Source organism: Streptomyces sp. FXJ1.172 (genome assembly GCF_001636945.3).
Lineage (GTDB): Bacteria > Actinomycetota > Actinomycetes > Streptomycetales > Streptomycetaceae > Streptomyces.
The window spans coordinates 2,690,120-2,746,825 of sequence record NZ_CP119133.2; the positions used below are offsets into that span (position 1 = coordinate 2,690,120).

Consider the following 56,706-nt stretch of genomic DNA (forward strand, 5'->3'; position numbering starts at 1 on the left):
GCGACCTGGTCCCGGCCGACGTACGCCTGCTGCGCGCGAGGGGCCTGACCGTGCACCAGTCGGCGCTGACCGGGGAGTCGGCCCCGGTCCCGAAGCACGCAGCCGACGTCGCCGGGCCGGCCGGCACCGCCGTGTTCGAGCAGCCGCAGCTGTGCTTCCAGGGCAGCAGCGTCGCCACCGGCAGCGGCACCGCCGTGGTGGTGGCCACCGGCGGGCGCACCCGGTTCGCGGCCGCCCACGACCGCTCACTCGGGCAGCGCGAACCGAGCGCCTTCGACCGGTCCGTGCATGGCATCTCGTGGATCCTGATCCGGTTCATGCTGCTCACCCCGCCGCTGGTGCTGATGACCAACGCGGCACTGCGCGACCGCGGTCTGGAGACTCTGCCGTTCGCGGTGGCGGTGGCGGTGGGGCTGACGCCGGAGATGCTGCCGGTCGTCGTCACCACCTGCCTGGCGCGCGGGGCGACGCTGCTGACCCGCACGCACGGGGTGATCGTCAAACGGCTCCCGGCCCTGCACGACCTGGGCGCGGTCGATGTGCTGTGCCTGGACAAGACAGGCACCCTCACCCAGGACCGGCCGGTGGTCGAGCGGGGCCTGGACGCGGCCGGTGCCGACGATCCCGAGGTGGTGCGCTGGGCCGCCGTCAACGCCTGGTGGACCCTTCAGCTCGCCGAGCTGCCCGAGCCCGATGCCCTGGACGAGGCGGTCCTGGACGCGGCGGACGAGGACGACCTCATGGCGTACGACGGGGTCGCGGCGCTCCCTTTCGATCCCGTGCGCCGGCTGGCCACGGCCGTGGTGCGCACCCCCGGCCGACTGGGCTCGCACACGCTCGTCGTCAAGGGCGCCGTGGAGACCGTCCTGGAGCGTTGCGCCCTGGAGCCGGAGGAGGCGCGAAGCCTGGCGGACCTTGCGGACCGGGCCGCGCGCGACGGGCTGCGAGTGCTGGCGGTCGCCACCGCCGACCGCCCGGCCCGGCTGCGCGACTACACCCCGGCCGACGAACGCGGCCTGGACTTCCGCGGCTTCGTCACCCTGCGCGACGCCCTCGCGCCCACGGCGGCGCCCGCCCTCGCCGCGTTCGCCGCGCACGGCGTCACCGTCAAGATCCTTACCGGCGACCACCCCGGCACCGCGGCCCGGGCCTGCCGCGACCTGGGCATCGAGCTGAGCGCGGACGCCGTTCTCACCGCCGAGCACACCGACACCCTGACCGACACCGAACTCGCCGAACTCGCCACCCGTACGACGGTGTTCGCCCGCTGCACTCCTGAGCACAAGGCGCGGATCAGCGCCGCGCTGCGCACCGGCGGGCACACGGTCGGCTTCCTCGGGGACGGGGTCAACGACGTGTCCGCGCTGTGGGCGGCCGACGTCGGCATCGCCCCGCGCGACGCCACCGACGTGGCCCGCGAGAGCGCCGACGTGGTGCTCGGCGAGAAGGACCTCACCGCTATCGGCCACGCCATCTCCGCGGGCCGGCACAGCGGCGGCAACATCGCCACGTATCTGCGCATCACCCTGTCGTCCAACGTCGGCAACGTCATCGCGATGCTCGCAGCCGGCCTGCTGCTGCCCTTCCTGCCGATGCTCCCGGCGCAGGTGCTGGTGCAGAACCTGTGCTTCGACACCGTGCAACTCGCCTTCGCCTACGACCGCCCCCACCCGGCCCTGCTGCGCCGCCCTGCCGCGCTCGACCCGCGCGCCCTGCTGCGCTTCATCACCGGGTTCGGCGTCCTCAACGCGGCAGCCGACCTCGCCACCTTCGCCGCCCTGGCCCTCTCCCTGCGCGGCGCGAGCCCGGCCGAGGACGAGACGGTCTTCCACTCCGGCTGGTTCACCGAGAACCTGATCACCCAGGCTCTGGTGATGCTGCTGCTGCGCACCGGACGCCGGCTGTTCCAGGACCGCCCGCCGGGCCCGGTCGGCTGGACCGCGGCCGCCCTCGCGGTCATCGGCCTGGTGCTGCCGCCCTCCCCCATCGGCCCGCCACTCGGCCTCACCACGCCCCCGCTGGAGTATTACCTGCTTCTCACCATCGTCCTCGCGCTCTACGCCGCCGGGCTTGTCCTGGCCCGCAAGCACCACGAACGCAACCTGCTCGATGGAGATAATCGGGGCGTAGCCGGGTAATTCCTGGCACTGGTCCGAGTGTCGGCGTCCGCAAGCGGAAGCAGTGTGAGCCGGGCGCTTCGGGTGGCCTGTCCGGTTTCTTGCCCGCCTGTAGTACCTTGCGCGGCCGGGCCGCGCCGTGCGCGTGGTCCGCGGTTCCGCCCCCTCGCGCACTTGGAGACGAAGGCCGCCCGATGTCCGTTCTGACCTATCCCGAAGCCGTGGGCGTGGGCCTGCTGCAAGGCGTCACCGAACTGTTTCCCGTCTCCAGCCTGGGGCACAGCATCCTGATCCCCGCGTTGCTCGGCGGCCACTGGAAGCACGACCTGGACGTCTCCGCCGACGGCTCCCTCTACCTCAACGAGCTGGTCGGCCTCCACCTGGCCACCGCGCTCGCGCTCGTCGTCTACTTCTGGCGGGACTGGGTCCGCGTGATCCGGGGTCTCGCGACGTCGGTCACCCAGCGCCGGATCGAGACCGTGGACCAGCGGCTCGCCTGGCTGATCGTCAGCGCGTGCATTCCGGTCGCGGTCGCCGGCGTCGCGCTCGACAAGGTGTTCCGCACGACGCTCGGGAAGCCCGTCCCGACCGCGATCTTCCTGGCGCTCAACGGCATCGTGCTCTTCGTCACCGAGCAGCTGCGGCGCGGCGGCACCGGCCGCAGGCGGGCCGGGGCCGTGACCGTCCCCGGGGAGGAGCATCTGTCGGCGGATGAGCAGTCGGACCTGCGGATAACCCGGATGACGATCCGGCAGGCCGTGACGATCGGGGCGGCCCAGATCCTCGCCCTGTTCCCTGGCATCAGCCGCTCCGGCTCCACGATCAGCGCAGGGATCTTCAAGGGCCTGGGCCACGAGGACTCCGCCCGCTTCGCGTTCCTGCTCGCCACGCCGGTGATCGGCGGAGCCGCACTGCTCAAGCTGCCGCCACTGCTCGGTTCCCAGGGCAACGGCCTGCGCGGTCCGCTGTTGGCCGGCAGCGTCGCCGCCTTCGTGGCGGCCTACCTCGCCACCCGCTACCTCGTCCGCTACTTCGAGAACCGCACCCTCATCCCGTTCGCCATCTACTGCTCGGTGGCCGGGCTGGGCAGCCTCGCGTACTTCACGATGGCGTAAGGGGCGTCTGCCTCAAGCCCGGCCGGGGGGGTCGGCTGGTCCACGCCGGGGTGAGGGACGTCCCGGTGTGGGGGCGGCTGCCAGGCGGGGCGACGGGCACGCGTTCCTCCTCGGGCGGAGGGGCCTGTGCGACCGCCCTCCAGCGGAGGGCGGTCGGCACGTTCGCCGTCGGGCGACGGACCGGCCCTCAGCCGTATCCCTGACCGCTCGTTGTGGCTCAGGTGGTGTCGGGATCGTAGGCGTGCGCGGGGGCCTGCTCCCGCGAGGCTGTCCGGCTCGCCCCGCTCCCGGTTGTCTCGCCGTTCACCGCGTCGGCCAGTTCCGCCAACTCCGCCCTCGGGTCCAGGGCGGAGCGGATCTCCTCGATCCCAAGGCCGTCGCCGTCGCCGTCGAGAAGGTGCTTGCGAACGAACGTCTTCGGGTGCAGGTCCTCCGGGTGCAGGTCCTTGAACTCCGGACCTAGTTCCGAGCGGACGTCCTCCTTGGCAGCCTCGGAGAACGCGCGGACCTTCCGCAGGAACCCGGTCACCTTCTGTATGACCTCGGGCAGCTTGTCGGGGCCGAAGAGCAGGATGATCATGATCCCCAGGACGAGCAGGTCCAAGGGGCTCACATCGAACAAAATCGGTGCCTCCGCTCTGTGACCGAAGGGGATGCCGGGCTCACGGCCGTACCAATTGGGTCTCGGCGGCGCTGACGTCCGCTGCCGCGACCGGCGGGGGCCGGCGGGCGGTGTCGCTGACCTTGATCAGGACGGCGACCAGCAACCAGTTGGCGACCATCGACGAGCCGCCCTGGGCAAGGAACGGAAGCGCCTTGCCGGTGAGCGGGATCAGCCCGGTGACACCGCCGCATACGACGAAGACCTGCAGCACCAAGGCCGTGGCCAGACCGCCGGCGAGCAGCTTGCCGAACGGGTCGGTGACCGTCAGGGCCGTCCGCAGGCCGCGCTCGGCGAGCAGCGCGTAGAGCAGGATGACCAGCGTCACCCCGACCAGGCCCAGTTCCTCGCCAACGGTGGTGAGGATGAAGTCGCTGCGCCCGGCGAAGCCGATGAGCTCCGGATGGCCCTCGCCGAGGCCGCTGCCCAGGATGCCGCCGGAGCCGAAGCTGAACAGGGCCTGGGCGGCCTGGTCCGAGATCAGTCCCGGCGGGCGCTTGTCGGGCGGGAGGAAGATGTCCATCGGGTGCAGCCAGGCGACCACGCGGCCGTGGACGTGCGGTTCGAAGGAGCCGACAACGAAGGCGCCGACGGCGAACATCGCGACGCCGAACACCACCCAGCTGGTCCGCTCGGTGGCGACGTACAGCATGATCACGAAGAGGCCGAAGAAGATCAGCGAGGTGCCGAGGTCCCGCTCGAAGACCAGGACGAGCAGGCTGAGGATCCACACGGCCGCGACCGGGCCGAGCTGCCGCCCGCGCGGCAGGTACATGCCCATGAGGCGTCGGCCGGCGAGCGCGAGGGCGTCCCGGCGCATGGTCAGGTACCCGGCGAAGAACACCACGATGACGATCTTCACGAACTCGCCGGGCTGGAAGGACAGTGGCCCGATGAAGATCCACCGTTTGGCACCGTAGACGTCGCCGGGATAGAAGGCCGGCGCCATCAGCAGGACCATGCCCAGGGCGATCGTGACGTACGGATAACGCTGCAGCCTGCGGTGGTCCCGCAGCAGCGCCACCGCCGCGGCGAACACCACCACCGCGATGCCGCACCACATCAGCTGCCCGGACGCCGCAGCCGTCGCGTGACGGTAGTGGGCCGCGTAGGCGAGGTCGAGCCGGTGAATGAGGACGAGACCCAGACCGCTGAGCAGCGTGGCCAGGGGGAGGATCAGCGGATCGGCGTTGGGCGCGAACCGGCGTACGGCGACATGGCACACCACGGGCAGTACGGCCGCCGCCAGGCACGTCAGCGCCATACTCGGCGGCAGCTTGCCGCTGACGGCGAGGGCCGTCTCGGCATAGCCGTAGCAGCAGATGAGGACCGCGCCGAGCAGGAGGACCAGCTCCAGGTTTCGGTCGCTCAGGCGTCCTGACCGGCCCGGCCGCACGGCCAGTTTCGCCGGTCCACGCCGACCAGTCATGCCTTCCCCCTCGATCGGGTCCACCCCCCTCGAATCCCGCACCGGGACTCAGCCAACCGGGTTATATGGTTGCGCAACAACGCAACTGAACTGTAGTCGAGGCCAGGTAAGAGGAGGGTCGGCGTGGCGGCACGCAGGAGGGGGCGCCGCAAGGCGTGGCCTGTGGTGGTGGTCGGGGTGAGCGTGGTCCTGGCGCTCGTGAGCTATCTCGCCGTCCGGTCCATCCGCTCGACGACTCCCGATGAGTGCACGGCGCACGGCCCGGACGGCACGACGGTCACGCTCGACCTGGACCAGGCGTCCCACGCCGCGACCATCGCGGCCGTGGCCCACGCACGCGGCCTACCGAAACGGGCCGTCACCATCGCCCTGGCGACCGCAATCCAGGAGTCCAAACTCCGCAACCTCACCTACGGGGACCGCGACTCCCTCGGCCTCTTCCAGCAGCGCCCGTCCCAGGGCTGGGGCAGCCCCACACAGATCCGCGACCCCGCCTACGCGTCAGGCAGGTTCTTCGACGCCCTGGTCAAGGTGCCGGACTACCTCAGCCTCCCCGTCACCGAAGCCGCGCAGCAGGTCCAGCACAGCGGCTACCCCGAGGCGTACGCCCAGCACGAGGACACGGCGGCGACACTCGCCGACGTGCTGACGGGGCGGGAAGGGCCGGCACTGAACTGCACGGTGAGCGGGGCCGGTCCAACCCCCTCCGCCGCAGGAAGCGGTACGGCGGACGCCGTGAGCGCGACCGGTGACGGTGGCGGCGTCGCGGCAGCAGTCCGGCGGGAGTTCGGTGACGCACCCGCCGCCCTGCCTGCGACCAGCGGCGACAGCGTCAGCTACCCGATCGCGACCGGTCAGGCTTCCACGGGCTGGTCCCTCGCCCTGTGGCTGGTCTGCCATGCCACCGAACTGCACGCCACATCGGTGACGTTCGACGGCCGGCGCTGGTCCAGCACCGCCTCGGACCGGGGCTGGACGCACACCGCATCCGGTCCCGGGCGCACCGGGACGGTGGCGGTGGCGCTGGGCTAAGCCTGCAGGGGCCGCTGGAGCTTTATCGACTGAAGCAGCCCTATGGCCACCCACACGGCGAACATGGACGAGCCGCCGTAGGAGACGAACGGCAGCGGGATGCCCGCCACCGGCATGATGCCGAGGGCCATGCCGATGTTCTCGAAGGACTGGAAGGAGAACCAGGCGACGATCCCGGCGGCGACGATCGTGCTGTACAGCTCGGTCGCCTCGCGCGCGATCCGGCAGGCCCGCCACAGGATGACCCCGATCAGCGCGATGATCAGGGCGCTGCCGACGAAGCCCAGCTCCTCCCCCGCGACCGTGAACACGAAGTCCGTCTGCTGCTCCGGCACGAACTGTCCGGTGGTCTGCGCCCCGTGGAAGAGCCCCTGCCCGGTCAGCCCACCGGAGCCGATGGCGATCCTGGCCTGGTTGGTGTTGTAGCCGACGCCGGAGGGGTCCAGATTCGGGTCGGCGAAGGCCGCGAACCGGTTGATCTGGTACGTGTCCAGCAGATGGAGCTGCCACACCGCGACGGCGCCCGCGACCCCGACGGTGAGCAGCCCGAAGATCCACCGGTTGGACGCGCCCGAGGCGAGCAGGACGCCGAGGATGGTGACGGCCATGACCATCGTCGAGCCGAGGTCGGGCATCATCATCACGACCATGATCGGTACGGCGGCCAGCCCCAGCGCCTGGATCACGGTACGGCTGTCGGGATACGTCCGGTCGCCCGCGTCGACCCGCGCGGACAGCAGCATCGCCATGCCCAGGACGATCGAGACCTTTACGAACTCCGAGGGCTGCAGCGAGAATCCGCCGCCCAGCACGATCCAGTTGCGGTTGCCGTTGATGGTGGCACCGAGCGGGGTAAGCACCAGCAGCACGCCGAGGACGGAGACCCCGTAGAGGATCGGCACGGCGTTGCGCAGGGCGCGGTGGCCCAGCCAGAGGGTGCCGATCATCAGGGCGAACCCGATGCCGAGGTTCATCAGGTGCCGGACGAGGAAGTAGTACGGGTCGCCCTGATTGATCGCGGTGCGGTTGCGCGTCGCGGAGTAGACGAGCAGCGAGCCGATGAACGACAGCGCGAGCGCCGACAGCAGTATCGGCCAGTCCAGCCGGCGCACCGGCGAGTCCCGCGCGAGGAGCCGCCTCCACCGGGACCGCTCGGGCCCGTACGCCGAGACGGAGAAGCTCTTCACGCTGGTCACCTCGGCTGCCTCCGGCTGTCCCGCTGTCCGTGCCGGAAATCCTAACTGCGCACTTGCGTAAGGCAGCAAATGAACTAGCCGGAAGCGCCGGTCCCCTGGGGCCGGGATGATGCGGAGCAGATCGGTGTTGTGGTCGACGACGACGCCGCGGTGTCCCGGCCTCGTGCGCGCTGGTTTCGTTCTGGCGGGGCTGTGCGGCGGTGTACCGTACCTGCGCCTGCGCCTGCGCCTGCGCCTGCGCCTGCGCCTGCGCCTGCGGGACGGTACTTGAGGCAACAGACCTGCTGCGGTCCCTGGCGCTGATCATCTCGCGCGCGGCCGGGGGTCCTGCAGTAACCCCGAGCAGAATGGGCCACAGCGCCCTCGAGCGGCCGTGATCCATCAGCACGTGGCCAACGTCCGTGACCGCGAGATCGCCGGTCGGCTCGGCTTGGCGATCCGCAAGCTTCGGGGGCGCGGCAGCTTCCGCCGCAGGATGCCCGACTCGGGAGACCACCCCTCCGTAATCCTGACGGGTTCGCTAGGGCCTGTCGTTCTCGCATGTACTCGGGCGGAAGTGCCGCGCAGTCTCAGTCTTGCGATCAATGCGTCCGTCCCGCACTCTGGGTAACGCTGGACCGCATGGACTGCGGCCCCCGCCAGCTCGGAGCACGACTGTGGTCGCCCCGTGCACTCATTGCCGACGAGGTCGCTCGGTTCCGGGCGCAGCAGTCGCGCCCCTCCATCGCCTGACACCCCAAAGACCACCCAGGTCAGATACTTGCCTGTTTGCGCGACTGTGCAACTATCGGGGCTGCTTCTTCGTCTCACTGGTAGCAGTCGGGGCGACACTCCGGAATCAGCCGTCTTGCCCCGCGTCGAGATGAGCGAGAGCGAGCGTATGCGCCATCAGCAGGAACGCGTCACCGGCGCCATCGGAGCGCAGGGGCAGCACAGCTCTGTGACGCAGGGCCGGGTGGTCCAGCAGGGGCTGTCCAGAGAGCGGACGCCGTCCGCTGGCGCGCCCCGTGCACAACGCTCACAGCGCGGCGGGGTCGGCACACTGCCTGTGCGTCGGCCCGGGGTCGGGGCCATCGCAGCGATGCTGCTGGGACCGTTGCTCCTGGGGAACGGAGTGGACCACTTGGTCGGCCGGGAGCCCGGCTGGGGGCTGGCGATCGGAGCGACGGCGGGAGCCCTGCTCGCGGCCCTGGCAGCGGTTCGTCGCCGCGTCCTGGGTCTGGTGGCGCCGCTACCGGCCCTTGCTGTGGCCGTTGTCACGGCGGGGACGGTGCTGACGGCGCATGGCCCGCTGACCACGCGGCTGGTGCGGTGGGCCGTGGCGGTGTTCCCGGCGATGGCCGCGGCGGAGTGCGCGGTGGTCATCGTGGCCCTGGCGGCGGCCGTGCTCCGGTACGGGGTGAACAGGAGGGATCGTGCCTGAGAGCATGCGACACCGTCCGTACTCGGCCGCCGTCACACGCGGACGCAGGGCGCCCTGGCTTGTCATGTTGCGTGTGGCGACATGGACGGTATCGGCGGCTCTGCTGCTCGGCTGCGGTGCGACCTGGTACGCCTACCGGTCCCTGACGCATGGCCTGACCACCTCCGACGCGCTCGACGCGGTCCGCGGCAAGGCGCCCCGACACCTGGACAACTCGGTCAACCTGCTGCTCATAGGTCTCGACTCACGCAAGGACATGAACGGCAACAACCTGCCACGGCAGTTCGTGCAGACCGAGCTCCACGCCGGGTCGAGCGACATCGGCTACTACAACACCAACACCCTGATCCTCATACACATCCCCGCGAACGGCGGCAAGGTGCAGGCGTTCTCCATCCCGCGCGACGACTACGTGCAGACCCTGAACGGCGACGGCTCGGTCCAAGGCCACTTCAAGATCAAGGAGGCGTACGCCAACGCGTACACCACTGCCCAGGACAAGTACGCCGCCCAGGGCGTCAAGGGTGCGGATCTGGAAGCGAAGAGCCGTGAGGCCGGCCGGGAGGCGACGCTGGCGACGGTGCAGCAGTTCACTGGCGTGCCCATCGACCACTTCGCCGAGGTCAACCTCCTCGGCTTCTACGACATCGCCAAGGTCCTTCAACCCATCACGGTCTGCCTCAAGCGCCCGGTCAAGGACCGGTATTCGGGTGCCGACTTCCCCGCCGGCGTGCAGAAGCTGAACGCCCGTCAGGCATTGGCCTTCGTGCGCCAGCGGCACGGGCTGGACGCCGGTGACCTGGACCGTACACGCCGGCAGCAGGCGTTCATCTCCACGGTCACGCACCAGCTCAAGACCGAGGGCGTCTGGGGCAGCCCGTCCAAGCTCCAGGGGCTGTTCGACGTCGTGAAGAAGGACGTCGTCCTGGACAGCAGCTGGAACGTCCTCGACTTCGCGCAGCAGGCCCCAGACCTCACCGGTGGGAACGTCGTGTTCCACACCCTGCCCATCGAGGGCTTCGGGATCCGCAACCGCGAGGACGTCAACCTCGTGGATCCGCAGAAGATCAAGTCGATCGTGCAGCAAGCATTCGGTGCGGCCGCTTCTGCGTCACCCACGGCCGACACCACCGCGGTTTTCAATGCCACCGTGGATGTCGTCAACGGCAATGGCGCTCGCGGCCTTGCTTCCGAGACACTGTCGTCCCTGGTCAAACTTGGCTACGCAGCCGGTACGACGGGCAACACCGCTACGCAGTCCACGACCACCGTCCGCTACGGCGACGGGGCACAGCAGGCGGCCCAGCAGATCGCCGGCCGGCTCCACGCCGGCATCCCCACGCCCGGTCCGGCCGTGCACGCAGGTCATGTCGTCGTTACCCTCGGCGAGGACTACACGTCCCTCGGTCAGGCAGTTCCTGCCCCGACACCGTCCCCGACTGCTTCTGCTTCGGGCACGGCAACAGCGGACGACTCGGGCCCGGCCGTGAAGGCGGGCGGTGTGCCCTGCGTCAACTGACCCGTGCCCGGTGGCGTAGCCGTGCGGGCCGGAGAGGGGCGGTCGATGGAGCCGCCCGCAGGGCGCCCACCAGGCCCGCACGGCCTTCTGTACGCGGTCATGGAACGCCGTTATGGGCACGGGAGAGTTCACGGCAGCGACGAGTGCAGCAGGGGGAGGCGCTCCCACCCCCGTAGCCGCACGATGACATCGGCGAGCCGCCCCACCACCTCACCGTCGCCCCGACCGCCGGCCGACGGAGAAACTGTGCGAGACGTACGACGCTATCCCCTCCTCACCACGCCAGACTGTTTGCTGGGCCTCCCCGGGTGGTGTTCCGATGGCCTGCGTGACGGTAGTTCTACTTGCGGTAAGCGCGCAGCAGGACCGCCGCGGTTGCCGCGACGCCTAACAGCGCGACGACGAGGACGATCCGGAGCCCACCGCCGGCCAGGAGCGGCGCGGCCATGTCATGGGGCTGGGTCATCGTGTGTACCTATGGCCTTTCAAGTTGCGGTGCTCTGATGCCTGTGGCTCAGGTGTCCGAGTCGGGCTGGTTGGTGGCGGCGGCGTACGCCTGGGCGGGGGTCATGGGGACGCCGTTCAGCTGGACGGTCTTGTACGGGCTGACCTGGGCGCAGCTCTTGGGCTGGTCGGCGGTCTCCGCATGGGCGTTGGAGACCGCAGCATGGGTGTCGGCGGGCGCGGGAGAGGAGGTACTGCCGCTGGGGTAGGTGGTGCCGCTGGGCCAGTCGCTGCCGATCACCAAGGTCAGGCCGTCGGTACTGCCCTGCTTCAGGTGTGAAGACGGAAGGCCGAGCGCCTTGGCCACAGTCTGGGCCTGGGGTTTCTGGCCAGCGCCGTAGGTGAGGGCCGTGGTTGTCGTGGTGCTGGGGGCGTTCGCCGTGGTCGTGCCCGAGCCGAAGCCCTTGCTGGTCAGGGCGGTGGCGAGTTCGGAGGCGCGTGGCTGGCTGGTGCCGGTGCCGTTCTCGATCTTCACGGCGATCCGGGAGGGGTCGACCGTCTGGGGGGAGGCGGTGGCGGTGGCCGTCGTGGACTTCTTGCCCGAGTCGTCGGTCAGGGACTGGTCGTTGGCGATGGTCGCGAACAGTGACTTCGCCCCGGCGCCTGGCACCACTCGGTCTTTGTTGGCGGGGTCGGGGGCGGTCTGCATGGTGGTGAAGGTGATGCGGTGCGAGGGGACCTTGTTCACGTCGGAGGCTAGGCCCGCCAGTTTGCTGATGCTGCCCAGGCCGTCGTCGACGGTGAGGGCCTTGGTGGCCGCGTTGGCCAGGTCGTAGACCGCCGTGGGATCGGTCAGTGTGCCGGCACTCTTGAACTTGCGGATCATCGAGCCGAGGAAGAGGTGCTGGGAGACGGTACGACCGAGGTCGCTGCCGTCGCCGAAACCGTGCCGGGAGCGGACGAACTCCAGTGCCCCCACGCCCTTGAGGGTGTGGGTGCCTTTGGACAGCTTCAGGTGTGAGTAGGTGTCATACACGTTGTCGCTGACGCAGACCGACACCCCGCCCACCGCGTCGGACATACTCACCACACCGGCGAAGTCGAGCTTGACGAAGTGGTCGATGGGGATGCCGGTCAGCTGGTGGATGGTGGCCACCTGGCAGGCCGGGCCGTAGGAGAGGGCGCTGTTGATCTGGCCGTAGTAGCCGGACGTGGAGGTGCCACTCGCGCTGTCCTTGCAGGCCGGGACGTTGGTCATCGTGTCGCGGGGGATGCTCATCACGGTGGCGTTGGAGCGGTCCGCGGCGATGTGCACGACCATCTCCACGTCCGCGTTCCCGTTGCCGGACTGCACACCGGTCTGCGAACAGCCACCGCCCAGCTTGCAGTCCTCCGCGCTGGTACGGCCGTCCGAGCCGATCACCAGGATGTTGATCGGGGTACGGCCGAAGGCGTCCGCCTTCTCGCTGCCACCCTTGCCGTCGAGCGAGACACTCGTGATGTTGCCGTTCAAGTGCTGGTAGAACCACCACCCGGCACCACCCGCCGCCAGCACCACGAGAGCCAGGCATATCCCGGCCGCCCGCAGTACCCGCCTGCCCCGGCTCGCCGGCCGGACACGGCGCCGTGCGCCTCCCCGGCCGACGGATCGGGAGGCCGCCGCCCGCGCGGCGGCCCGGCCGGTCGGACGACCGCCGGAGGGCCCGTCCGTACGCTGGCGGGGCACCTGGGTGCCACGGCGGCGAGTGGCACGGCCGGTGGAGCCCTCCCGCAGGTCAGGCATCTACCACTCCCACAAACGGTCAGGCCCAGGACGCCGTCGGCGGCGTCCGAATCCGTCAAGCGACGTGAGGCACCGGTGATTAATTAGTTGCGCAATCTAGCAAACGAACCTCGGTCCTCCGCAATGCCCGGCTGGATGCACACGACGAGAGATGCCATGGAATCCGACTCCGCCGAAGTCCGTGACCACGGCTCGGGCTACAGCATGGGGTAGGCAGCGAACGCGCAGGTGGGGACCGAGCCGGTGGCGCTGACAGAGGTGGTGGTCACACCGGGGCCGGTCGGGTGGACGGTCGAGTTGTGCAGGCCGATCTCGGCGTACTGTGCGGTCGTGGTGTTGGCGTCGAGGGAGACGTTCAGGAGCGTCAGGCCGATGGGGTGGGCGGCGTCGAAGCCGCTGATCACGGACTTGGCGCCGGAGACCGACGCGGTCGCCCTGACGCCGTTGACCACGATGTCGGTGAAGGTAGGGGTGTGCCCGCTGCCCGAGGCGTAGTGGGTGTCGAAGACCACGGACTGCCTCACGTTGGTGATGCACGTGCCGGTGGGTGACCTGGGTGACCGGGCCGCCGTTGACGCCGCTGCTCTTGATGCGCAGGCCGACGCTGCTGCCGCTCACGGTGCCGTTGGCGTCCGCCCCTGTGACCGTGTTGCCGGTGACCAGGACGTTGCTGACGCCAGCGGCGGTCTCGGAGCCGATGGAGATGCCGTGGGTGCCGTAGAAGTGGCTGTTCTTGATGGTGATGTTCTTCGACGGGGCGCCGCCGCCCTTGATGGCGATGCCGTCGTCGCCGTCCATGATGTACGAGTCGGCGATGGTCACGTCGGTGGCGCCACTGGGGTCGATGCCGTCGATGTTGCGAGCGGTGGCCGGAGTCCTGGTGCGGACGCCCCAGGCGGTGAAGCCGGTGCCGCTCTGGTACGAGACGTGGCCCGAAGTCGCCTCCGGCGAGCAGTGCGTTGCCGTGGATACCCATACTTTGCCGAGCGATGACCCGGGAACCATGCGCTTGGTTATGAAGTCCGGTTGCCTGGCCCGCCGTAGTCGGGTGCGTCCCCTTCGTGGATGTCGAGCATGCCGCTCAGGCCAAGCCGTTGAAGTGTGCCGCGCGCCTGGGCACCGACGTGGGTGACGATGACCCTTGTGCCGTACTGCCGTGCCTCAAGCAGTGCGGGGAGGAGGGCGCGGCCACCGTCACTCGTCATGAAGGTAACGCGTTGGAGATCCACCTCCAGAACGCGCGGATCTGTCCGGAGGGCGTTGCGCAGGCCCTTGTCCACCCGTTCGGCGGTTGCCGCGATGATCTCCCCCGACAACCGGACCACGACATGCTCCTGGGCTGCCTGCCGCGTGCGCACGGTACGCCGCCCGAACCGGCGCAGCCTGCCACGAGTGGTCTCCCAGAGACTGCGGTGTCCGCGTGGCGGGGTGGGTGCGGGATCCGGCATCAAGTGCCCCCAATCGGTTAGTGGCCGTTCCGTCCGTGGCGCTCGATGATCCACGCTGCGCCCAGTTCGGCCAGTGCTCTCCGCCGTTCCCGGCGCGTGCGCCTCCGGGGCACGGGCGAAATCCCCTGTCTCTGACCCGGAACGGCCGCGAGCGCCGCAAGTCGTTCGGCGGCGCGCGCCAGTTCGGCCCGCAGTCGCTGGCGCCGTCCGGAGGACCTGGTTCTCAGCAGGGCTGTGTAGAGCCCTTCGATCTCGGCCACTGCGGCTCCCATCCGGAGATTCGCGTCGTGTCGTTGAGCGTCGCCGTGCGGCATGGACACTTTCCCTCCCCGGGACCTTTCCAGGACATTGCGGCCCCAGGCTGATGTTCGTCTGTTGTGCTACGGCTGGCCTTCTCACCGGTTGGAACCACTAGAGGCCGTCCTGGACGAGCAGGGCGATCCGGTCTGGGTCGTAGAGCACCCAGCGCGGCGTCGGGACGCCGGACAGGCGCAGGCGGCACAGGGTGGTACCGCAGAGGTCTGTCCACCAGGCGGTGATGGTGCCCGGCCGTGGCCATCCGGCGGGGTCGGACACCATCACGGGCAGGTAGGTGTGCCGGATCTGGTCGTCCGGGCCGGGTAAGGGGCATGCTGTCGCCAGTTCTTCCAGCAGATGCTTCGCCGTGGACTCGCCTCGCATGTTCCGGCCCTCCCCATCGGCTCGTTCTGCAACGGTTTCATTATTGCGCAACTGATGCACCCTTTCTTGGGGTGCATCTGTGTGAGCGGACGCTGGCTGTGGGGGGGCCGGCCGTAGGAGAGGTCGGAGCACGGGTCGTCGTCGGCGGAGCGGGTGCCGTCGGCCTTGGAGCCGAGCCCGGGACCGGGTGTGGGTGGCTGTGTGGGCGGTGTGGTGTTCGTCCAGCCGAGGATTACGGTGACGCCCGGGTCGGCGGTGGGCTGGGATTGTGTGCCGGGGAAGAGCCGCGCGACTGTCTCGGCCTCGGCCTGGTGGCCTGGGCCGTACCGGACGAGTGTGACGGGCCGGTCCTCGCCGACCTTGCCGATGCCCGTGACCGTGAAACCCAGTCCGCTCAGCATCCGGGCCGCCTGCGCGGCGAGGCCGGCGATCGGCGTGCCGTTGTCGACCCGCACGGCGGTTCCCTGTCCGAAGACCGGCGGGCCGACGCTCGGTGTAGGGGCGACAGTGGTTTTCGCTGCTGGCGTCCGTGCCGTGGGCCGGTGTTCCGGTCGTCGATCGGGCTGTCCGCCCGCAGCGCCGTCGAGAGCCGGTCGGCGTCGGGGCGGACGATGGCAACGCGTGAACCCTGGTAGCGCAGGGCAAGGTGACAAACCGGACGTTGTGCAAGTCGATGTCCTTCAGTGTCATGGCGAAGGAGATGAGCCTGTCCGCGGTGCCCAGTCCCGGGTCGACGGTGAGTGCCTGGGTGGCTGCCTCGGCGACGGGGAGGAGGTTCGCCGGGGTGATGCCTTCGCTCTTGATCTTCTTGATAAGGCTCGCGACAAGAGCCTGCTGCCGTTTGATGTGCCCGATGTCGGAGCCGTCGCCCATGCCGTGCCGGATGCGGACGTAGTCGAGAGCCGCCTGCCCGGACAGGGTCTGGACGCCTTTGTGGAAGAGGAGAGAGCCACGGGTCTCGCGGTTCGGGTTGAGGTCGTTCTGGTAGGCGTCCTGAGGGACGCACACACTCACGCCGCCGATCGCCTCGGTCAGCTTCGCGAACGCCTTGAAGTCGACGACGACCGTGTGGGCCACCCGCAGCCCGGTCGGGTTCTCGACGGTGTTCTGGGTGCAGGCCGGGCTTCCCTTGCGGGTCTGGCCGACCGAGTAGGCCGCGTTGAACACGGCGTCGGGTTGCGGTGCGCTCCAGGATCCGTCGGGCAGGCGGCACGGCGGGATGGTGACCAGTGTGTCCCGGGGGATCGACACGACGAGGGCGTGCCGATGGTCGCCGTAGACGTGCAGCAGGAACGCGGTGTCGGAGCGGCCCACGTCGTCCTTGCTGCCCCCGCCCACCGCATTGTTGCCGTCGACGCGTGCGTCGGACCCGATGACCAGGACGTTCTTCCCGTTCCTCGCTCCGCCTGGCCGGTTGCTGGACTTGCCTCCCGCATCGAACGTGCCGATGCCCCCGGTCAGCCCCAGACAGATCCGGCCTACGCCGGCAGCGGCCAGCACCAGCAGCGACAGACCCATGGTCAGGGCCCGGATCCGGCCGCCGCGCCCGGACCGGGGCCCGCGTGCGCCGCCGCGACCTGGGCGCCTGGACGGCGTGCGCCAGGCGGAGCCGGGAGCCGTGAGACGGCGGCCCCCCACCCCGTCGGCACCCGATGGCTGGACGGCATGGATGTCGCCCCTCATCCGCTCCGTGATTGCACAGTTGCGCATGTAGCAAGCGTTTCTCGCAGGGACGCGCTGAACACTCCGGCGGTGCACCCGACGCATCGGCCGGTGCCGCCTGGCCTCAGGTCACCAGTCGCCGCCGCCGAAGTCGCCACCGCCGTCGGAGCCGAAGTCACCGAAGCCGCCCCCGAAGTCCGAGGTGTTGAAGTCCGCACCGGAGAACTCGCCGCCCTCCGCCAGACCGACGTCACCCGGGAAACCGTCACCGCCGTCGGCGAAGGCCGAGGGTGCGCTGAGCAGGCTGCCGAGCAGGGTGCCGGCGAGCAGGCCGCCGACCACACCCCCGGCGCCGCCGAAGTAGCCGCCCGCCCAGGGGGCGTAGGCCGGGCCCGCGTTCCAGTACGGCTGGGCGCCCTGGTCGGTGGGCACCATCCGGGTCAGCGGCTGCCCGCCCTGGCTCACCCGCAGCGCGTCCTCGGCGCAGGCGGGCACCATGCGCAGCACTCCGCCCGGCGGGCACCAGTTCACATCGCTTACGGACGGACCGTGGCGGGGGTCGAAGAAGCACGGGACGCGCCGCTGCGGCAGTGGCGCACCGCAGCGCCGGGCAGCGAGGACGGCCAGCGCGAATCGGCCTTCGGCGAGAGTCTCGGTGACCGGCTGCACGTCCTGCGGGCGCGTCGCCGCGGCCATCTGCTGCTTGGCTCGGTCGTAGGCGTCCAGGGCGCGGGCGTAGTCGTCGCGCATCGCGTCCGTGGCGCCCGGCTCGGACGGCTGGAAATCGAGGCGGTCGAGTTCCTCACCGAAGGCGGTGATGTCCTCGTCCACCACCACGCGCAGCGCCTCCAGCTCGACCCGCTCACGATCCTCCCGCTTCCGCCGAGAGCGCCGGTACAGCGCATAGCCGCCCCCGGCCGCACCGGCCACGACCAGCCCGCCGACCAGCATGCCAGTGGCTGAACTCCCGCTCCCGGAAGCCTCCCAGGAACCGGGGGCGTGCCCCTTGGCCTGCTGGAGCGCCTGGTCCACGAACGCGTTCACCTCAGCGGAAGCGTCGGAGGCGTACGAGCGCCGCACCGCGCCCTTGAGATTATCGACCGCGTCCTTCGGCATCACCTGGCGATCGGCGCCCGCGTTGAATCCGGCGCCGAGCCGGACCGCGTACACGCCCGTGATGCCGGTCAGGGAGCGCAGATCTCGCAGCACCGTGGCCTGTGGGTACTCGGGCGCCTCGGGCAGTACGGCTACGAAGACCGGCTTGTCCGCCTTCTTGATCTTCTCGGCGAGCTGGTCGGCCACCGCCTTCGGCAACTCACCACTGGCCCGGGGATCGACATACACCGGCCCCTTACGGAACGCGTCCGCCACGGCGGCAGGCCCCGTATCCGCGGCCGACGCACCGGCCGTCGGCAGTGTCAGCGTCACAGCGGCCGTCACGGCCAGCGCGGCCAACGGCCGGATCAGGCACCGGGTTCGTACGAGAGAGGAGAGCAAGGGGGAACCTCCTGGTCCTCCGAGGCGGCAAGTGTAAATACTTTACCTACTGCGCAACTGGGCAATCGCATGCGGCTGGTACTCCAGCCGTAGATCGCGACCTCGCCGATGGGACCGGCCGCCTATGGGGCCGTTCGAAACCGGATCGCCCTTCCCGTACCGGCCGCGCGGGAGTACTGCTGATTGGCGGGCGAGCCGGAGTCGGCAAGGCGACGATGGGGTGGGAGTGTCGCGGCGCCCTGCCGGCTTCGATGGTCTCTCGCGCAGTCATCAGCGTGCTGCCCGAGGCCAAGCCGCAATTCATGACTGCAACGGCCCGGCCTGTCCCCATCGACATCGAAAAGCGTGCGGTCGCGCGAGAGCCCCCGCCCGGCGCCGACGGCTGGCGGATGGCGCTTGGCTGCCTCGCATTGCCAACGCGCGCCCCCATCGGTCTGGCTCATACAGAGAGGACGACTGGAGGCGACCTGCAGTTATACGGTTGCGCAATGAAGCAATAAAGGCAGATGGTGCGCCGCTCCTGGCCTATGCCGCTGTCCGGCGTGAAGAAGGGGTGAGCGGGATGTTCCGCAACGGGCTGGAACCCTGGCACCTGCTGCTCGTGGCGATTGCCATCATCCTGCTGTTCGGCCCGAAGAAGCTCCCCGAGACCGCCCGCGCGCTGGGCAAGTCCCTGCGCATTCTCAAGAGCGAGGCCAAGGCCATGAAGGAGGAAGGCGCAGCGCCACCCTCCTCGGCCCCGACCGAGGATGCGGCCGCCGAGCCGAAGCTCCGGGTCATCCAGACCGCGCCCGGACAGACCGAGACGGCCCGGCCGGTGACGGAGAACCGCGCGGCTCGCTGACGCCGAACGCGTCACGGGCAGGCGATGTCGAAGCCGTACCGCAACAGCTCGCCGGTCACGCCAATCTCTCCGATAGAGACGGACAGACCCTCCGGCCGTACGCCAGGCGGCGCCGTATCGACCGGGCCGGGTTACGTCACCTGGATCACTCGACCGAGGTCGGTTGGAGACCCGTATCCGCAAGCCGTTTACCGGCCCTCCGTCGAGCACCGCGGTCTCCCGGATCGCGGCAGTCCTCTCCACGGGCCGTCGTCGTTGAGCGGGGGTGTCTTGGTCCGCCATAGGAATACGGACAGGCCGGAGAGGGCAGTGACGACGGCGAGGTCCACGCCGTGGTCCGCGCGCGCTGCGCCGACTCCCCGCCATGCGGCCACCAGGGCGAGGGCGGCGGCGATGGTGGGGGCGGCTGAACGCGGTGGTGCTGGTCGCGAAGACGCAGGCGAGAGCCACCGCGCTTGCAGGTGACGCACCTTAAGCCAATTGTGCGCGGGGCAACCGGATTAACGACTACAGCGATGTAGTCGTTAATCCGGGTGTTGTCTGTGTGATTGCTCAGGGTCACGGGTGCGCCATGCATTCCGAGGAGGGTCGGGACACGAGCCCCCCACCCTCCCGGCTTAAGGAATGTCATGGCAAAGATGTCCACCAAGTTCATTCGGATCTGCGCGGGAACCGTGGCGGCTGTGGCCGTCACCGGACTCGGCCTCTCGGCGTCGGCGACTGCCGCGACGACGCCGGCGACCGTGCCCGCGGGCTTCTCCGCGACCGTGTTCGCCCACGCCGGGGGAAAGCTGAGCGGAGCGGACGACATCGCCCGGCTCGGCGACAAGCTCTTCGTCGGTTACCAGAACGGCGTCGGCTCTCAGGGCGAGCCCGCTGCCAACGGCACCAAGAACAGCACAGTGGTGGAGTTCGACAAGCACGGCAAGGAGATGGCGCACTGGGACGTGGCCGGCAAGGTCGACGGCCTCGGCGCCGACAAGCGCACCGGGCAGGTCATCGCCACGGTCAACGAGGACGGCAACAGCAGCGCCTACACCATCGACCCGGACAGCAAGCACCACGCCGTCAAGCACTACCACTTCAGCTCGCTGCCGCACGGCGGCGGCACCGACAACGTCAGTGTCCGGCACGGCGTCGTCTACATCGTCGCCTCCAACCCGACCGCGGACGCCCATGGCAGCACCGCCAACCGCCCCGCGCTCTACAAGGTCACCTTCCACGGCACCACCGCCAAGACCACCCCGGTCTTCGACGACAACATCACCGCCACCAACCTGGTGACCGGCAAGACCGGGGCGCTCAACCTGACCGACCCGGACTCCAGCACCTTCGTCCCGCGCAGCGTGCCCGGCCTCGGCGGCAGCCTGCTGCTCGACGGCCAGGGCGACCAGCAGGCGGTCTTCGTCAAGCACTGGGGCACGAAGAAGCAGCACACCGTCGTGCTGCCGCTGAGCCAGCAGGTCGACGACACCGCCTTCGCGACCTCCGCCGAGGGCACCCTCTACGCGGTGGACAGCGCCAAGGGAACGGTCGTTGCCATCACCGGCCACTTCACCAAGGACGAGGCGTTCGTCTCCGCGAAGGGCGGCCTGGGCACCCTCAGTCTGAAGACCGGCACCATCACCGCCTTCGGCAACGCCGTCTCCAGCCCGAAGGGCCTGCTCTTCGCCGCCGCCGACCGCGACGACCGGAAGTAGAACCGTCCCGTTCGTCCGAACGAACGGACCATCGCGCCGGGTCGGCACGGACACGTGCCGACCCTACGTTTTCCGATCGGCGGATGGCGTGGAAGAGCCGCACATGACGAACCCGCAGCACCACCATCCAGCAACTGATCAAGGGCGCCGAACTCACCGAGGGCATGCAGATCGACCCATGGAACACCACGCCATGTCTGATGCTGTCCACCGAATTCATAGGGCAGGGCGGGGTCGTGGTCAATGTGCTGCAACCCCCCGGTGAGGCCCTGCTCCCCCTCCGTATACCTGGCGCGCCGGGAAACGCCGACGAGGAGAAGGTCCACGGCGTAGTGGAGGGCGTGCACCAGCACCTTGCGCTTGCGCCGCAGCGACTCCAGCACATCCCGCGTCAGGACCGGATCGTGCAGGTCGACCAGTGGCCGGGACGCCCACATCAAGCAGGTGGTCGGCTGGGAAGCGATCGCCTGGCACACCGCCGAGTGGTGGCGCTTCCAATGGGAGATCACCGAACTGGTGAAGGTCACGTCTGCACGGCTGAAGCAAGACGCCTGGCGGGACTTGCCGCTGTGGGCAGGGCAGGGGCCAAGTACCAGCCGGACAGCCGAAACACGAACGAGCCCGTCATCGAAAGCTACTCGATCGGTTCTGTAGCTCCCTGGTGCGGGCTGGTACCCGTTCGGCCAGACAGGCTGATGCAGCCTGCCGTCCGGCTCACATCACCCGGTTCCGGCACAACGCGTTGGGCACCAGGAACCAGGCGGTCCCCGGGTCGACCACGATCGTTGTCCTGGGCATGCAGCTCAATGGCACGGACGACAGCACAGTGCAGCAACTGTCGGACGGTGTGGTGTCAGTGTCGACCGCACGGACACCAGCCCACGCTCCACTCCCACACTCTGCATAGAGCCGAAAGAGTGTGCCAGGCACTGAGAGTGCTCTGGGACTTTCCTGGGACTTCCGGCCGCATCAACGGGCATGGCCGTGAAACAGCAGAGAGGTCATTCGCGCAGGTCAGCAGCCCGGACCAGTCAAGCGCTGCAGGTCACGGGGCCCACTGGTCTCTTCCGGGACATCTGAGAGGCGGGGCGGAGCGCTGTGCGTGCGTCTCCGCGCAACCCCGGCCCTACGATCGCTCCATGAGCGGGCCGCACTGATGCACCACGGCGACAACCTCCTGGACACCGGCCCGCTGCCGCGGCGCGAGGCCGCGTGGGCGGCCTGGGAGGAGCAGGTGCGGGCCGCGTTGCGGACGGGGGCGGGTGACGACCCGTTGCTGCGTACGCTCGTGCACACCGTCCGCGCCCATCCGCGGCTGCGCGAGAACGTGGCGGCCTACCTGTCGACCGCCACGGCGGAACTGCACTTCACCGGGTTCGCCGCCGAGGCCGACTTCCAGGCGTACGTGGACGCCTACTCGTACCCCGCCTTCATGCTGGCCGCCGGGGTGCTGGCGCCGGAGGCGACCAGGTGCGGTACCAGGCCGCCTGCCGGACGTTCATCGAGGGCAGCCAGCGGCTCGGCTTCGTCAACGACCTCGCCGAGGACCTGCGGGAAGGACGCGTGGGCATCCCGGACGCCACGCTGAAGCGCTTCTCCCTCTCCGCGGCGGGCCTCACCGCCGGGACCGGCGGGCCGGCCCTGGCGGAGCTGATGGCGGACCAGATCTCGGCCGCCCGCGCCTCGTTGCTAGTGCCCCAACAGGCAACGTTCGCCCCGTCGCGACGCCCGGCACGCCCTCTCGCCGCACCGCCCGGAAGCCCAAGTACGTCCAGTACGAGGGCATCCGGCCGGCACACCGAGAGCACGCACCGGACGCCGCTCCTTGACGGGCAAACGTTGCCTGCCGGGGCACTAGCCGCGCGGGAGCTGCCGGCACTGACCCCGGCCCCCGGCCGGCGGCTCACGGGAGCGCTGGTCGAGATCGAACTGCTCACCGCGGAGGCCGTGCTGGCGCGGGGCACCGGGGTGCTGCGCGGTTCCGCGAGCCCGCCGGTGCCCGGAGCCCTACGCGCTCTCGCGCGCCGGTACTGACGCTTCGCCCGCGGGTGCCGGGGCGCGGTCGGCCCACGGGATCCAGGTCGCGGCCAGCGTGACGATCAGGGCCGAGGCGGCCACCGTGGCCATGCCCAGGGTCAGGCTCGCCGCGCTCGCGACGAAGCCGATCAGGGCGGGGCCGGCCAGCAGGCCCGTGGTGCCCATCGCGGCGACCAGGGCCAGCGCGTCGGAGCCGTGGCCCGCGGCGGCGACGTAGACGCACGGGGTGACGGCGGCCGCGCCGAGGCCCACGCAGGCGAAGCCGAGGAGGGTCGCGGGCACGCCGCCGGCGAGCAGGGCGAGGGCCAGGCCGGCGGCGGCCACCGCGCTGCCGGCGCGGACCACCCGGCCGTCGCCCCAGCGGGTGCGCCAGCCGTCGGCGCACGCACGGGCCAGCAGCATCATCACCGAGACGACCGCGATGCCCAGGGGAGCGACGGACGCGGACGCCTTGACGACGTCCTTCAGATAGAGCGCCGACCAGTCGTTCATGGCGCCTTCGGTGATCGTGCCGAAGGCCATGGCGCAGCCCATGAGGAGGGTGGTGGCGGAGGGCGGGGTCCAACCGCGGTTCCCCCTCGGCTCGTCGGGGGCCGGCGTGTCCGAGTGGGTGAGCAGGGCGGGGCGGGCGGCGGCGAGCAGGAGCAGCAGCAGGACCCCGGCCACGGTGAAGTGCGCCGGGACGGACGCGGTCAGGGCGCTCACGCCGGAGGCCAGCAGGGCGGCGGTGAGCAGTCCGGCGCTGAACGTGGCGTGCAGCTGGGACATGGCCGTGCGGCCGTGGGCCTTCTCCAGGGCGGCCCCCTGGGCGTTCATGGCGACGTTGAGGCAGCCGACCGCCACGCCGTCGGCACAGGCGGCCACGAGCGCGAGCGGGTACGTCGGTACGACGGACAGGGCGGCCAGTACGGCGATCAGGGAGCCGGCCGAGGCGAGGGACAGCCGCTTCGAGCCCAGGCGGCGCATCAAGGCGGCGACCAGCGGGAAGGAGGCCGCCGCTCCGGCGCCACAGGCCATCAGCAGCAGGCCCACCTCCCCGGCACCCAGATCCAGCCGGGTCTTCAGCGCGGGGAGGCGGGAGACCCAGGTGCCGTACTGGAAGCCGAGGAAGCAGAAGAGCGCGGCGATCGACCATTTGGCGCGCCGGAAGGTGACAGGGGTCATCAGCTCGCCTTCCGCGCCGCGGCCAGCCACGCCGACATGTACACCGCGCCGCTGCCGTAGCCGGCCGGCAGGTGCGCCTCGGGGTGGGGGCGGAAGCCGCCCGCCCGCCAGAAGGGCTCCTTGCCGGCGACCGCGACCAGCGACATGGTCGTGAAGCCGCGGGTGCGGGCCACGTCCGTGAGGTGGCGGACCAGGCGGGTGCCGAGTCCCTTGCGCCGCAAGGGAGTTGTGACGACGAGGTCGTGCAGGTGCAGGTTGGTGAGGGCGGCGGAGCGGTGGGCGGGCCGCTCGGGCCGGGTCAGGTCGGGGCAGCGGAACATCGGGTAGGGCAGGGCGATGACGTAGCCGGCGATCCGGCCGTCGCGGTCCAGGACGAAGCAGGTGCCCGCCGAGGCCCGGGACCGCAGGCCGGCCTCGCCCTCCGCCAGCGAGGTGCCCGCGTACGCCCCGGCCTCCAGGGCCGCGACCTCGGGCCAGTCGGCCTCGGTGACGGCGCGTACGAGATCGGTCATGTCAGTGGTGTCCTTCCTGGCCGCGTACGTACACGCACGGCAGCGGGCGGATGCCGTTGAATCCCTGGGTCATGTAGCTGGTGGCGTAGGCGCCCGCGGAGAGGATCCACACCGGGTCGCCGGAGGTGAGGTCCGCCGGGACGCGGACCGGGTGGCGGCCCTCGCCGTAGGCGTCGTCGCTGTCGCAGGTGGGGCCGGCGACGATCGCCGAGACGTGTTCCGGTGCGTCGAGGTGGCCGGGGAAGACCATCCGGTGCGTCAACTGGTCCATCTCGTAGAGGCCGTTGAACTTGCCGCAGCTCAGATAGAGCCAGTGCGCATCCGCTGCGTCCGGCTGCCGGCGCCGGGTCAGCCGGGCGACATGGGCGCGGACGGCGCCGTGGTCGGCGACGAGGTGGCGGCCCGGCTCCATGACGAAGTCGAGCGGGGCGGGCGTGCGGCCGCGCAGGTGGTCCATGCCCTCGCGGAGCACGGTGAGGATCTTGTCCAGGGGCGGGTCGAGGGGGTTGCCGTGACGGTCCTGGTAGCCGAGTGCGGGCAGGCCGCCGCCGAGGTTGACGTGGTCGAGTACGATCCCCCGCCCGGCCAGGGCCGTCAGGGTCTCGGCGAGGGTGTCCACGGCCTGCTGCCAGGCCTCGCAGGTCATCTGCTGGGAGCCGACGTGCACGGACAGCCCGGCCGGGGTGAGTCCGGCCGCGCGGGCCGCGGCCAGCACCCGGACGGCGTCCTCGGGGGCACAGCCGAACTTGCGGTCCAGTCCCCACAGGGCGCCCTCCCCGCTGGTGGCGAGACGGCAGAACACCCGGGCGCCCGGGGCGTGTTCCGCGAGGGCGGTGACGTCCTCGACGCTGTCGGTGGCGAAGGTACGGACACCCAGCCGGTGGGCCTCGGCGATGTCGTGGTCGGACTTGACGGTGTTGCCGTAGTGGATGCGGCCGGCGGGGGTGCCGGTGCGCAGGGCCTGCGCGATTTCGGCGGGGCCGGCCGCGTCGAACCCGGCGCCGCGCTCCGCGAGGCACCGCAGGACCTCGTCCTCGGGGCAGGCCTTCAGGGCGAAGCGGACCTGGATGCCGGGCAGTTCGTCCAGCAGGGTGTCGTATTGGCGCTCGATGCCGGTGAGGTCGTAGATGATGCGGTCGCTGTGCGCGGTGCTCAGTGCGGCGGCAAGGGCGGTGCTGATCCTCACGGTCGTCCGTCCCCGTGACCGGGTGCGGCGGCGGCACGGACCAGCGCCGGCCAGGCTTCGGCCAGGTGGGCGTAGTCCTCGATGTCCGACGCGGCCTGGTCCAGCAACTGTGCGCGCTCCCCGGCCAGCCGGCCGGCGAACACGGCGTAGCGGCCCCCGAGCTTGCGGTAGGCGGTGTCGACCCGGTCCAGCCGCCAGACGTTCTCGGCGCGGTCCAGGCCGGTGCTCGCGCGCAGGAACTCGACGATCCGGCCGGCCCGTACCTGCCGGTGATCGTCCAGGAGCCGGTCGCCCTCGGCCGCCATGCGGTCGTAGACGTCGTGGAAGTAGAGCATCGACAGCAGGAACTTCACGAACCGGCGCTGGTAGGCCGAAAAGCCGGTGTCGGTACGGCGTTCGGGGGTGTGGAAGTTCTCGATGTGCCGGTTGTGGAGGATGCCGGGCAGGCCGGCGTCGTGCACCAGGTGGAGGAGGAAGTAGTCGCTGCCGATGGTGTCGGTGGCCGGTGGCAGCGGGACGCGCTCGTACACCGCACGGTCGAAGGCGATGTTGCACATGTCGACGCGCATGGGGTCGACCACGGTGAGGGTGGAGTGGTCGCCGGTGAAGGGTGCGCTGCCCGCGCCGGTGAAGGACTCCTCGACCAGGTCCCGTTTGCGCTCCTCGGGCCAGTGGCCGGGTGCCCACAGGCTGACGACGTCGTGGTGGACACCGGGGTCCAGTCGGCGCATCTCTGCGATGTCGACGGAGAGTTCACCGATGAAGGAGGCGCCGGCCAGCGAGACCGGGTGGTGCAGCAGGGCCGGGGCGAGGTCGGTGCGGGTGACCGCGGCGGCGGCCTCGGCGGCGGGCCGGCCGAGGTGCGGCAGCTCGTGGTGGACGGGGAACACCGGTCGGCCGGCGTGGAGCTGGTAGGCGCTGTCGGAGTCCCGGCGGTGCAGTGAGGCGCAGCCGAGGGCGGTGGCCAGCAGGAAGGCGCGGTTGGTGCAGGCGCCGTAGGAGACGGCGGGCGGGAGCATGAGGCGCAGCAGCCGGCCGGGGTCGGGCAGGCCCGCCCGCTCGATCGTCCGGTGCAGGAAGACACGTTGGGCGTATTCGTCGAAATGGTGGACGATGACGTGGTCCGTCGGGGGCAGGGCGGCGACGGCCCGGGCGTGTGCGGCGCGGGTGCGGTCGTCGCTGGAGTCGAGGATCAGGAGCTGGACGTCGGCGCCGAAGCGCCCGGCCGCGTAGGCGGCTTCCTGGTGGATCGCGGTGATGGTGGCGGCGCAGGCCCGGTTGGTGGGCAGGCAGAGGCAGATGCGGTTCACTGTGCCTCTTTTGCGGCGGCGGTCCAGGAGTCCAGTCCGAGCAGCCTTCTGCCGAGGGGATCGAGCGTGGCGGGCCCGTAGCGGTGGGCCTCCGGCTCGCGGGCGTCGCCGAGCAGGGTGGCGTTCCAGTCGGGGGTCGCGAGGGTGCGCCAGGAGTGGACGCGGGAGTCGCGCAGGGCGGTGTGCTCCTCGAGGGCGGGCATCATCGACAGGTACTGGACGGCTCGGACACCGTTGTCAGAGAGGTTCGGTGCGACGCCGTGCGCCAGCAGCCCGTTGAAGATCAGCAGGTCACCGGCCTGGAGGTCGGGGCGGATCACCGGGAACTCGGCGGGGTCGGTGCCGGGCCGGACCGGGTCGCGGCCGGGCGCCTGGGCCACGCGCCACTCCTCGAAGTGGCGGAAGAGGTCCGGGGCGCACTGGAAGCCGCCGAGTTCGGGCCGGGTGTCGGTGAGGGCGATGATGCCCTGCACGCGCTGCGGGAGCACGGCGAGGGTGGTGTCGACGTCCCAGTGCAGTTCGATGTCGAACCCCTCGTCGGTGGGTTCGATCAGGGAGCGTGAACGGGTGCGTATGTTGGGCGGGTTGAGGTTGAGCCGGTCCAGGGTGACCCACAGCTCCGAGCAGTCCCACACGTCCGCGAAGGCGTCGTAGACCCGCCGGTTCTGGCGGCTGTTCCAGAGCAGCTGGTGGTGGTAGGCCTCGACGAAGCCGTAGATGAACAGGTGCTGGTCGAGTTCGGAGCGGAACTGCGGCTCCTCGTACCAGGTGTCGGGGCGGTCGGGGTCGAGGCGCTGGAACTGCCAGGCGAAGTCGAGGAGTTGTTTGGCCTCGCCGGGGGTGATGGCCTCACGGACGACGACGTGTCCGTACGTCTGCCAGAAGGCGAAGTCCTCTTCCGAGAGCACCCTGAGGGGCCGGGTCTTCTCGAGGTCGCGCAACGGGGTCGGGGCGAGGTAGGTCTCGCCGTCGGCGCTGAAGTAGGGGCGGTCGGATGCCGCTCGGTGCAGGAAGGGGTGGGGCGTCTGCATGCGATTCCTCTGGACAACAAGTGCGACAGCAACGTGCGGTTGAGATCCGGGAAAAGAGCAAGATCGAGTGGGCCACCCGCGCGGCGGCGGGCGGCCGGTGGCGGCCGCTGCGGTCAGCCGGCGACGACGGCCTCGGCCGCCGCCGCCCCGCACACGCGGGCGGCGCCGTAGGTGGCGATGTGCAGGGCGCCGCGAGGAGCGGCCTGCGGCAGGCCCATCTCCACGACGACGGTGTCGGGGCGGGCGGCGAGCAGGGTGTCGAGTGCGGTGCGCATCCAGTCGTGCCGGTGTTCGTCGCGCACCACGGCGACGATCCGGCGGCCGCCGGCGGCGGCGAGGGCGGCCTGAGCGGCGTTGTCGCCGGTGAAGGAGGCGGATTCGGTGCCGGGCAGCAGCCGTTCCAGCTCGGCGGCCACGCCCCACGGGGTCTGGTCGCCGACGGCGATGTTGCGGGCCGGTTCGAGCTGGGCGACGAACACCGGCGTGCCCTGCGGTGCGGCGGCGCCGGTCCGGGTCACGTGGATCGCGCGGCGGGCCGCGACCAGGCCGATCTCGGGGTCGGCCGGGGTCCCGGCGGCGGCGCCACGTGCCTGGGCGGTCCACGCGGCGAGCGCGCGCACCCGGGCGGCGGCGTCGGCGAGCCGTTCCTCGGGCAGTTCGCCGGAGCGTACGGCGGCCACGAGCGCGTCCCGGAGCTTCAGCACGGTGCCCTCGTCGCACAGTCCGCCGCCCACGCAGATGGCGTCGGCGCCGGCCGTGATGGCGAGGACCACGCCGTGCTCCAGGCCGTAGGTGCCGGAGATGGCGCGCATCTCCATGCCGTCGGTGACGATCAGGCCCTGGTAGCCGAGTTCGCCGCGCAGCAGGTCGGTGAGGATGCGCGGGGAGAGGGTGCCCGGCCGGTCGGGGTCGAGGGCCGGGACGAGGATGTGCGCGCTCATGACGGCCCGGGTGCCGGCGGCGATGGCCGCGCGGAACGGGGGCAGTTCGCGCTCGTACAGGGTGTCGGCGTCGACGTCGATGCGGGGTACGGCGTGGTGGGAGTCTACGTTGGTGTCGCCGTGGCCGGGGAAGTGTTTGGTGCAGGCGGCGACGCCGGTGGACTGCAGGCCCTCGACCCAGGCGGCGGTGTGCCGGGCGACCAGGTCGGTGCCCGCGCCGAAGGAGCGCACGCCGATGACGGGGTTGTCGGGGTTGGCGTTGACGTCGGCGGAGGGCGCCCAGTCGAAGGTGACGCCGCAGGCGGCCAGGCGCCGGCCCAGCTCGCGGGAGACGGCCCGGGTGAGGTCGGGGTCGTCGACGGCGCCGAGGGCGTGGTTGCCGGGGAAGGCGGAGCCGGTGCGCACGTCGAGGCGGGTGACGTCGCCGCTCTCCTCGTCGATGGCGATCAGCAGGTCGTCCCGCTCGGCCCTCAACTGCGCGGTGAGCCCGGTGACCTGCTCCTCGGTGACGACGTTGCGGCCGAACAGGGCGATGGAGGCGAGGCCCTCGCCGAGGCGGCGGCGCACCCAGTCGGGCGCGGTGGTGCCGTCGAACCCCGGCTGCAGGACCGCGAGGGCGTCCCGGGTGAGGGTGTCGCCCGCGGCGGAGCCGCTGCCGGATGCGGTGGTGGCGAGTGGGGTCATCGGCGGGGTCATCCCTTCACGGCGCCGTCGGTCAGACCGCTGACAGCCTTGCGTTGCAGGAAGATGAAGAGGATCAGGATGGGCAGCGCGAACAGGGACGAGGCGGCCATCGTGGCGCCCCAGTCGTCGCCGAAGGCGGTCTGGAACTGGGACAGCCACAGGGGCAGGGTCTGCTTCTCGATGTCCTTGTTGAGGATCAGGACGAGCGGGAACTCGTTCCAGGCGGTGATGAAGCCGAACAGCGAGGTCGCCATGAGGCCGGGTGCGAGCAGCGGGAAGATCACCTTGCGGAAGGCCTGGATGCGGGTGCAGCCGTCGACCATCGCCGACTCCTCCAGCTCCTTCGGCACGGCGGCGATGTAGCCGCGCAGCGTCAGGATCGTCAGCGGGAGCACCATCATGGTGTAGAAGACGGTGAGCGGGATCAGGCTGTCGAGCATGTCGTCGTCGCGGACGATCATGTAGATGGCGATGATCATGACCTCCCAGGGGGCCATCTGCGCCAGCATGAAGGTCACGACGAGCCCGCGCCGCCCCCTGAACCGCATCCGGGCGAGGGCGAACGCCGCGAACAGGGCGATGAGGAGCGAGAACAGCACCGAACAGACGGTCACGGTCACGGAGTTGGCGACCAGTGTCCAGAAGTGGTCGGCGTGGACCGCCTTCTTGAAGTGGCTGAAGGTGATGTTCGTCGGGAACCACACCGGGTTCTCGGAGATGATGTCGCCCGTCGGTTTGAAGGCCGTGGCGAACATCCAGTACACGGGGAACACGAAGCCGACGACGAGGACGACGGCGGTCGCGTTGGGCCAGATGCGGCCGAAGAGCGAGCGCTTCACAGCTCGTCCTCCTCTTGTTTGAGCACCATGCGCAGGTAGTACGAGGTGATGACGAGCAGCACCAGGATGGTCAGGAAGGAGATCGCCGCGCCGACCCCGAAGTGCTGGTTGCCGACGCCCTCGACATAGGCGTAGACCGGCAGGGTCTCGGTGAGGCGGTCCGGGCCACCCTCGTTCATGGCGAAGACCTGCGGGAACGCCTTGAAGACCCAGATGACCTCGAGGAAGGTCGTGGAGTACAGGAAGGGCCGCAGGAAGGGCAGGGTCACCGAGGTGAAGCTCTGCCAGGCGCCGGCACCGTCCAGGGAGGCGGCCTCGTACAGCTCCCTGGGGATGGTGGTGGTGGCGGCGTAGAGGTTGATCGCCACGAAGGGGATCGACATCCAGACGATGAGCAGGGTGATCACGGAGAAGGTGGAGAACTGGGTGCCCATCCAGTTGTGGGCGGCCATGGAGTGCCAGCCGAGCTTGTCCAGCACCCAGTTGACGACGCCGTAGCGCTGGGCGAACAGCCACTGGTAGACGGTGGTGGCCGCGATGACGGGCATGGCCCAGGCGAGGACGAGGCCCACGAGGAGTGTGAGCCGCATCTTCTTGCCGAGGCGGGCCAGCAACAGCCCGATCAGGGTGCCGAACAGCATGATCAGGACGACGTTGACGGCCGTGAAGAGGACGGAGCGCTCGACGACCTTCCAGAAGTCCGAACCGGTCAGGACCTCTTTGTAGTTGTCGACGCCGTTCCACTCGGTGAGGTGCTGGATGAGCTGGCGCGGGTTGAGGTTCTGGAACGACAGCATGCCGTTCTTGACCAGCGGCCAGCCGAGCAGGATCAGGGTGGCCAGCAGCGCCGGCAGCAGCAGGACATAGGGGGCGGTGGCACCGCGGCGGGACGGGGACCCGGAGTCCCGGCCCGCACCCCGCGGCGGCCCGGGTATCCGGGCCTTGCGGACAGCGGGCTCCCCGGCCGTGTCCGTGCCTTGGGTCTGCACTGACATGAGTTGCCATCTCTTCCATGGCCGAACCGGCCGTACGGACGACTGAGCCGGGGGCGCCCCGCGGGTGCCCCCGGCGCGGGTCATCAGTTCTGCTGGGCCAGGCGCTTGTCGATCTCGGACTCGACGTCCTTGGCCGCCGCCGCGGCGTCCTTGCCGTTCAGCACCGCGGTCATGTACGACTTGATCGGGTTCGGGGTGTTCTCCACCGCGGCCCACTCCGGGATCAGCGGGGTGGTGCCGCCGACCGTGGCGCCGGGCGCGGCGGCCTCGGCGGCGCCGTTGCCCTTGAGGTTGCTCTGCAGCGAGGTCTTGTTCGGGATGATGCCGTTGAGCTTGGCCAGTTCGCCCTCGTACTGGTCGTTCAGGGCGATCTTCAGGAACTCCTTGGCCAGGGACTGCTTCTTGCTGTTCTGGGCGACGGCGAGGTTGGAGCCGCCGAGGAAGACGCCCTCGGGCTTGGCGGCCGTCTCACCCGGGATCGTGAAGTAGCCGATCTGCTTCTCGATGGCCTTGTTGGCCTGAATGGCGGTGGCGGCCTCCCAGCCCATGCCGATGAACGCGCCGGTCTTGCCCTTGGCGAAGATCGTGGCCTGCTGCGGGGTGGCCTCGTCCTTGTCCTTGGGGGCCTTGGAGTAGGAGGCGTACTTCTTGTAGGTCTCCATCGCCGCGGAGACCTTCGGGTCGGCGAGGTTGGAGACGTACTTGCCGCCCTGCTTCTTCACCAGGTCGCCGCCCTGACCGATGATCAGGCCGTCGAGGAAGTACCAGTTCTGGCCGGGCAGGTAGAGGGGCTCGGCATCGGTCTTCTTGCCGATGGTGTCCAGGTCCTTGAAGAACTCGTCCCGGGTCTTGGGGGTGGACGTGATGCCGGCCTTCGCCCAGATCGCCTTGTTGTAGATGACGACGCGGTTGGCGAAGTACCAGGGGGCGGCGTACTGCTTGCCGTCGTAGACGGAGGACTGCGAGACCGAGGGGGTCCAGTCGGCGCCGATCGCCGTCTTCACGTCGGCGAGGTCGGCGAGACCACCGGTGGCCGCGTAGGCGGGGGTCTGGGTGTTGCCGACCTCCAGGACGTCCGGCGGGTTGTTCTCGGAGAGGGCGGTGGTGATCTTCTGCTGGATCCCGTCCCACTTCTGGATCTCGAACTTCACCTTCGCGCCGGTCTGCTTCTCGAAGGCGGCCTGGACGTCCTTGGTCCACTGCGGCGGCGCGGAGCCGTCCATGGTCCAGACCGTCAGGGTCTGCCCCTTCCAGCTGCCGGGTCCCGCGTCCTTGGAGCTGTCCTTGCCGTTTCCGCCACACGCCGCAACGGAGACCATCATGCCCGCGATCACGATCGCGGAAGCGAGCTTGCGCTTCACGCCACCCTCCTCAGGGATGCCACGTTCCCCCCACGCCCTCGGCGGTGACCTGCGTACGACGCTGTTGCACGTAGGGCTCGGGACCTGGCCACTAATGGTGTAGACCAGTACGGTGGAGCTTGGCCTAGACCTTTCGGGGTGTCAAGGGTGGTCCGGGAAGCCGCTGGAGGCCGTTACGAGAACGTCACCGGAGCGCCTCCGTCCGCATACGCCCCTTTCGCCCGGCGGCGATCGCCGTGCACCAGTTGGACTAGACCATAGGGCAGTTGGTCGCTATAACGGGAGACCGCCGACACAGCCGGGAAGGCAGGCATGACCACCGACGTCAGCAGCGCCCAGCCGTACAGAGGGGCGCCGGGCCGCACCGCGCGCGTGCCGAAGTACTACCGGATCAAACAACAGCTCCTGGCCATGACCGAGGCGCTGCAGCCCGGTTCGGCCATGCCCGCGGAGCGCCTGCTCGCCGTCCGGTTCAACACCTCGCGGACCACCATCCGGCAGGCGCTCACGGAACTGGTCGGCGAGGGACGGCTGGACCGGATCCAGGGCAAGGGCACCTTCGTCGCCCAGCCCAAGCTGTACCGCACGCTCCAGCTGACCTCGCACACCGAGGACATGCGCGCCCAGGGCCTCACGCCCGCCTCGCAGATGCTGGACATCGGGGAGATCCCGGCGGACGGGAAGCTGTCGGTCCTGCTCGGCATCGGTCCCGGCGAGCGGGTGCTGCGCATCGAGCGGCTGCGGCTGGCCAGCGGCGCTCCCATGGCGATCGAGACGACCCACCTGTCCGCCCGCCGCTTCCCCGGCCTGCGCCGCTCGCTGGCGAGCCAGGCCTCGCTGTACACGGCACTCGCCGAGGTCTACGGCGTCCACCTCGCGGAGGCCGACGAGACCATCGAGACCTCGCTGTCCACCCCGCGCGAGGCGCAGTTGCTCGGCACGGACGTGGGGCTGCCGATGCTGCTGCTGTCCCGGCACTCGCGGGACGCGGAGGGCACGCCGGTGGAGTGGGTGCGCTCGGTGTACCGGGGCTCCCGGTACAAGTTCGTGGCCGCACTGCGCCGGCCGGCGCAGGGGTGAGCGCGGCGACGGCCCAGCCGCCGCGGAAGCAGGAGATGTTCCGGCGCGGCCGCCGAGGGCGCCCTGGACGGCGTCGAAAGGCGCACGGCGCTCACCACCCTCGCGCCACGGCGCCGGGCGGTCCGGCCCGCCCCGGGCCCGGGGCGGCCCGGGCCGCCGGCGCACGGCCGGTGTCACTTCGTCGCGAGCTTGACGTCCTGGTCCTTCTCCGCGTGGAAGAGGGGCAGCAGCGGGATGATGCCCTCGGGCCGCATCTCCATGAGGGTGGCCTGGACGTGGGCCGTGCCGGCTTTGAGGGTCTCCGTGGAGACCTTGCCGGAGTTCTCCCAGTGGTGCTCGGCGCCGTCGCACTGGGCGGTGCTGCCGCCGATGCCGTGCCTGACCTGGGCGTCGCTCTGGCTGATCGAGGAGGTGACGAACACCGGGCCGGTGCCTGCGGTGCAGCGGTAGGTGCCGGAGAGCGTGACGGTGCCGTCGGAGGCGAGCTTGCCTGCGGCGTCGACCGTGATGGTCTCGGAGGGGTCGGCGCCGGCCGGGCCGACGGCGGCGCACAGCAGGGCGGCGGTGCCGATGGCCAGGGCGAGCGCGGGGCGAGCGGGCATGGGGTACCTCCCGGTTCCATGGGGTTGGGGGCTCCACTCGTACCGGTCGGCCGTGCCGCAGGGCGTGACCGTCACTCCATCGGTGGCGCGTCATGGAACCGTCCGTGAGTTGTCCGGGTGTTGTCACGCTTCACCGCGAGCGGTTCCGGTGCGTTCACGCCGGTCGCATGGTCTGAGTACGACGCGTGGCGGCCGGATCCGCCGGCCTCCCGCACGTCCGATGTGGAGGTGCGCCATGTGCTCCTGCCGGTCCTCGTACCCCGCGTCCGCCCAGGCTCCCCGGCACCCGGTCGCCGCCCACCCCGAACAGGGCTGGACCCTGCTGTGCGACGGTTCGATCGTCTTCGACGACAGCGGCGAACTGCACCCGGACGGCAGCGTGGTCCCACCCCACCGCGTCCCGGCGGAACACCTCACGGCGACCGCCTGAACGACCGCGGAGCGGCTCGTGGTGGTCTGCACGGGCCGGGGTGCGGCTCGCCGGTCCGGCGGCGTGGCCGGCGCGGGCTCGCGGCTACGGCAGTACGGCGAACCCGTCCAGCTCCACCATCGCCTGCTCGTCCCACAGCCGTACGACCTGCACGACGGCCATCGCCGGATAGTCCCGGCCCGCCGACTCCCGCCAGATTCGGCCCAGTCGGGCGGCGTGGGCGCGGTACGCGGCGACGTCCGTGGCGTAGACCGTGACCCGGGCGAGGTCGGCGGGGGTGCCGCCGGCCGCGCGCAGGGCGGCGAGGAGGTTGCCGAGCGCCTTCTCGAACTGCTCGGGCAGGGTGTCGCCGGTGATCTTGCCGTCGGCGTCGAGCGCGGTCTGGCCCGCGAGGAACACCACTCGGGAGCCGGACGCGACGACGGCGTGCGAGAAGCCGGTGGGCTCGGACAGCTCGGGCGGGTTGACGCGCTCGGTCGTCACCGGTCCTCCCCTTCGTGGGCGTGTGCGTGGGCGTACAACTCCTTGGCGATGATGCCCCGTTGGACCTCGCTCGCGCCCTCGTAGACACGGGGTGCGCGCACCTCGCGGTAGAGGTGCTCGAGGAGGTGACCGCGGCGCAGGGCGCGGGCGCCGTGCAGCTGGACGGCGGTGTCGACGACGTACTGCGCGGTCTCGGTGGCGAGCAGCTTGGCCATCGCGGCGCGCCCCGGGACACCGGGCGCGCCCCGGTCGTACGCCGTCGCCGCCGCGTACACCATCAGCCGGGCCGCCTCGGTGCGCAGTGCCATCTCGGCGACCTGGTGGGAGACGGCCTGAAGGTCCATCAGTCGGCCCTTGAACGCCTCGCGTCGACGGGTGTGTCCGACCGTCGCGTCGAGCGCGGCCTGGGCCATGCCGACGGCGAAGGCACCGACGCTCGGGCGGAAGAGGTTGAGGGTGCCCATGGCGACGGCGAAGCCGCGGTCCCGCTCGCCGAGCATGTCGTCGGCGGTGACGGGCACGGCGTCGAAGCCGAGGGCGCCGATGGGGTGCGGCGAGAGCATCTCCAGTGCGGTTCCGGTGAGTCCGGGCCGGTCGGCGGGGACGAGGAACGCGGTCACGCCCCTGGCGCCGGCGTCCGGGGTGGTGCGGGCGAAGACGGTGTAGAAGTCGGCCTCGGGGGCGTTGGAGATCCAGCACTTCTCGCCGGTCAGCCGCCAGCCCCGGCCGCCGTCGGGCTCGGCCGCGAGGGACAGCGCGGCCGCGTCCGAACCGGCCCCCGGCTCGCTCAGCGCGAAGGCGGCGACCGCGCTGCCGTCGGCGACGTCGGGCAGCCAGCGCTCGCGCTGCGCCGGGCTGCCGTGGGCGTGCACCGGATGGGCGCCGAGGCCCTGCAGGGCGAGGGCGGTCTCGGCCTCGGTGCAGGCCTGGGCGAGCGACTCCCGCATCAGGCACAGATCGAGCGCGCCGGAGGTGAACAGCCGCCCCAGCAGCCCGAGTCGGCCGAGTTCGGCGAGCAGCGGCCGGTTGACGTGCCCCGGCTCGCCCTTGTCGGCGAGCGGGCGCAGCCGCTCGGCGGCCTGCGCGCGCAGCTCGGCACACCAGGCGGTCTGCTCCGGTTCGAGTGAGAATGCGGGCACTGCCGGTCCTCCCTCCGGGGCGGGCCACCCCGGCCCGTTCCCCGTCTCCCTCCGACGTTATCGCGCACAGTTGACTGCCGTCACCAACACGATACGCTCGAGGCGCGAGCCCGCTGCAGAGTCCGTCTGCCACGGCAAGGGGGCGAACCGCCATGCACCGCTCGGCCCACGTCGACACCTTCGCGCGCGACCATCTGCCCCCGCCGCGGGAGTGGCCCGAGCTGCGGTTCGACCTGCCGGAGCTGCACTACCCCGGCCGGCTGAACTGCGCCGCGGAACTGCTGGACCACACCGCGGCACACCGCCCGGTCTTCCGCACCCCGGCCGGCCCCGGCTGGACGTACGGCCAGCTGCGCGAGCGCGTCGACCGGATCGCGCACGTACTCACCGGAGACCTGGGGGTGGTGCCCGGCAACCGGGTCCTGCTGCGCGGACCGACCACGCCCTGGCTCGCCGCCTGCTGGCTGGCCGTGCTGAAGGCGGGCGCCATAGCGGTCACCGTGCTGGACCGGCAGCGCCCGCAGGAGCTGGCGGCCATGTGCGAGATCGCCCTGGTGCGGCACGCGCTGTGCGACGTCCGGTCGGTGGAGGACCTGGCGAAGGCCGACATACCCGGGCTGCGGATCACGACGTACGGCGGTGACGGCCCGGACGACCTCCTGAACCGCCCGGGGCCCGGCACCGCGTACCCGGCGGTGGACACCGCCGCCGACGACGTGGCCCTGATCGCGTTCACCTCCGGCACCACGGGTCACCCGAAAGGGTGCATGCACTTCCACCGGGACGTGCTGGCGATCGCCGACACCTTCTCCCGGCATGTGCTGCGCCCCCGTGCCGACGACGTGTTCGCCGGCAGTCCCCCGCTCGGCTTCACCTTCGGCCTCGGCGGGCTCGTGATCTTCCCGATGCGGGCCGGCGCCAGCAGCCTCCTGCTGGAACAGGCCGGTCCCCGGCAGCTGCTTCCCGCGATCGCCGCGCACCGGGTCTCCGTGCTGTTCACCGCGCCCACCGCCTACCGCGCCATGCTGCGGGAGCTGGACGGGCACGACCTCTCGTCGCTGCGGCGCTGTGTGTCGGCGGGGGAGAACCTGCCCGCGGCCACCTGGCGGGCCTGGCACGAGCGCACCGGCGTACGCCTCATCAACGGCATCGGCGCGACCGAGCTGCTGCACATCTTCGTCTCGGCGGCCGACGAGCACATCCGGCCCGGGACCACCGGCGTGCCGGTGCCGGGCTGGCAGGCGCAGGTCCAGGGCGCGGACGGCCGCCCGGTGGCCGACGGCGAGCCCGGTCTGCTGGCCGTGCGCGGCCCGGTCGGCTGCCGCTATCTGGCCGACCCGCGCCAGCGGGTGTACGTGCGGGGCGGCTGGAACATCACCGGTGACACCTATGTCCGCGAGCCCGACGGTTACTTGCGCTATGTGGCCCGCGCCGACGACATGATCATCTCCGCCGGGTACAACATCGCCGGGCCGGAGGTGGAGGACGCGCTGCTGCGCCATCCGGACGTGGTGGAGACGGCGGTCGTGGGCCGGCCCGACGAGGCGCGCGGGCAGGTGGCCGTGGCGTACACCGTGCTGCGCGAGGGGGCGCCGCGCGACGCGGAGGCCCTGCGCGCCTTCCTCCTGGCCGAACTGGCGCCCTACAAATGTCCGCGCGAGTTCGTCTTCCTGTCCGCCCTTCCCCGCACGGCCACCGGCAAGTTGCAACGGTTCCGCCTGCACACCGATGGTGACCAGCAGTGATGCCGAAGACCTAAAATGATCAACGTGTCCGAGCAGCACGCCCCCCGGTCCCTCATCGTCACGCTCTACGGCGCGTACGGCCGCTTCATGCCCGGCCCCGTGCCCGTCGCCGAGCTGATCCGGCTGCTGGCCGCGGTCGGCGTGGACGCGCCGTCCGTGCGCTCCTCCGTGTCCCGGCTCAAACGGCGCGGCCTGCTGCTCCCGGCCCGCACGGGCACCGGTGCGGCCGGCTACGAACTCTCCCCCGAGGCACGCCAGTTGCTGGACGACGGCGACCGGCGCATCTACGCCACGGCGCCCCCCGAGGACGAGGGCTGGGTGCTGGCGGTCTTCTCCGTGCCGGAATCGGAGCGGCAGAAGCGGCATGTGCTGCGCTCCCGGCTGTCGGGCCTGGGCTTCGGCACCGCGGCCCCCGGGGTGTGGATCGCCCCGGCCCGGCTGTACGAGGAGACGGAACACACGCTGCGCCGGCTCCGCCTGGACCCGTACGTCGACTTCTTCCGCGGCGAGCATCTGGGCTTCGCGGCGACGGCCGAGGCGGTCGCCCGCTGGTGGGACCTGACCGCGATCGCCAAGGAGCACGAGCGGTTCCTGGACGCGCACGCGCCGGTGCTGCGCGCCTGGGAGCACCGCACGGGCACCTCGCCCGAGGAGGCCTACCGCGACTACCTCCTCGCCCTCGACTCCTGGCGCCACCTGCCCTACACCGACCCCGGCCTGCCCGCCCACCTGCTGCCTGCGCTCTGGCCGGGCCTGCGCTCGGCGGAGGTCTTCCGCGCTCTGCACGCACGCCTGCGGGACGCCGGGGCGCAGTTCGCCGGGTTGTGAACCGGCGCCGGGTCACACGGCCGTCCGGCAGTACAGGTGCTCCCCGGCCGTCCGGGCCCGGCGGGCCGGCCCCAGGAAGTCCCGCACGGTCTCCGCCCGGTCCGGCAGACGGCACTGACACTTCAGCGATCGAGGGTCAGCCGGGGCTTGGGGGCGTCGGTGCGGCCGGTCTGCGGGCGGCGGCTGCCCGCCCGGTAGGGCGCGGGCCAGTGCACACCCGGACCGTCGTAGCCCTGCTCGACCGCCGCGTGCAGCGTCCAGTGCGGGTCGTACAGGTGCGGGCGGGCGAGTGCGCACAGGTCGGTGCGCCCGGCGAGGACCAGGGAGTTCACATCGTCCCAGGAGGAGATCGCGCCGACCGCGATGACCGGGATCCCCGCTTCGTGCCGGATCCGGTCGGCGAACGGCGTCTGGTACGAGCGCCCGAACTCGGGCCGCTCCTCGGCCACCACCTGCCCGGTGGAGACGTCGATCGCGTCGGCGCCGTGCGCGGCGAAGGCCCGGGCGATCCCGACGGCGTCCTCGGCGCTCGTCCCGCCCTCGGCCCAGTCGGTGGCGGAGATGCGGACGGTCATCGGCCGTTCGGCCGGCCACACCGCGCGGACGGCGTCGAAGACCTCCAGCGGGAACCGCAGCCGCTTTTCCAGTGAGCCGCCGTAGGCGTCGGTGCGGCGGTTGGTCAGCGGGGAGAGGAAGCCGGAGAGCAGGTAGCCGTGGGCGCAGTGCAGTTCGAGCAGGTCGAACCCGGCCCGGGCCGCCCGCCAGGCGGATGCCGCGAACTGCTCGCGGATGTCGGTCAGCTGGGCCCGGGACAGCTGGCGCGGGGTCTGGCTGCCCGGCTTGTACGGCAGCGGGGAGGCGGCGACGAGCGGCCAGTTGCCCTCGGGCAGCGGCTCGTCCATGCCCTCCCACATCAGCTTCGTGGAGCCCTTGCGGCCCGAGTGGCCGAGCTGGACGCCGATCGCGGTGCCGGGTGCCTGGGTGTGCACGAAGTCGGTGACCCGCCGCCACGCCTCGGCCTGCCGGCCGGTGTAGAGACCGGCGCAGCCCGGGGTGATCCGGCCCTGCGCGCTCACGCACACCATCTCGGTCATGACGAGCCCGGCTCCGCCGAGGGCCCGGGCGCCCAGGTGGACGAGGTGGAAGTCGCCCGGGACGCCGTCGGTGGCGCAGTACATGTCCATCGGCGACACCACGACCCGGTTGCGCAGGGTCAGACCGCGCAGCCGGAAGGGGGTGAACATCGGGGGCGTGCCGGGCGGGCAGCCGAACTCGCGCTCCACGGCCCCGGTGAAGTGCGCGTCGCGCAGCCGGAGGTTGTCATGGGTGACCCGGCGGCTGCGGGTGAGCAGGTTGAAGGCGAACTGGCGGGGCGGCTGGCCCAGGTGGAGCCGCAGGTCCTCGAACCACTCGAGGCTGGCCCGGGCGGCCCGCTGGGTGGAGGCGACGACCGGCCTGCGCTCCTCCTCGTACGCCGCCAACGCCCCTGCCACGTCCGGCTGTTCCTCGAGGCAGGCGGCCAGCGACAGCGCGTCCTCGACGGCGAGTTTGGTGCCGGAGCCGATGGAGAAGTGGGCGGTGTGGGCGGCGTCGCCGAGGAGGACGACGTTGCCGTGCGACCAGCGGTCGCTGACCACCGTGCGGAAGGTCGTCCAGGCCGAGTTGTTGGAACGCAGGGGGCGGCCGCGGAGGGCGTCGGAGAAGATCTTGGCGCAGCGTTCGATGGATTCCGGCGTGTCCATTTCCCCGTGTCCCGCCGCCCGCCACACCTCCTCGCGCATCTCCACGATCACGGTGGAGGCGTCGGCCGCGTAAGGGTAGCCGTGCAGTTGGACCACGCCGTGCTCGGTCTCGGCGATCTCGAAGCGGAAGGCGTCGAAGGCGAAGTCGGCGCCCAGCCAGATGTAGCGGCAGTGGTGTGCGGTCACATGGGGGCGGAACACATGGCTGTAGGTCTGGCGGGTGGTGCTGTGCACACCGTCGGCGGCGACGACGAGGTCGTACCGCGCCGACAGCTCGTCCGGATGCGGGGCCTCGGTGCAAAAGCGGATGTCCACGCCGAGGGAGCGGCAGCGGTCGTGCAGGATCTCCAGGAGCCGGCGCCGGCCGAGGGCGGCGAAACCGTGTCCGCCGGAGCGGTGGGTCGTGCCCCGGTGCACGATGTCGATGTCGTCCCAGCGCACGAAGTCCCGTTGCAGGGCTTCGTAGACCACCGGGTCGGCGTGTTCGATGCCGCCGAGGGTCTCGTCGGAGAGGACCACGCCGAAGCCGAAGGTGTCATCGGGGGCGTTGCGTTCCCACAGGGTGATCTCACGCTCCGGATCGAGGCGCTTGAGCAGGGCGGCGGCGTACAGACCGCCGGGGCCGCCCCCGATGACGGCGACCCTCATGTCACCTCCCGTGCCACTTCGGCGGGCGCTTCTCCGTGAAGGCCGCGTGGAACTCGGCGTAGTCCTCGCCGTTCATCAGCAGGGCCTGGGTCGAGGCGTCGAGTTCGATCGCCGCCGCCAGGGGCATGTCCAGCTCGGCGGTCAGCAGGGCCTTCGTCTGCGCGTGGGCCAGGGCCGGGCCGTCGGCGAGGCGCCGGGCCAGGGCGTGGGCCGTCTCGTCCGCCCGGCCCTCCTCGGTCAGCTCGCTGATCAGGCCGATGCGCTCGGCCTCGGGGGCGCGGACCGGTTCGCCCAGCATGAGCAGGCGGGTGGCGTGGCCGAGGCCGACGAGCCGGGGCAGCAGGTAGGCCGCGCCCATGTCGCCGCCGGACAGCCCGACGCGGGTGAAGAGGAAGGCGAAGCGGGCCGTGGGGTCCGCCACCCGGAAGTCGGCCGCGAGGGCGAGGACCGCTCCCGCGCCGGCCGCCACCCCGTGCACGGCGGCGACCACCGGGAAGGGGCATTCGCGGATGGCCCGTACCACCTGGCCGGTCATCCGGTTGAAGTCGAGCAACTGGGCGGTGTCCATGGAGAGGGTCGCGCCGATGATCTCGTCCACGTCGCCGCCGGAGCAGAAGCCACGGCCCTCGCCGGCCAGCACCAGGGCGCGCACCGCACGCTCCCGGGACAGCTCGGCGAGCAGGTCGCGCAGGTCGGCGTAGCCGCCGAAGGTGAGGGCGTTGAGTCTGTCGGGGCGGGCGAGGGTGACCGTGGCGACCCCGTCGGCGAGACGGACCCGCAGGTGCTCCCAGTGCGGGGTGCGGGCGGCGGAGCCGGTGAAGGGACTCATGACGTGCGGCCTCCTTGGGCGGCGGTGCCGTACGTTGCGCTGTACCCATGAAGTTATCACCTGTTTGTGACTGTCGTCACGGGCGCGCGACAGACGTACGCCTGCCGTGCGCCTGCCGTACGCAGTCCGGCCGGGCCGGTCACATCCGTCACTGATCGGCGACAGGGCCGTAACAGCAGGCGCCCGCAGGCGAGGCGGGGCGTTCGCCTGGGTAAGCCGCCGGTACCGGGGCCCGGGCCGGCAGGGCCCGGCTCCCGGGCGAAGCCCGTCGGCCGTCCCTGTGGCCGGGGCCCGTACCATTCCTACAGTCGAAAGCAGGACAGCCTGCTCCATGAACGGACTCGCCTTGCACGAACGCCCCACCGAATCGGCCTCCTGGCGCATCGCGCTGCCGCACACCGCCGCGGCGGTGCCCGTGGCCCGCGCTCTGGTGCGTACGGCCCTCGCCGAGGTGGAGCACGCGGCCGACAGTGACACCGCGGAGCTGCTCACGGCCGAGCTGGTGGCCAACGCGGTGGAGCACACCGCCGGGCGCGGCCCGATAGAGCTGGTGGTGGAGCTGTTGCCGAGCGGCTGCCAGGTCGAGGTGCACGACCCGGACCCGGCGCCGCCCGGCCACCTGACGCGGCCGGTGATCGAGGCGCCGGACCCCTGGCAGGAGGGCGGACGCGGGCTGCTGCTGATCCGCGCCCTCAGCTCGTCCTGCGGGCACCGCCCCACCCCGTCGGGCAAGGCGGTGTGGTTCAGACTGCCTGCGGTTCCCGCTCAGCGGCGGCCGGTGTGACCTCGGCGGCCGCCCTGGCCAGCGTGGAGTGCCGGCGGCCGTAGGCGGCGTAGAGCGCGAGGCCCGCCACGAGGAACACGGCGAACTGCACCCAGGTCCGCCAGCCGGTCTCGTACATCAGGTACAGGCAGAAGGCGATGCCGAGCAGCGGGCCCACCGGGTAGAGCGGCACCCGGAAGCTGCGGGTCAGGCCCGGCTCGCGGCGGCGCAGCGCCATCACCGCGACGTTGACGACGGCCATGATCGCGAGGGTGCCGATGGTGCACAGGTTCATCACGGCGTCCAGCGAGGCGAAGGCTGCCGGGAGCGCGAAGACGGCCGCGACGATCAGGGTGCCCGCGACCGGGGTGGAGGTCTTCGGGCTGACCTTCTCGAAGACGCGCGGGATCAGGCCGTCGCGGGACATCGACATCAGGATGCGGGTCTGGCCGTACATCACCGCGAGGACGACGGAGGCGATGGCGACGACCGCGCCGAAGGCGATCACCGCGCCGCCGACGGTCGAGCCGGTGACCTCGCCCACGACGTAGGACAGGGCCGCGGGGCGGCCGGCGACCTGCTTGCCGCCGATGGCGCCGATCGCGGCGAGCGCGACCGCGCAGTACAGGAGGGTCACGATGCCCATGCAGACCATGATCGCGATCGGGATGTCCCGCCGGGGGTTCTTCGCCTCCTCGCCGGCCGTGGTGATCGCGTCGAAGCCGATGTAGGAGAAGAACGCGGCCGTGGTGCCCGCGCCGATGCCGCCGAGGCCGGCCGGCGAGAACGGGGTGAGGTTGCCGTGCTTGAAGGCGCTGTAGCCGATGGCGCAGAAGGCGAGCAGGATGACGAGCTTGACCGCCGTCATCGCGGCCGTCGCGCGGGCGCTCTCGCGCACACCGCGCACCAGCAGCAGCGAGGCCATGGCGATGACGATCACGGCGGGCAGGTTGACGATCCCGCCGTCGCCGGGGCCGGCGGACAGGGCGGCCGGGAGCTGGACGCCGGTGAGGCTGTGCAGCAGCTCGTTGACGTACTGGCTCCAGCCGACGGCGACGGCCGAGATGGAGATGCCGTACTCCAGCAGCAGGCACCAGCCGACCAGGAAGGCGGTGGACTCGCCGAGCCCCGCGTAGGCGAAGGAGTACGAGGAGCCGGAGACCGGGATCGCGCCGCCCAGCTCCGCGAAGGAGAAGGCGGTGAAGACGCAGGTGATCGCGGCGAGGACGAAGGAGACGACGACGGCGGGACCGGCCTGGGCGACGGAGTCGGACAGGCCGACGAAGATGCCGGTGCCGACTATGGCGCCGACGCCGAAGCAGATGAGCTGGAAGAGGCCCATCGTGCGCTTCAGGCCGTGTCCCTCGCGGTCGGCGCCGGATTCGGCGACGAGCAGGTGCGGGGACTTGATGCGGGGAGCGGGCATGCGGGTGGTGCTCGTTTCTCGGTGGTGCAGGCGGCCGTCGTGGGGCCGTCTCGGGGGCGCGGGCGACCGTGGTCCGGTCGCGGGGGCGGCCCGAAATGGGTGGTATCGGGCCGCTGATCAGGATAAGGCCTGGTGAGGCCCGTCAGGCAAGGCTTTGTGACGAGGCTCGGGCCAGGGTGGCCACGAGGACCGCCTTGATCGTGTGCATCCGGTTCTCCGCCTCGTCGAAGACGACGGAGTGCTCGGACTCGAACACCTCGTCGGTGACCTCCAGCTCGGTCAGCCCGTGCCGCTCGTGGATCTCGCGGCCGACGGCGGTGCCGAGGTCGTGGAAGGCCGGCAGGCAGTGCAGGAACTTCACGTCCGGGTTGCCGGTGGCGCGCAGCACGTCCATGGTCACGGCGTACGGGCCGAGCAGCGCGATGCGCTCGTCCCAGACCTCCTTGGGCTCGCCCATCGACACCCATACGTCGGTGGCGATGAAGTCGGTGCCGCGCACCCCCTCCTGCACGTCCTCGGTGAGCGTGATCCGCCCGCCGGAGGCGGTGGCGAGCTGCCGGGCCAGCTGGATGATCGTCTCGTCCGGCCACAGCACCCGGGGCGCCACGATCCGTACGTCCATGCCGAGCAGGGCGCCGGTGACCAGGTAGGAGTTGCCCATGTTGTAGCGGGCGTCACCGAGGTAGGCGAAGGCGACCCGGTTCATCGGCTTGTCGGTGTGCTCGGTCATGGTGAGCACGTCGGCGAGCATCTGGGTGGGGTGCCACTCGTCGGTGAGGCCGTTGTAGACGGGGACCCCGGCGTAGGTGGCCAGCTCCTCGACGACGCCCTGGCCGTGCCCGCGGTACTCGATGGCGTCGAACATCCGGCCGAGGACGCGCGCGGTGTCCTTCACCGACTCCTTGTGGCCGATCTGCGAGCCGGCCGGGTCGAGGTAGGTCGTGCGGGCGCCCTGGTCGGCGGCGGCGACCTCGAAGGCGCAGCGGGTGCGCGTCGAGGTCTTCTCGAAGACCAGCGCGATGTTCCGGCCGCGCAGGTACTGCGTCTCGGCGCCCGCCTTCTTGGCCGCCTTCAGCTCGGCCGCCAGCTCGACCAGGCCGCGGAACTCCTGCTCGGTGAAGTCCAGTTCCTTGAGGAAGTGGCGGCCGGCGAGGGCGGTCGGGACTGTCGCCATGGGGCGCTCCGGGGTACGGGGGGACAGGAACTCTGGAATTCTATACGACCACCTGAATTTCTATACGGCCTGGGTGGGGTCCGTTGCGTCACACCGCCGGGGCGGCCCGGACGCAGGACGTACTGGCGGGGCCCGCCGGTCAGACCGGGTCCCGCTCGACCGGGCAGCTCATGCACCGGGGACCGCCCCGGCCCCGCCCCAGCTCACTGCCCGGGATCTCTATCACCTCGATGCCCTGCTTGCGCAGGTGCGTGTTGGTGGTCGCGTTGCGTTCGTAGGCGATGACGACGCCGGGCTCGACGGCGAGCACGTTGCAGCCGTCGTCCCACTGCTCCCGCTCGGCGGCGTGCACGTCCTGGGTGGCGGTCAGCACCCGGATCTCACCGAGGCCGAGGGCGGCGGCGATGGCGCGGTGCATGTGCTCCGGGGGATGGTCGGTGACCTTCAGCTCCTTGTCGCCGACGCCCGGCTCGATGGTGTACGAGCGCAGCATGCCAAGGCCCGCGTACTGGGTGAAGGTGTCGCCGTCGACCATGGTCATCACGGTGTCAAGGTGCATGAACGCGCGCCGCTTGGGCATGTCGAGCGCGACGATGGTGCGCGCGGAGCCGGCCGCGAACAGCTGGTGGGCGAGCATCTCCACGGCCTGCGGGGTGGTGCGCTCGCTCATGCCGACCAGGACCGCGCCGTTGCCGATCACCAGGACGTCACCGCCCTCGATGGTGGAGGGGTGGTCGGCCTGCCCCTGCGACCAGACATGGAACGGTTCGTCGCGGAACAGCGGGTGGTGCCGGTAGATCGCCTCGAAGTGCACGGTCTCGCGCTGCCGGGCGGGCAGCCGCATGGCGTTGATGGCGACCCCGTCATAGATCCAGGCGGAGGTGTCGCGGGTGAACAGGTGGTTGGGCAGGGGGCCGAGGAGGAAGTCGTCGAGGTCCATCACATGGAAGCGGACGGACGTCGGCTCCGGGTGTGCCTCGAGGAACTCCCGCTTGGTCATGCCGCCCACGAGCGCCTCGGCCAGCTCCCGCGCGGGCAGGGCCGCGAAGGCCGCGCGCAGATGGCCGGCGGCGAGCGGACCGTACTCCTTCTCGTGGAACACCCGGTCCAGGACGAGGGCGCGGGCCTCGGGCACATCCAGGGTCTCGGTCAGCAGGTCGCCGAAGAGGTGCACGGCGACACCACGGTCGCGCAGGACGTCGGCGAATCCGTCGTGCTCGGCGCGCGCCCGGCGCACCCACAGCACGTCATCGAAGAGCAGCGCGTCCTTGTTGCTGGGGGTGAGCCTTTTGAGTTCCAGGTCGGGCCGGTGCAGGATCACGCGACGCAGCCGCCCGGTCTCGGAATCGACACGGTATGCCATGTCTCCATCCTGGCCGCAGCCGACCTTCTTCACGCCCTTGTCGGCCGTTTCTGCCACTTCCTGTTCTCGTCCTATTGACGAGAAGCCGCCCCTCCGCTTATCGTCAATGGGACGAAAAACGGGGGACGGGAAACGAGGGGGAACACCATGGCCGACATCACCCGGCGCCTGGGCCTGCGCCACTTGCGGGGCACTGCGACGGCACACGTGCGGCACCACCGCTCGGGCACGCTGGTGCACGACGGCCCGGGGCTCAGCTTCTGGTTCCGGCCGCTGACGGCGGCACTGTCCGAGGTGCCGGTCGACGACCGCGAGCTGGCGATGACCTTCCACGCCCGTACGTCCGACTTCCAGGACGTGTCCGTGCAGGCGACGGTCACCTACCGCGTCGCCGACCCGGCCGCGGCCGCCGCCCGCCTGGACTTCTCCATCGACCCGGACACCGGTGCCTGGCGCGGCACCCCGCTGGAGCAGCTGGGCACCCTCCTCACCGAGACGGCCCAGCAGCACGCGCTGGACGTCCTGGCACGGACGCCCTTGTCGGCGGCCCTGGCCGACGGCGTCACGGCGGTGCGTGAGCGGATCGCCACCGGGCTCGGCGCCGAACCGCGGCTCCCGGCGACCGGCATCGAGGTCGTCGCCGTCCGCGTGATGGCACTGCGTCCGGAGCCGGAGGTGGAGCGGGCCCTGCGCACCCCGGCCCGGGAACAGATCCAGCAGGAGGCCGACCGGGCGACCTACGAGCGACGGGCCGTGGCGGTCGAGCGGGAACGGACCATCGCCGAGAACGAACTGGCCAGCCGCATCGAACTCGCCCGCCGCGAGGAGCAGTTGGTGGAGCAGCGGGGCACCAACGCCCGCCGCGAGGCCGAGGAGCAGGCGGCCGCGGACGCGGTGCGCGCCCGGGCGGAGGCGGAACGCTCGGTGCTGCTGGCCGACGCGGAGGCCGCCCGGTCGGTGAAGCTCGCCGAGGCCGAGGCGGCGCGCTCGCTGAAGCTCACGGAGGCCGAGGCCGCGAGGTCCCGGCGGCTCGCCGAGGCGGAGGCGGCGCGCACGGCCCTGCTGGCCGACGCCGAGGCGGCGCGTGCCGTACGGGTCGCCCGGGCCGAGGCCGAGGGCGCGCGTGCACTCGGCGAGGCGCGCGCCGAGGCCCAGGCGGCCTGGCTGCGGGTGCACACGGAGGCCGGCGTCGACGGGGCGACGACCCTGCGCGCGCTGACCGCCGGCCAGCTCGCGGAGAACCTGCCGCGCATCGACAGCGTGACCGTCTCGCCGGACGTGCTCACCGCACTGCTCGCCAGGCTTGCCACGGGGGCCGGAGCGTGAGCCTCGCCCCGCGCGCCGTGCTGGTCCACCGCACCACGGAGTACGAGGAGCTGGTGGCCCGGCACGGCACGCACGGCCAGGCCGCGTTCTTCCTCGCCTCCCGGGGCCGGGACATCGAGGAGGTCGCCGAGCGCCACCGCCGGGCCCACCGCGCGCTCGCCGAGGTGAGTGCCGCGGTGCCGCTGACCTGGCGGCAGGCGCGGGTGGAGCGGGGCGACCTGGACCGGTTCCTGTTCGCGCCCGAGGACGTGGTCGTGGTGATCGGCCAGGACGGCCTGGTCGCGAACGCCGCCAAGTACCTGACCGGCCAGCCGGTGATCGGCATCGACACCGACCCCGGCCGCAACCCCGGTGTGCTGGTGCGGCACCGCCCGGCCGACGCGGCGAAGCTGCTGCCGCACGCGACGGGCACCGCGGTGGACGCGCTCACCATGGTGGAGGCCGTCGCCGACGACACCCAGCGCCTGCTCGCGCTCAACGAGATCTACCTGGGCACCCCCGGTCATCAGACCGCCCGATACCGCCTGGGCCTGGAGGACGACGGGGGTGTCGTCGAGGCCCAGGCTTCCTCCGGGGTGCTGGTGGGGACCGGCACCGGCGCGACCGGCTGGCTCCGCTCCGTGTGGCAGGAGCGCAGCAGCCGGATCGCGCTGCCCTCCCCCACCGAGGACCGCCTGGTCTGGTTCGTCCGCGAGGCCTGGCCGTCGCCGGCCACCGGTACGACCCTGGTGGCCGGCGAACTGGCGGACTCGACGGCCCTGACGGTCACCGTGGAGTCCGACCGCCTCATCGCCTTCGGTGACGGCATCGAATCGGACGCGCTCCAGCTGACCTGGGGACAGACGGTCCGCATCGGGGTGTGCGGGCAGCGGCTGCGGCTGGTCGGCTGACCGGGCGGCGGGCTACAGCCGCGGGTCGACCGGCTCCGACTCCAGTGCCAGCACCCCGAACACGGCCTCGTGCACCCGCCACAGCGGCTCGCCGTCCGCGAGCCGGTCCAGGGACTCCAGGCCGAGGGCGTACTCGCGCAGGGCGAGGGACCGCTTGTGGTTCAGGGAGCGCCGGCGCAGGCGGGTCAGGTTGTCCGGACGGGTGTACTCGGGGCCGTAGATGATCCGCAGGTACTCACGGCCCCGGCACTTGATGCCGGGCTGTACCAGCCTGCCGTCCTGGTTCCGGACGAGCGCGCCGACCGGCTTGACCACCATGCCCTCCCCGCCGCGGCCGGTCATCTCCAGCCACCAGTCGATGCCGGCCCGGACGGACCGGGGGTCGCCGGTGTCGACGTAGAGCCTCCTGGTCGTCCGGAGCAGTCCGGTGCCGTCGTGTTCCACCAGGCGGTCGATCAGGGCCAGTTGCTCGTCGTGCGGCAGCGCGGCAAGGCTGCGGCCCTCGACGGCGAGCAGCTGGAAGGGGGCCAGGCGCACGCCCTCCAGGCCGTCCGTGGTCCAGCAGTAGCGGCGGTAGGCGGCGGTGAACGCGGCCGCGTCGGCGGCGCGTTCACGCTGCCGCGCCAGCAGGCCGCCGACGTCCGCGCCGCGTGCCGCGGCAGCCTCCAGCGCGCCGAGCGCACCCGGGAACACCGCGCCCGAGGCGGCGCCAACGGCCGCGTACTGGCCGCGCAGCAGACCCGAGGCCTTCAGCGACCACGGCATCAGCTCGGCGTCCAGCAGCAGCCAGTCCGTGGCGAGTTCGTCCCAGAGTCCGGCCTCCCCGATCGCCGCGCGCAGGCGGCCGAGGATCTCCTCGGTCATCCGCCCGTCGTCGAAGAACGGCCGCCCGGTGCGGGTGTAGAGCGAGCCGGTGGGCCCGGCCGTCCCGAAGCGCTTCGCGGCCGCCGCCGCGTCGCGGCACACCAGGGCCACGGCCCGCGAGCCCATGTGCTTCTCCTCGCACACGACCCGCTCGACCCCGTCCCGCGCGTACTGGGCGAAGGCCTCCTCGGGGTGCTCCAAGTAGCCCTCGGCCTCGCTCGTGGCCGTCGGAGCCATCGTCGGCGGGAGGTACGGCAGCAGGCGCGGGTCGATCGCGAAGCGGCTCATGACCTCCAGGGCCGCCGACGCGTTCTCCTCGCGCACCGCGACCATGCCCGCGTGACGGGTCTCAACGGCCCTGCGGCCCCGCACGTCGGCCAGGTCCAGCGGCCGGCCGTCGTGTCCGCCGGGTGCCGCGGAGCGCAGCGGGCGCGCCGGCTCGTACCAGACGCGCTCGGCCGGTACGTCGACCAGCTCGCGCTCCGGCCAGCGCAGCGCGGTCAGCCTGCCGCCGAAGACGGCGCCGGTGTCCAGGCAGATCGTGTTGTTGAGCCAGGTCGCCTGCGGGACCGGGGTGTGCCCGTAGACGACCGCCGCGCGGCCCCGGTAGTCCTCCGCCCACGGGTAGCGCACCGGCAGCCCGAACTCGTCGGTCTCGCCGGTGGTGTCGCCGTACAGGGCGTGCGAGCGGACCCGGCCGGAGGTGCGGCCGTGGTACTTCTCGGGCAGGCCGGCGTGGCAGACGACCAGCCTGCCGCCGTCGAGGACGTAGTGGCTGACGAGACCGTCGAGGAACCGGCGCACCTCGGCCCTGAACTCCTCGCTCTCGCCCTCCATCTGGGCGATGGTCTCGGCGAGCCCGTGGGTGTGCTGGACCTTGCGGCCCTTGAGGTAACGGCCGTACTTGTTCTCGTGGTTGCCGGGCACGCACAGCGCGTTGCCCGACCCGACCATGGACATCACCCGGCGCAGCACGCCCGGCGAGTCGGGGCCGCGGTCGACCAGGTCGCCGACGAAGACGGCGGTACGGCCCTCGGGGTGCACGCCGTCGGCATAGCCCAGCTTGGCCAGCAGCGACTCCAGTTCGACGGCGCAGCCGTGGATGTCACCGATGATGTCGAAGGGGCCGGTCAGGTGCGTCAGGTCGTTGAAGCGCTTCTCGGTGACGACGGTGGCGCTCTCGGCCTCCTCGACTCCGCGCAGGACGTGCACCTTGCGGAAGCCCTCGCGCTCCAAGTGCCTCATGGACCGGCGCAGTTCGCGGATGTGCCGCTGGATGACCCGGCGGGGCATGTCGGCGCGGTCGGTGCGGGCCGCGTTGCGCTCGGCGCACACCTCCTCGGGCATGTCGAGCACGATGGCGATGGGCAGTACGTCGTACTGCTTCGCCAGCTCGATCAGCTGCCGCCGGCTGTCCTGCTGCACGCTGGTGGCGTCCACGACCGTGCGGCGCCCGGCGGCCAGCCGCTTGCCGGCGATGTAGTGCAGCACGTCGAAGGCGTCCCGGGTCGCGCTCTGGTCGTTCTCGTCGTCGCTGACGAGGCCGCGGCAGAAGTCGGAGGAGATCACCTCGGTGGGCTTGAAGTGCCGGCGGGCGAAGGTGGACTTGCCGGAGCCGGAGGCACCGACGAGGACGACGAGGGAGAGGTCGGTGACGGGCAGGACCCGTCTGGTGCGGTTGCCGGTCATGCTGCCTTCGCCTCCTTCTCGGTGTCGTTGCGGTGGAACAGGGCCATCTGGGTGGGCGGGCCGACCTCGGGGTCGTCCGGTCCCACGGGGATGAACCCGACGTCGTAGCCGTGGAGTTCGGCGGTCCGGCCGGCCCAGGCGCGGAACTCCTCGCGGGTCCACTCGAAGCGGTGGTCGCCGTGCCGGACATGGCCGGCGGGCAGGGTCTCCCAGCGGACGTTGTACTCGACGTTCGGGGTGGTCACGATGACCGTGCGCGGGCGGGCCGCACCGAAGACCGCGTACTCCAGGGCGGGCAGCCGGGGCAGGTCGAGGTGCTCGATCACCTCGCTGAGCACGGCGGCGTCGTACCCCTTCAGGCGCTTGTCGGTGTAGGCGAGCGAGCCCTGCAGCAGCCGGACCCGGGAGGCCTGCCGCTCCCCCATGCGGTCCAGCTTCAGCCGGCGTGCGGCGATGGTGAGCGCCCGCACGGACACGTCGAGTCCGACGACCTCCGTGAACCGCGGGTCCTTCAGCAGCTCTTGCACCAACTGGCCCTGCCCGCAGCCGAGATCGAGGACCCGGGCGGCGCCATGGGCGCGCAGCGCCGCGAGGATCGCCTCCCGCCGCTGTTCGGCGAGCGGGGTCGGCTTCTCCTCGGTCTCCGTCTCCTCGGCGACCGCGTTGTCGACGTCCTCGACCTCGCTGTCGTCGGCCTCGGCGAGCCGGACCAGTTCCAGCCGCTCCGTCGCCTGCCGGGTCAGCGACCAGCGGCGGGAGAGGTACCGGCTGGTGATGAGCTTCTGCTCGGGGTGCCCGGGCAGCCAGCCCTCGCCCGCCCGCAGCAGCTTGTCGACCTCGTCGGGGGAGACCCAGTAGTGCTTGGCGTCATCGAGGACCGGCAGCAGGACATAGAGGTGGCGCAGTGCCTCGGCGAGGGTCAGCTGCCGCGACTCGAGGACGAGCCGGACGTAGCGCGAGTCGCCCCACGCGGGGAACTCCGTGTCGAGCGGCACCGGTTCGGCGGTCACTGTCCAGCCGAGCGGCTCGAAGAGCCGGTGGACGAGGCCGGCACCGCCGCGGGCGGGCAGCGCGGGCACCTCGATCCGCAACGGCCGTGCCTGCGCCGGGAGTTCCGGGCGGGCGGCGCACACCCCGCGCATGGCGCTGGAGAAGACGCCGCCGAGCGCGACCGCGAGCAGCGAGGAGGCCGCGTAGGGGCGGTCGTTGACGTACTGCGCGAGCGCCGCGTCGGACGCGCCGCCACGGCCCCTGCCCTTGCCCCGCCGGACCAGTGCGACCGTGTCGATCTCCAGCAGCAGCGCGGCCGTGCAGCGCTGGTCGTCCGCCTCGGGGTAGAAGACGTGGGCGGGGCCGTAGGACGTGGCGAACGTCTGCGTCTTGCCGGGGTGCTTGTGCAGCAGGTACCCGAGGTCGGTGGCCGGGTGGGCGGCGTCGCCGCGCGTCGAGATCGTCAGGAACACCTGCCCGATTCTTCCGGGCCAGGGCCCCGGCGACCACCGGTTTTCCCGTCGGCCGGTCCGATCACGGTTGCCGGGCGCGGTCCGTCACGACTCCTTGGCGACGATCGTGCGGGCGTTTCGCACGGCCCGTTGCTCCGCGGCGCGCAGGTCGTCCAGTTTCTGCCTGTTCCTGGCGATGGCGGCCTTCTGGTTGCGCTCGTCGAGGGAGTGCGCGGCCGGGATGTAACCGGTGTCGAGCTTGCACCTGGCGTCGGCGGCGGCCGTCGACTTCTCCTTGTCGGAGGGCTGCCGGGTCTTGAACCAGGCGAAGTCCACGGAGGCCTTGTCCGGGTCGGCGTAGTGGAAGCCCTTCTTCTTCATGCAGTCCGACCAGGTGCGGTCGGCCTTCTTCCAGGCCGGGTCCTTCCGGGCGTCCTTGTGGGACTGGTACCAGAGTTCCATGGCGAGCGAGTAGTAGCCGCTGAGCTTCACGCCGCCGACCTTCATCGCCCTGGGCGGAGCGCCGTAGATCGTCCGGGTCGCCTGCCCCAGGCAGCCGCCCTCGGGGATGCGGTTTCCGTGCGCGAGCCGGCTGTCGCCGGACTCGAACTCGCCGGTGAGGGCGACGAACTGGTCGGCGGGCCACTCCTGGCTCTGGGCGGAGTCCTCGGTGTTGCGGTTGTGGTAGCCGTGCTCGGACGCCAGGCCGGGGTCGTCCACGCCGTACGGGCTGTCGTCGCCGAGCGTGCTCGCGAGGTCGAGCGTGCCCGGCCGGACCGGATAGGTGGACTCGACGTTCTTGGTGTCGAGGACCGCGAAGCCGGCGAAGCCGAGCCGGACCATGCATTTCTTGGCGAGGATCCACTGGGCCCTGCTGACGGCCTTGCCGTCGGCCGAGGCCGGGTCCGGGAGGTACGCGTGCAGCGGGAGCGCCGCCATGGCGTTGAGACGGTGGGCCTCGCCGGCGGTGTCGTGGCCGTCGGCGAACTGGCAGGCCGACACCGCGATGACGCTGGTGAGAGCGAGGGGCAGGACTTTGCGCACGGGGCATTGCATCAGGTCTGGATCATGGGCGCCGTGATGGAGCCCACAGTTCCGCCACATGTGGCCCATGGCCGTCCCACAACCGCTTCCCGCGCCCTCGGCCGGGGCATCCCTCCCCGGCGGAGAGGGATCCCGTCACGGCAGTTACGGCAGCTGCGACTGCACCTGGGCGGAGATCAGCTCCAGGTGGTCCAGGTCGTCGAGGTCCAGGACCTGGAGGTAGATCCGCCGGGAGCCGATCTCGGCGTACCGGCCGATCTTGTCGACCACCTCGGCCGGGGAGCCGGCCAGGCCGTTGGCCTTCAGCTCCTCCACCCCACGGCCTATGGCGGCGGCGCGCCGGGCGACCTCCTGGTCGTCCCGGCCGACGCAGACCACGAGGGCGTTGGAGTACGTCAGGGCGTCCGCGCCGCGGCCGGCCTCCTCTGCGGCGGCCCGCACCCGGCCGAACTGCCGTTCGCTGTCCTCGATCGAGGCGAACGGGATGTTGAACTCGTCGGCGTACTTCGCCGCCAGCCGCGGCGTACGGCTCGCGCCGTGGCCGCCGATGAGCACCGGGACCTTCGCCTGGGCGGGCTTGGGCAGCGCGGGCGACTCGGTGAGGTCGTAGTAGGTGCCGTGGAAGTCGAAGGTCTTGCCCGCCTCCGTCGCCCACAGCCCGGTGACGATCGCGAGCTGTTCCTCCAGCCGCGCGAACTTCTCCTTCGGGAACGGGATGCCGTAGGCCTTGTGCTCCTCCTCGAACCAGCCGGCGCCGAGGCCCAGCTCAACCCGGCCGCCGGACATCTGGTCGACCTGGGCGACCTGGATCGCGAGTACACCGGGCAGGCGGAAGGTGCCGGCCGTCATCAGCGTGCCGAGGCGGATGCGCCTGGTCTCACGGGCGAGGCCGGCCAGCGTGATCCAGGCGTCCGTGGGCCCGGGCAGGCCGTCCACGCTGCCCATGCGGAGGTAGTGGTCGGAGCGGAAGAAGGCGTCGAACCCGAGGTCCTCGGTGGCCTTGGCCACGGTGAGCAAGGTGTCGTAGGTGGCCCCCTGCTGGGGCTCGGTGAAGATTCGAAGGTCCATACACCCATCCTGCATGCCACGACCCGCGTCAACCTCGCCGGTACCGCCAGGTGCGGCCGTCCCCGGTCGGGTGAAAATCGTATGCGGGCCGCCCGGGCCTCGCGCGGGCCAGTGACCGGCCCCGGTGATGATCGTTGGGACGTCGGAGCCGGAGCGTCCGGCACCCGCGCCGGGCGGAGGCCGCCGTCGCGCGCCGTCGCGTCGGCCCTGCCGGGCCGGGGGGCCGAGGAGGCCGTTGATGTCCGAAGAGTGTGGCTCCGCCGGTCGGCCGAAGGGGCTGCTGGAGCAGATGGAAGAGCTGATGGCCGCGTTGAACGCGGATCTGTCGGAGCTGGCGGATCTGCACGCCTCGGGACCCGCGCCGGTCGCGGCGGACGAGGGCGACGCCGGCTGACAAGGCCGGCACTGGCTGCCGGCACCGGCTGCCGGCACCGGTCGGTGCGGCCGGGAGACCTCAGCCGAACTCCCGCTCCGGTAACACCTCCTCGCGCGCCGCCAGCTTGCGCAGCATCTCCAGGACGCGGTCGCGGGACTCGTCGGCCGCGTCGATGGCCTCCATGCACTGCCAGTACGTCGTCTCGTCGGCCGCGGAGCTGGCCATTCCGACCAGGGCGATGCCGACCTCGCCGAGCAGGCCCCCGAGGCAGAGCAGGGTCTCGCGGGCGTCGTCCAGCTTGGTGAGCTGGGCGGCGCGCAGGTCGCCCGGGTCCAGTTCGGGCGGGTCCAGGACTCCGCAGCCCCGGCCCGCCAGCTCGGTCAGACCGAGCGCCTCGCCGCGCAGCTCCGGCGGGCCGGAGACCGCGAGCCGGCTGCCGATGGCCTGGGCGAGGGCCTGCGCCTGCCAGACCTCCGCCATGATCTCGCCCGCGTCGGCGGCGTTCGCCAGCACTCGCCTGCTCGTCAGGATGAGCCGTATCGCATCCATACGTCGCCCCCGTCCCTCCACGTGCCTTCTCGCGCGTCCGTTTGAACTCCCTTGTTCATTACCCAGAGTGAGGTCACGTGAGACGAAAAGCCAGAGGTGGGCGGAAATTTGTGGACAACAATTCGGATTCGACAGGCGATTTGACTACTGAGTGTGATAACGGAGTTCAGGAGTCCGTCAGTTGGCCCGTGCGTCCCCGTCTTTGGGCCCCGCGACCGGAAAACGACGTTCATTGCGGTCGATCTTGGCCGCCAGGGCGGCCAGCGGGTCGATGCCGAGGGCTTCGCAGAACTGCAGGAGATAGGCGAGGACGTCGGCGACCTCGTCCTCGACGCGGTGCGCGGTCCCGGCGTCGTCCATCACCCGGGCGGACTCCTCCGGGGTCAGCCACTGGAAGATCTCGACCAGTTCGGAGGCTTCCACCGAGAGGGCGGCGACGAGGTTCTTGGGTGTGTGGTAGGGCTGCCAGTTCCGCGCCGCCGCGAACTCGGCGAGCCTGCGCTGGAGCCGGGCCAGGTCGTGAGGTTCCGTCACAGGTCCAGGTGTACCACTGTGACCCCCTCGGCCCCGGTGGCCCATGAGGCGTCGCTCACCG

At 71.2% G+C, this 56,706-nt stretch carries 51 protein-coding genes and 2 pseudogenes (2 of these 53 only partly in view); 17 read left to right on the forward strand and 36 right to left on the reverse strand.

Annotated features, from left to right (window positions below):
- Window positions 1–2,138, forward strand: partial view of a magnesium-translocating P-type ATPase gene (gene mgtA, locus A6P39_RS11940; protein ID WP_067047809.1) — the 3' portion only. 490 nt of this gene lie to the left of the window's left edge; only the last 2,138 of its 2,628 coding nucleotides appear in the window; its start codon lies beyond the left edge, outside the window; its stop codon occupies window positions 2,136–2,138.
- 173 nt (window positions 2,139–2,311) lie between these two features.
- Window positions 2,312–3,232 carry an undecaprenyl-diphosphate phosphatase gene (locus A6P39_RS11945; protein WP_067047820.1) on the forward strand — a complete coding sequence of 307 codons (921 nt, stop codon included), beginning with the start codon at window positions 2,312–2,314 and terminating at the stop codon, window positions 3,230–3,232.
- 217 nt (window positions 3,233–3,449) lie between these two features.
- Here the strand turns inward: A6P39_RS11945 and A6P39_RS11950 are convergent, their stop codons facing one another.
- Both A6P39_RS11950 and A6P39_RS11955 read right to left on the reverse strand, forming a co-directional pair.
- The gene (locus tag A6P39_RS11950; protein ID WP_234378963.1) at window positions 3,450–3,845 is read right to left on the reverse strand and encodes a sec-independent translocase; all 396 of its coding nucleotides are present in this window, start codon (window positions 3,843–3,845) and stop codon (window positions 3,450–3,452) included.
- A gap of 49 nt (window positions 3,846–3,894) precedes the next feature.
- Complete coding sequence (locus A6P39_RS11955; RefSeq protein ID WP_079133495.1) at window positions 3,895–5,322, reverse strand: FtsW/RodA/SpoVE family cell cycle protein; 1,428 nt, start codon at window positions 5,320–5,322, stop codon at window positions 3,895–3,897.
- A gap of 123 nt (window positions 5,323–5,445) precedes the next feature.
- Between A6P39_RS11955 and A6P39_RS11960 the strand changes: the two genes are divergently transcribed.
- Complete coding sequence (locus A6P39_RS11960) at window positions 5,446–6,354, forward strand: hypothetical protein (RefSeq protein WP_067047832.1); 909 nt, start codon at window positions 5,446–5,448, stop codon at window positions 6,352–6,354.
- Here the strand turns inward: A6P39_RS11960 and rodA are convergent.
- Window positions 6,351–7,550: a rod shape-determining protein RodA gene (gene rodA, locus A6P39_RS11965; RefSeq protein ID WP_067047834.1), complete on the reverse strand. Its 1,200-nt coding sequence runs from the start codon at window positions 7,548–7,550 to the stop codon at window positions 6,351–6,353. The two genes, A6P39_RS11960 and rodA, sit on opposite strands and share 4 nt — an antisense overlap.
- Before the next feature lie 1,114 nt (window positions 7,551–8,664).
- Between rodA and A6P39_RS11970 the strand changes: the two genes are divergently transcribed.
- Window positions 8,665–8,973 carry a hypothetical protein gene (locus tag A6P39_RS11970; RefSeq protein ID WP_275883845.1) on the forward strand — a complete coding sequence of 103 codons (309 nt, stop codon included), beginning with the start codon at window positions 8,665–8,667 and terminating at the stop codon, window positions 8,971–8,973.
- A gap of 64 nt (window positions 8,974–9,037) precedes the next feature.
- Window positions 9,038–10,492, forward strand: a complete 1,455-nt coding sequence (locus A6P39_RS11975) for an LCP family protein (protein WP_067047839.1) — start codon at window positions 9,038–9,040, stop codon at window positions 10,490–10,492.
- Window positions 10,493–10,832: 340 nt separating this feature from the next.
- On the opposite strand, the gene A6P39_RS11980 is transcribed toward A6P39_RS11975, so the two are convergent.
- The 9 genes and pseudogenes from A6P39_RS11980 to A6P39_RS12015 form a co-directional block, all read right to left on the reverse strand.
- Complete coding sequence (locus tag A6P39_RS11980) at window positions 10,833–10,958, reverse strand: hypothetical protein (RefSeq protein WP_267893334.1); 126 nt, start codon at window positions 10,956–10,958, stop codon at window positions 10,833–10,835.
- Window positions 10,959–11,006: 48 nt separating this feature from the next.
- On the reverse strand, window positions 11,007–12,719 hold the full coding sequence (locus A6P39_RS11985) for an LCP family protein (protein WP_067047841.1): 1,713 nt from the start codon (window positions 12,717–12,719) through the stop codon (window positions 11,007–11,009).
- A gap of 197 nt (window positions 12,720–12,916) precedes the next feature.
- Complete coding sequence (locus A6P39_RS11990) at window positions 12,917–13,243, reverse strand: hypothetical protein (protein ID WP_234378966.1); 327 nt, start codon at window positions 13,241–13,243, stop codon at window positions 12,917–12,919.
- A gap of 19 nt (window positions 13,244–13,262) precedes the next feature.
- Window positions 13,263–13,724: pseudogene (locus tag A6P39_RS45490) on the reverse strand (glycosyl hydrolase family 28 protein); the annotation flags it as partial.
- Between the two features lie 8 nt (window positions 13,725–13,732).
- Window positions 13,733–14,077, reverse strand: coding sequence for an STAS domain-containing protein (locus A6P39_RS11995; protein WP_234378967.1), 345 nt, complete (start codon window positions 14,075–14,077; stop codon window positions 13,733–13,735).
- Between the two features lie 501 nt (window positions 14,078–14,578).
- Window positions 14,579–14,848, reverse strand: a complete 270-nt coding sequence (locus tag A6P39_RS12000; protein WP_275884000.1) for a hypothetical protein — start codon at window positions 14,846–14,848, stop codon at window positions 14,579–14,581.
- Complete coding sequence (locus tag A6P39_RS12005) at window positions 14,746–15,249, reverse strand: LytR C-terminal domain-containing protein (protein WP_331454203.1); 504 nt, start codon at window positions 15,247–15,249, stop codon at window positions 14,746–14,748. Before A6P39_RS12005 ends, A6P39_RS12000 begins: the two co-directional genes overlap by 103 nt.
- A gap of 454 nt (window positions 15,250–15,703) precedes the next feature.
- Window positions 15,704–16,615 (reverse strand): annotated as a pseudogene (locus A6P39_RS12010) (LCP family protein); the annotation flags it as partial.
- Window positions 16,616–16,639: 24 nt separating this feature from the next.
- Window positions 16,640–18,007 (reverse strand): hypothetical protein, encoded by a 1,368-nt coding sequence (locus tag A6P39_RS12015; RefSeq protein ID WP_067047850.1) that lies wholly within the window; start codon window positions 18,005–18,007, stop codon window positions 16,640–16,642.
- Between the two features lie 481 nt (window positions 18,008–18,488).
- On the opposite strand from A6P39_RS12015, the gene tatA reads away from it, so the two are divergent.
- From tatA to A6P39_RS12035, 4 genes are all read left to right on the forward strand, one after another.
- Window positions 18,489–18,851, forward strand: a complete 363-nt coding sequence (gene tatA / locus A6P39_RS12020) for a Sec-independent protein translocase subunit TatA (protein WP_443052856.1) — start codon at window positions 18,489–18,491, stop codon at window positions 18,849–18,851.
- 629 nt (window positions 18,852–19,480) lie between these two features.
- Window positions 19,481–20,551 (forward strand): hypothetical protein, encoded by a 1,071-nt coding sequence (locus A6P39_RS12025; RefSeq protein ID WP_067047855.1) that lies wholly within the window; start codon window positions 19,481–19,483, stop codon window positions 20,549–20,551.
- 1,102 nt (window positions 20,552–21,653) lie between these two features.
- On the forward strand, window positions 21,654–22,139 hold the full coding sequence (locus tag A6P39_RS12030) for a hypothetical protein (protein ID WP_159396102.1): 486 nt from the start codon (window positions 21,654–21,656) through the stop codon (window positions 22,137–22,139).
- Complete coding sequence (locus A6P39_RS12035; RefSeq protein ID WP_199840836.1) at window positions 22,022–22,585, forward strand: squalene/phytoene synthase family protein; 564 nt, start codon at window positions 22,022–22,024, stop codon at window positions 22,583–22,585. Before A6P39_RS12030 ends, A6P39_RS12035 begins: the two co-directional genes overlap by 118 nt.
- Here A6P39_RS12035 and A6P39_RS12040 read toward each other — a convergent pair.
- The 9 genes from A6P39_RS12040 to A6P39_RS12080 all read right to left on the reverse strand — a co-directional run bounded on the left by A6P39_RS12040 (window position 22,559) and on the right by A6P39_RS12080 (window position 32,611).
- Complete coding sequence (locus tag A6P39_RS12040) at window positions 22,559–23,752, reverse strand: MFS transporter (protein ID WP_067047986.1); 1,194 nt, start codon at window positions 23,750–23,752, stop codon at window positions 22,559–22,561. The two genes, A6P39_RS12035 and A6P39_RS12040, sit on opposite strands and share 27 nt — an antisense overlap.
- Complete coding sequence (locus A6P39_RS12045; RefSeq protein ID WP_067047861.1) at window positions 23,752–24,264, reverse strand: GNAT family N-acetyltransferase; 513 nt, start codon at window positions 24,262–24,264, stop codon at window positions 23,752–23,754. Before A6P39_RS12045 ends, A6P39_RS12040 begins: the two co-directional genes overlap by 1 nt.
- A 1-nt stretch (window position 24,265) precedes the next feature.
- On the reverse strand, window positions 24,266–25,450 hold the full coding sequence (locus tag A6P39_RS12050) for an ornithine decarboxylase (protein ID WP_067047862.1): 1,185 nt from the start codon (window positions 25,448–25,450) through the stop codon (window positions 24,266–24,268).
- Window positions 25,447–26,760, reverse strand: a complete 1,314-nt coding sequence (locus tag A6P39_RS12055; protein ID WP_067047863.1) for a DUF6271 family protein — start codon at window positions 26,758–26,760, stop codon at window positions 25,447–25,449. Before A6P39_RS12055 ends, A6P39_RS12050 begins: the two co-directional genes overlap by 4 nt.
- Entirely contained in the window at window positions 26,757–27,791 is a 1,035-nt protein-coding gene (locus A6P39_RS12060; RefSeq protein WP_067047864.1) for a phytanoyl-CoA dioxygenase family protein, read from the reverse strand. The genes A6P39_RS12055 and A6P39_RS12060 overlap by 4 nt, the downstream gene beginning before the upstream one ends.
- A 113-nt stretch (window positions 27,792–27,904) precedes the next feature.
- A complete protein-coding gene (locus A6P39_RS12065) occupies window positions 27,905–29,416 on the reverse strand; it encodes a glycoside hydrolase family 3 protein (protein ID WP_067047866.1) in 1,512 nt (503 codons plus the stop codon).
- An 8-nt stretch (window positions 29,417–29,424) separates the two neighbouring features.
- Window positions 29,425–30,255 (reverse strand): carbohydrate ABC transporter permease, encoded by an 831-nt coding sequence (locus A6P39_RS12070; protein ID WP_067047867.1) that lies wholly within the window; start codon window positions 30,253–30,255, stop codon window positions 29,425–29,427.
- The gene (locus A6P39_RS12075) at window positions 30,252–31,250 is read right to left on the reverse strand and encodes a carbohydrate ABC transporter permease (protein ID WP_067047868.1); all 999 of its coding nucleotides are present in this window, start codon (window positions 31,248–31,250) and stop codon (window positions 30,252–30,254) included. The genes A6P39_RS12070 and A6P39_RS12075 overlap by 4 nt, the downstream gene beginning before the upstream one ends.
- Before the next feature lie 83 nt (window positions 31,251–31,333).
- On the reverse strand, window positions 31,334–32,611 hold the full coding sequence (locus A6P39_RS12080) for an extracellular solute-binding protein (RefSeq protein ID WP_067047869.1): 1,278 nt from the start codon (window positions 32,609–32,611) through the stop codon (window positions 31,334–31,336).
- A gap of 312 nt (window positions 32,612–32,923) precedes the next feature.
- On the opposite strand from A6P39_RS12080, the gene A6P39_RS12085 reads away from it, so the two are divergent.
- Window positions 32,924–33,691 (forward strand): GntR family transcriptional regulator, encoded by a 768-nt coding sequence (locus A6P39_RS12085; RefSeq protein WP_067047870.1) that lies wholly within the window; start codon window positions 32,924–32,926, stop codon window positions 33,689–33,691.
- Window positions 33,692–33,864: 173 nt separating this feature from the next.
- Here the strand turns inward: A6P39_RS12085 and A6P39_RS12090 are convergent, their stop codons facing one another.
- Entirely contained in the window at window positions 33,865–34,293 is a 429-nt protein-coding gene (locus tag A6P39_RS12090; protein WP_067047872.1) for a DUF6299 family protein, read from the reverse strand.
- Window positions 34,294–34,528: 235 nt separating this feature from the next.
- Here A6P39_RS12090 and A6P39_RS12095 point away from each other — a divergent pair, with 235 nt between their 5' ends.
- Window positions 34,529–34,723 carry a DUF5999 family protein gene (locus tag A6P39_RS12095; protein ID WP_067047873.1) on the forward strand — a complete coding sequence of 65 codons (195 nt, stop codon included), beginning with the start codon at window positions 34,529–34,531 and terminating at the stop codon, window positions 34,721–34,723.
- A gap of 84 nt (window positions 34,724–34,807) precedes the next feature.
- Here the strand turns inward: A6P39_RS12095 and A6P39_RS12100 are convergent, their stop codons facing one another.
- Together A6P39_RS12100 and A6P39_RS12105 are read right to left on the reverse strand one after the other, a co-directional pair.
- Entirely contained in the window at window positions 34,808–35,206 is a 399-nt protein-coding gene (locus tag A6P39_RS12100) for a RidA family protein (protein ID WP_067047874.1), read from the reverse strand.
- Window positions 35,203–36,345 (reverse strand): acyl-CoA dehydrogenase family protein, encoded by a 1,143-nt coding sequence (locus A6P39_RS12105; RefSeq protein ID WP_067047875.1) that lies wholly within the window; start codon window positions 36,343–36,345, stop codon window positions 35,203–35,205. Before A6P39_RS12105 ends, A6P39_RS12100 begins: the two co-directional genes overlap by 4 nt.
- Before the next feature lie 152 nt (window positions 36,346–36,497).
- Here A6P39_RS12105 and A6P39_RS12110 point away from each other — a divergent pair, with 152 nt between their 5' ends.
- Entirely contained in the window at window positions 36,498–38,090 is a 1,593-nt protein-coding gene (locus tag A6P39_RS12110) for an AMP-binding protein (RefSeq protein WP_067047876.1), read from the forward strand.
- 15 nt (window positions 38,091–38,105) lie between these two features.
- Entirely contained in the window at window positions 38,106–38,918 is an 813-nt protein-coding gene (locus A6P39_RS12115) for a PaaX family transcriptional regulator (RefSeq protein ID WP_067047878.1), read from the forward strand.
- Between the two features lie 122 nt (window positions 38,919–39,040).
- Here the strand turns inward: A6P39_RS12115 and A6P39_RS12120 are convergent, their stop codons facing one another.
- Window positions 39,041–41,308: a bifunctional salicylyl-CoA 5-hydroxylase/oxidoreductase gene (locus A6P39_RS12120; protein WP_067047880.1), complete on the reverse strand. Its 2,268-nt coding sequence runs from the start codon at window positions 41,306–41,308 to the stop codon at window positions 39,041–39,043.
- 1 nt (window position 41,309) lies between these two features.
- Window positions 41,310–42,137, reverse strand: a complete 828-nt coding sequence (locus A6P39_RS12125) for an enoyl-CoA hydratase family protein (RefSeq protein ID WP_067047883.1) — start codon at window positions 42,135–42,137, stop codon at window positions 41,310–41,312.
- Window positions 42,138–42,468: 331 nt separating this feature from the next.
- Here A6P39_RS12125 and A6P39_RS12130 point away from each other — a divergent pair, with 331 nt between their 5' ends.
- Window positions 42,469–42,921 (forward strand): ATP-binding protein, encoded by a 453-nt coding sequence (locus A6P39_RS12130; RefSeq protein ID WP_067047888.1) that lies wholly within the window; start codon window positions 42,469–42,471, stop codon window positions 42,919–42,921.
- Here A6P39_RS12130 and A6P39_RS12135 read toward each other — a convergent pair.
- From A6P39_RS12135 to A6P39_RS12145, 3 genes are all read right to left on the reverse strand, one after another.
- A complete protein-coding gene (locus tag A6P39_RS12135) occupies window positions 42,881–44,326 on the reverse strand; it encodes an amino acid permease (RefSeq protein WP_067047892.1) in 1,446 nt (481 codons plus the stop codon). The two genes, A6P39_RS12130 and A6P39_RS12135, sit on opposite strands and share 41 nt — an antisense overlap.
- A gap of 142 nt (window positions 44,327–44,468) precedes the next feature.
- On the reverse strand, window positions 44,469–45,500 hold the full coding sequence (argF, locus tag A6P39_RS12140) for an ornithine carbamoyltransferase (protein ID WP_067047897.1): 1,032 nt from the start codon (window positions 45,498–45,500) through the stop codon (window positions 44,469–44,471).
- Window positions 45,501–45,639: 139 nt separating this feature from the next.
- The gene (locus A6P39_RS12145; protein ID WP_067047988.1) at window positions 45,640–46,863 is read right to left on the reverse strand and encodes an arginine deiminase; all 1,224 of its coding nucleotides are present in this window, start codon (window positions 46,861–46,863) and stop codon (window positions 45,640–45,642) included.
- A gap of 147 nt (window positions 46,864–47,010) precedes the next feature.
- Between A6P39_RS12145 and A6P39_RS12150 the strand changes: the two genes are divergently transcribed.
- Window positions 47,011–48,189, forward strand: a complete 1,179-nt coding sequence (locus tag A6P39_RS12150; protein ID WP_067047899.1) for an SPFH domain-containing protein — start codon at window positions 47,011–47,013, stop codon at window positions 48,187–48,189.
- Window positions 48,186–49,079: an NAD(+)/NADH kinase gene (locus tag A6P39_RS12155; RefSeq protein WP_067047901.1), complete on the forward strand. Its 894-nt coding sequence runs from the start codon at window positions 48,186–48,188 to the stop codon at window positions 49,077–49,079. Before A6P39_RS12150 ends, A6P39_RS12155 begins: the two co-directional genes overlap by 4 nt.
- 12 nt (window positions 49,080–49,091) lie before the next feature.
- Here the strand turns inward: A6P39_RS12155 and A6P39_RS12160 are convergent, their stop codons facing one another.
- The 4 genes from A6P39_RS12160 to A6P39_RS12175 form a co-directional block, all read right to left on the reverse strand.
- The gene (locus tag A6P39_RS12160) at window positions 49,092–51,632 is read right to left on the reverse strand and encodes a polynucleotide kinase-phosphatase (RefSeq protein WP_067047903.1); all 2,541 of its coding nucleotides are present in this window, start codon (window positions 51,630–51,632) and stop codon (window positions 49,092–49,094) included.
- The gene (locus A6P39_RS12165) at window positions 51,629–53,095 is read right to left on the reverse strand and encodes a 3' terminal RNA ribose 2'-O-methyltransferase Hen1 (RefSeq protein WP_067047905.1); all 1,467 of its coding nucleotides are present in this window, start codon (window positions 53,093–53,095) and stop codon (window positions 51,629–51,631) included. The genes A6P39_RS12160 and A6P39_RS12165 overlap by 4 nt, the downstream gene beginning before the upstream one ends.
- Window positions 53,096–53,179: 84 nt before the next feature.
- Window positions 53,180–54,118, reverse strand: a complete 939-nt coding sequence (locus A6P39_RS12170) for a hypothetical protein (RefSeq protein ID WP_067047908.1) — start codon at window positions 54,116–54,118, stop codon at window positions 53,180–53,182.
- Window positions 54,119–54,262: 144 nt separating this feature from the next.
- The gene (locus tag A6P39_RS12175; protein ID WP_067047910.1) at window positions 54,263–55,186 is read right to left on the reverse strand and encodes an LLM class F420-dependent oxidoreductase; all 924 of its coding nucleotides are present in this window, start codon (window positions 55,184–55,186) and stop codon (window positions 54,263–54,265) included.
- Between the two features lie 238 nt (window positions 55,187–55,424).
- On the opposite strand from A6P39_RS12175, the gene A6P39_RS12180 reads away from it, so the two are divergent.
- Window positions 55,425–55,580, forward strand: coding sequence for a hypothetical protein (locus A6P39_RS12180; protein ID WP_199840837.1), 156 nt, complete (start codon window positions 55,425–55,427; stop codon window positions 55,578–55,580).
- 60 nt (window positions 55,581–55,640) lie between these two features.
- Here the strand turns inward: A6P39_RS12180 and A6P39_RS12185 are convergent, their stop codons facing one another.
- From A6P39_RS12185 to A6P39_RS12195, 3 genes are all read right to left on the reverse strand, one after another.
- A complete protein-coding gene (locus A6P39_RS12185; protein ID WP_199840838.1) occupies window positions 55,641–56,111 on the reverse strand; it encodes a DUF6099 family protein in 471 nt (156 codons plus the stop codon).
- 177 nt (window positions 56,112–56,288) lie between these two features.
- Window positions 56,289–56,645, reverse strand: a complete 357-nt coding sequence (locus A6P39_RS12190) for a nucleotide pyrophosphohydrolase (protein ID WP_067047912.1) — start codon at window positions 56,643–56,645, stop codon at window positions 56,289–56,291.
- A protein-coding gene (locus tag A6P39_RS12195) for an AAA family ATPase (RefSeq protein ID WP_234378970.1) crosses the window boundary here: on the reverse strand, window positions 56,642–56,706 show its 3' portion. It continues 1,333 nt past the right edge of the window; only the last 65 of its 1,398 coding nucleotides appear in the window; the start codon falls outside the window, past its right edge; it ends in the stop codon at window positions 56,642–56,644. The genes A6P39_RS12190 and A6P39_RS12195 overlap by 4 nt, the downstream gene beginning before the upstream one ends.

Coding starts and splice junctions, on each gene's coding strand:
- A6P39_RS11945 (WP_067047820.1), top strand. CDS start 2,312: ATGTCCGTTCTGACCTATCCCGAAGCCGTGGGCGTGGGCCTGCTGCAA.
- A6P39_RS11955 (WP_079133495.1), bottom strand. CDS start 5,322: ATGACTGGTCGGCGTGGACCGGCGAAACTGGCCGTGCGGCCGGGCCGG.
- A6P39_RS11975 (WP_067047839.1), top strand. CDS start 9,038: ATGTTGCGTGTGGCGACATGGACGGTATCGGCGGCTCTGCTGCTCGGC.
- A6P39_RS11980 (WP_267893334.1), bottom strand. CDS start 10,958: ATGACCCAGCCCCATGACATGGCCGCGCCGCTCCTGGCCGGCGGTGGG.
- A6P39_RS11985 (WP_067047841.1), bottom strand. CDS start 12,719: ATGCCTGACCTGCGGGAGGGCTCCACCGGCCGTGCCACTCGCCGCCGT.
- A6P39_RS12000 (WP_275884000.1), bottom strand. CDS start 14,848: ATGCGAGGCGAGTCCACGGCGAAGCATCTGCTGGAAGAACTGGCGACA.
- A6P39_RS12005 (WP_331454203.1), bottom strand. CDS start 15,249: ATGCTGAGCGGACTGGGTTTCACGGTCACGGGCATCGGCAAGGTCGGC.
- A6P39_RS12025 (WP_067047855.1), top strand. CDS start 19,481: ATGGCAAAGATGTCCACCAAGTTCATTCGGATCTGCGCGGGAACCGTG.
- A6P39_RS12040 (WP_067047986.1), bottom strand. CDS start 23,752: ATGACCCCTGTCACCTTCCGGCGCGCCAAATGGTCGATCGCCGCGCTC.
- A6P39_RS12045 (WP_067047861.1), bottom strand. CDS start 24,264: ATGACCGATCTCGTACGCGCCGTCACCGAGGCCGACTGGCCCGAGGTC.
- A6P39_RS12060 (WP_067047864.1), bottom strand. CDS start 27,791: ATGCAGACGCCCCACCCCTTCCTGCACCGAGCGGCATCCGACCGCCCC.
- A6P39_RS12065 (WP_067047866.1), bottom strand. CDS start 29,416: ATGACCCCACTCGCCACCACCGCATCCGGCAGCGGCTCCGCCGCGGGC.
- A6P39_RS12075 (WP_067047868.1), bottom strand. CDS start 31,250: ATGTCAGTGCAGACCCAAGGCACGGACACGGCCGGGGAGCCCGCTGTC.
- A6P39_RS12085 (WP_067047870.1), top strand. CDS start 32,924: ATGACCACCGACGTCAGCAGCGCCCAGCCGTACAGAGGGGCGCCGGGC.
- A6P39_RS12090 (WP_067047872.1), bottom strand. CDS start 34,293: ATGCCCGCTCGCCCCGCGCTCGCCCTGGCCATCGGCACCGCCGCCCTG.
- A6P39_RS12095 (WP_067047873.1), top strand. CDS start 34,529: ATGTGCTCCTGCCGGTCCTCGTACCCCGCGTCCGCCCAGGCTCCCCGG.
- A6P39_RS12110 (WP_067047876.1), top strand. CDS start 36,498: ATGCACCGCTCGGCCCACGTCGACACCTTCGCGCGCGACCATCTGCCC.
- A6P39_RS12115 (WP_067047878.1), top strand. CDS start 38,106: ATGATCAACGTGTCCGAGCAGCACGCCCCCCGGTCCCTCATCGTCACG.
- A6P39_RS12120 (WP_067047880.1), bottom strand. CDS start 41,308: ATGAGGGTCGCCGTCATCGGGGGCGGCCCCGGCGGTCTGTACGCCGCC.
- A6P39_RS12125 (WP_067047883.1), bottom strand. CDS start 42,137: ATGAGTCCCTTCACCGGCTCCGCCGCCCGCACCCCGCACTGGGAGCAC.
- A6P39_RS12130 (WP_067047888.1), top strand. CDS start 42,469: ATGAACGGACTCGCCTTGCACGAACGCCCCACCGAATCGGCCTCCTGG.
- A6P39_RS12135 (WP_067047892.1), bottom strand. CDS start 44,326: ATGCCCGCTCCCCGCATCAAGTCCCCGCACCTGCTCGTCGCCGAATCC.
- argF (WP_067047897.1), bottom strand. CDS start 45,500: ATGGCGACAGTCCCGACCGCCCTCGCCGGCCGCCACTTCCTCAAGGAA.
- A6P39_RS12145 (WP_067047988.1), bottom strand. CDS start 46,863: ATGGCATACCGTGTCGATTCCGAGACCGGGCGGCTGCGTCGCGTGATC.
- A6P39_RS12150 (WP_067047899.1), top strand. CDS start 47,011: ATGGCCGACATCACCCGGCGCCTGGGCCTGCGCCACTTGCGGGGCACT.
- A6P39_RS12160 (WP_067047903.1), bottom strand. CDS start 51,632: ATGACCGGCAACCGCACCAGACGGGTCCTGCCCGTCACCGACCTCTCC.
- A6P39_RS12175 (WP_067047910.1), bottom strand. CDS start 55,186: ATGGACCTTCGAATCTTCACCGAGCCCCAGCAGGGGGCCACCTACGAC.
- A6P39_RS12180 (WP_199840837.1), top strand. CDS start 55,425: ATGTCCGAAGAGTGTGGCTCCGCCGGTCGGCCGAAGGGGCTGCTGGAG.
- A6P39_RS12185 (WP_199840838.1), bottom strand. CDS start 56,111: ATGGATGCGATACGGCTCATCCTGACGAGCAGGCGAGTGCTGGCGAAC.